The sequence below is a fragment of the Pantoea vagans genome, assembly GCF_004792415.1.
GTDB lineage: Bacteria > Pseudomonadota > Gammaproteobacteria > Enterobacterales > Enterobacteriaceae > Pantoea > Pantoea vagans.
Map to the genome: position 1 here is coordinate 1 of NZ_CP038854.1, position 57,671 is coordinate 57,671.

Sequence of the window (57,671 nt, forward strand, 5' to 3'; positions counted from 1 at the left end):
ATGAATGCGGACAAGAATGCCCTCGAAGTTTTTGTGATTGTGGCGCAGACCCGAAATTTCCGTGTGGCAGCGGAACAGCTTGGCGTCACCCGACCGGCGATCAGCCAGAGCCTGCGGCGTCTGGAAGACCGGCTTAACATCTCACTGATGCAGCGCACCACGCGCTCGGTTCAGCTGACAGAAGCCGGACAGCGGCTCTATGCGGAAGTAGCTCCGGCCATCAACCAGCTTAACCGCGCCGTCACCGATATTGCCGAGCTGGCGGCCGAGCCGCGTGGTCAGTTGCGGCTGGCGATCTCCTCGATTGCTGAGCGGATGCTGGGAGGCGAACTGCTGGCGAGCTTTATTACCGCCTACCCGCAGGTTGAGCTGGATATCACCGTGACCGATGACGAGTTTGATATTGTCGGGCAGGGCTATGACGCAGGCGTGCGGCTGGGCGAGGTGATCGCGCAGGATATGATTGCGGTGCCGGTCTCCACTGCACAGCGTCAGGTGGCGGTAGCATCACCCTCTTATCTGGCGCGTGCAGGCACGCCACAGCATCCTGAAGAGCTGGTCACTCATCGCTGCATCGGCTGGCGTAAAGGGCCAGGCCTGGCGCCTTATCGCTGGGAGTTTGCTGAGCAGGGACGGGAGTTTGATGTTGCCGTCAATCCGCAGCTGACTACCAACGACATGGGAGTGATGATCCGCACCGCCTGCGCCGGGGGCGGCATCAGCTTTGGCATGGAAGAGACCTTTCAGCCTTACATCACGCGCGGCGAACTGGTGACGGTACTTGATGAGTGGTTACCCAGCTTTGCCGGGTTTTATCTCTATTTTCCCAGCCGTAAAAATCTGGCCCCCAAGCTGAGGGCGTTGATCGATCACGTCAGGCTGTGAGAAAGGCCTGCGGTTAGTCAGCGCGGATAGGGGTGATCGCTGACCAACCTGATCCGGTCAACCGGAGAGCCATTCAGAGACCCCGCAATCGCAATGTACTTCATGGTGTTATGCGGGATTACAACGTGTCAGTGCTTCAGGCTGTCATGTTGTATCGGGTGATGATATTGATTTTAGAGTAGGGCGCGGGCGGTTCGGAAGCGGGCAGAAAGCCATGAAACTCCAGCAGTGTTCTGAAGGCGTGCAATGCGTCGAGCTGTAAATTGTGCTCGATCAGCGCATCAATCTTACCCGCCTGCAGCAGCGCACAATTCTCCTGATCGAGATCGTGACCAATACAGGCGTTCACATGCCGCTTTTGTTCAGCAAACGCGCGCAGAATTCCGGGATTACCGCCGCCGACCGTATAGACCGCATCCGTGTCCGGATGGCTCCGCAAAAACTGCGTCACCGACTGATGCATCCGCGCGTCAATACCATAACCACCCGCCACTACACTTACCTGATGCTGAGGCGCAAACTGCTGCATCGCACGCTGAAAACCCTGGATTCTTTCCTGTTCACCGATGAAATCGCGACTACCGGTCACCGCGACAATATGCGAACGGCTGACCCGCAGCCATTTTGACATCAGAAAAGCCGCCACCTTACCGGCATCAAAGTTATCCATGCCGATATAGCGCAGGCGTGCACTGCCGGGTAAATCGCTCATCATGGTGACCACCGGAACGCGTTGTTTCAGGAGCGATTCAATAGTGGGATTCAGCTCATCGGAGCAGGCCGCTTTCAGAATGACACCGTGACTGTGAAGCGCTTTTTTGTTCAGCAGCGCATTAATGGCTTCCGCTGTGAGATTCGCGCCAAAGTGGAAACGCAGCTGAAGTCTGAAAGCAGCAAAGCTGGCGATCTGACTGCTGAGCGCTTCACGTATCAGTGGCTGAAAGCGGTCAGGGGTATGCATGATGACGTCAAAGTAAATCGTTCTGCCTTTGGCGAGCCCGGCTTTTTGCATCAGTTCCAGGTCCGCTATCGCCTGCTGAATCCGATGCTGAGTGCGTGCATGAACGTTGCCACGCTGATGCAGGGCACGATCGATAGTGGCAAGGCTAAGCCCCGATTGGGCAGCGATCTGTTTGAGGGTGAATTTAGCCATGCAGGACTCGCGACAGCAGAGGATAACCAGAGTTTTATCATAATACTGGCTAACAGCTCTGCTTCAACTGAAACACGTTGTTCAAAGCATCGCTGGCTGTCAGCGTGAAAATGCGGCACCGGGGACAGGAATAACGGATTTTATAAACCCCAAACTCAGGACTCCGTTAAACGATATAAATGATCGGCTCACTTCGGGTATTTGCAAGGTCAGATTCTGGCAGTGATAACACTCTTTTGACTATTTACTTGCAAGCACAGGGTGCTGACTTAAATAACGTCAGTTCAAATTCTGGGCTGGATAATTTATAGCCTGGTTGCCGCTTCGCTTATATCCCCGTTAAGACGGCTTTTTTGTTTTTTGACACCCGATAATGTTAGACTGTATATGCATACACCATCGGGAGGTCGTGTGAAGTACGACAACGATAACGAGATCCGTGCACTGGTTGGCGCGGTCGTCAGTGATTTGATCAAGGCGGGAGAGCCGGTTCACTTTCACGACATTACGGACGCTCTGTTTCGCCTGAGCGAAGAGACGCGTGACAGCAAACTGAAAGCATTGTGCCAGGAAGCAATTGGCTTTTTTACCCGCAAAATGCATTAAGGTTGATGGCGCCGATGGCGGGCGCCATCCGGAACCTTCCCCTCCAGCCATCACTCCGCAGTGCCGCCTTAACTGAGAATAAGACGCAGTAAACAGAGCTTAAAAATATTTTAACTGAAGAGTTCTAATATCAGCTTGGCTATATTTCTGTTTTTTAAATTTAGTCAGAATTAATTTTTTTAGCCTGAAATGACAACGCAGTAATTAACTGCATCGGCATGAATCTCTATCCAGAATAAATTATTCGTGAGATGTTAATCTAAGACCTTAATGGAAATGTCTGCAATATCAGCGGGCTGAAGCAGCGTTTTCTTCTGCTTCAGTTGTTACTTATACTGTTCTGACTATGTTTAATTTGAGAAATGATTAGGACCGGGAGGATATCCTGCCTACCGGCCAGATGACGCTCCAGTGCCAGCACAGAATTTACCATCGCTACTGCCAGCTTCATCACCCCATCTCACACGGGTAACACAACGAGATAAGCTGGCTGCGACCTTCCGGTGGATGCGGCAGCCAGCTGAGAACCCGTTAATGTTCGTTCAGGCGGTGCACAGACTCTGCACCTGAAGCGGTTCCCTTATCCTGTGCGGAACGCCAGAAATGATGGCCGTTTGTGTCACCGGCCATCATCGTTCAGGGCTTTACGCTCTGTTTCAGCAACGGCTCAGTCATCGGTTGAACGCGTGAGATTCTCCCAGCAATCAATTTCCTGACGCATTGCCGCAAGTTTTTGCCGTACCAGACTCAGGGCATCACTGCCTAACAACAGATGCGCGGGTGGGTTCGGGCTTTCCAGCAATGCCAGCATAGCCTGAGCAGCCTTTACGGGATTGCCGGGTTGTTTCCCGCTTTTTTCCTCCCGGGCCTGACGAATGGGCCCGAACAGGGTGTCATAATCCGGAATAGTGCGGGCGCTGCGTATCATTGAGCGTCCCGCCCAGTCGGTGCGGAATGAGCCGGGGGCCACGGCGGTGACGTGTATGCCGAACGGAGCCAGCTCTTTGCCCAGCGTTTCTGAAATACCCTCCAGCGCAAACTTGCTGCCGCAGTAGTAGCTGATGCCGGGCAGAGTAATAAAACCACCCATCGAGGTGATATTGATGATGTGTCCCCGTCGGCGCTCACGCATACCCGGCAGGACCGCTTTGGTCATTGCCACTGCGCCAAAAACATTCACGTCAAACTGGTGGCGCATTTCTGCCAGGGAGGATTCTTCCATAATGCCCTCATGGCCGTAACCAGCATTATTCACCAGTACATCTATCTGACCGACTGTGGACTCAACCTCCCTGACAACTTCATCAATACGCGCAAAGTCCGTGACATCCAGCAGGCGGCCCACGGCACGCTGTGCATCAAGCGCCTCAAAAGTTTGCAGTGCTTCGTGGTTACGCACGGTACCAATGACCCGATGCCCGGCATGGAGGGCTTCGCGCGCCAGTGCCAGACCAAAGCCACTGCTGACGCCAGTAATTAAGATTGTTTTTAAAGATGACATAAAAGAACTCCCATGAACCGTTGAGATTGCATGGTATTCTCACTGCTGATGCATTTTCAGGCCGTATCTTCTCGTTTTCTTGCCTGATCTTATGAGGTGCTGTAATGACTGGAATGATTGCCCTGATTAAAGCCCTTGCGCCGCATGAAGGGTATAACCTGACGGCCTTGCCGGGTGTGCGAATTCTGCGCGCCGACCGTCCTCTTGCCAGAACACCCGTGCTATATGATCCGGGCATTGTGATTGTCTGTCAGGGCAGCAAGCGGGGTTACTTTGGCCAGCAGACCTATTTATATGATGAGCAGCACTACCTGGCGGTCTCGGTTCCTGTGCCATTTACCATGGAAACCGACGCGTCAGCAGAGCATCCTCTGCTGGCTATTTACCTGCATCTGGATTTTCAGCTCGCGGCTGAACTTATCCTGCAGATCGACCAGCATGATGCTTCACATCCTCCCGCCGCGCCGCAGAGTATGATGTCGAGTCAGATGGACGACACGGTTAAGGGCGCCGTATTGGGTCTGCTTGAAGCCCTGAACAGTCCGCTCGAAACCGCGATACTCGGACATGCACGACTGCGTGAACTCTACTTCCGTGTACTCACGGGCGAACAGGGCAACGCCATGCGTGCCGCGCTGGCCATGCAGGGGCAGTTCAGCAAAATAGGGAAAGTGGTAAAGCATATCCACGCCACGTATGCAGAGCCGTTGACCCTGACGCAACTGGCAGGGGAAGCGGGCATGAGCATCCCCACCTTTCATCTTCACTTTAAAGCCATTATCAGGATGCCGCCGATGCAGTATGTGAAATCGGTACGCCTGCACCAGGCGCGCATGCTGATGGTTCGCCAGCAGATGACCGCTGCCGCAGCAGGCTACGCTGTGGGCTATGAAAGCCAGTCGCAGTTTAATCGTGAATTTAAACGTCTGTTTGGTCTGCCCCCGGCAGAGGAGATAAAGCGCATGCAGCGTCACTTCTCTGTTCCGCCCGTGCAGCAAACGCCGGTGTTTGTATCATCGCATTAGTAAGGAGAGAGGGTAATCTGTGGCCATTTTTATGATATCAAAACCAGCATTCTCTTCGCGCCAGATGTGAGCATAGCGATTCCAGGCATCTGATTTTTATCTATTATTAAATGTTAAAGGCTGTTTTAAATCGACCTGTGTGGCAAACCGGTTCTGATCTTAAGTAACAATGATGGCTGTATTATTGCCCCCAAACGTTGAAGTTAAAGTGCTGGCGATTAAGTATTTGTGAGCAATGCAAATTATTAGCTATGCAGTGAAGCGGTGCCATCGGGTATGATCCTCATACTAGAAACTCAGGATGAGTGTTACATGAAAAGGTTAGTCAGAATTTTAGTCATCGCCATTACATCTCTGGCAGTGCTCGTATCTGCTGTAATGATTCTCATCATCGTATCTTTCAGACCGTCTGAAGTTAGCGCTGCCCGGACTGAAGCCTGCCGACATTATGATAATCAGACAATCATGACTAAAGTCATTCGGGCTAAAACCGGAGATGAGGCAGAGTGGAAAAGTTTTTCTGACGCTCAGCACGCAGCTGAAAGGAATGGAATTCTTATTGACTATGAGCAGATGACTTTCGGGAATGATATCTGGTTAGTCCCCTTCACTCAGCGTAACCATGGGTCAGCTTACGGGGAATCCTTTGCCATGCTTGACTGTACGACAGACAGTGTAGAGTTCGACCAGAAGTGATTTGTTGCCTTTTAACAGCAAATAAATAACATTCGTGCGGATTATTACCCAGAAGAGCGATACAAACGTCCAGGGGGAGCTGAGAGGGGGATTTTTCTCGGAAAAGAATGGCTACGCCAGGGCTGTTTATGTCCGCTGCGGCCAGCTATACGACTTGCAACGACGGTTGGGCGTTGAGTACTCAGCAGGTGGGTGATAGCTCTTCGTCAAAAATTGCCTGAAAAGCAGAGTATTCATCTCACTGAGCCTGCGTTATCACCGATAACGCAGGAGAGGTAATCAGATATCACTATCGTCAGGTGTACGGCCAACCACAATTTCCAGCGTTCTGCGCAACACATCCAGTCTGATCACGTCGGACGTGCATTCCAGTTCGGCGATCAGATAAAGAATTATCGCTTTGTTGGTCACACGTCCCTGATCAGCCACGATGTCACGAATTACTGCGCCCAGCAGTTCGGTTTCCGGTGCCAGCAAATCGCCTTCACTACGAAAATAGTCAATGATGGATAAATCTGATGAAGAGTGTTGCATGATTTTTCTTTCTCTGAGGAAAATTCGTTATACGCAATGGGTGGAGTCAAAAACGAGTGTAGACGCTGTTTTCGTTTTGCCCAGCCAGCCAATAAAAATTTCGTGTAAAGGCTGCCGCTTCGCTTAGTGCCAGCCGTGTATGACAGGCACGCAATACCCTTTATCAGTGTTTTTTAGACCCATCAGGTGGGCCATCGCTGTTCATACGATGCGTCGTCTTATCACGTTCAGCACCGTCGCCCTGCACACGTTTACGCGCGGCGACCATGCCGTTTCGAACTTCAGTGATGGCTTTGCGAATCACAGACAATTTTGTGTCGTCATCGGCATTAGCAGCCATGAGTTCAAGCTGTGCGATTAAGGCGTTACTCGACACCGGTTTGTCTGACTTGAGCAATGTCAGAACGGCTTCACCGATCATGACATCTGTCAGTTTCTCATCTTCACTTCTGTACATACTGGCTTCTCTGATTACGAATCAATGGCCATGCTGCGGGTCCGTATACGTCAGCGGGTGCAACTTAGTGCACCAGATACGGCAAAGCAGTACTGGGCTTCGTTCCTGTGGGTAAATCTTCCTGAGTGTTGGCTAAGAGCAGGTATCGTGAATATTAGCTGGCGCGATGAGCGGGCATTAATCTTCGCGACGAAAAAGCATTGCAATCAATTCGTGCAGATGGCTCTCTTCTTCTGGCGTTGCAGCCAGTTCAAGGCGGCGCAACAGTTTACTGCAAATTGCTTTACGGCTAAGGCTATGACCTGCGCGCAGAATTTCGACCACTACCGACCCCAGTGTTTCCTGCTGGGAAGGTGAGCTGGCCTGATTGAAGTAACGGGCAATATCGCTGATCGTTTCCGGGGCTTGTCCGTTCTTACGCATGGTGTTTTCCTCAGATGGTGAAAATGTATAGCATTCCTGATGCGCAAGTTATACATCTTTTCAAAACTTGTACAGAATTTTGGATTTTTGGAATAATTTTTTTTGTGCAAAAAGTGCTATAGCTTTTAAAACAGGGTGTTACGAGGAGGTAGTGACGAGGTGAAAATTGTACCATATTCCTGTACAGGAACAAGCCATCTGGTGTTCCGACCTGATTATTCAGGCCGGCAGAAGGTAAGCAGTTATGTTAATGCTTAAAGAAAATATCATCAGCAGAGGCGCTGATAGCCGGTTCGATACCCGCATTTCGGGACAGCCAGTTTGCCGGACCGGTATTGCGTGAACCAATCGTTTTGAATCCTGTCAGCCATTGACGTGCAGTTTGCATCTGCTCAAGGCGATACTCATTCACTTCTGAGTCAGCCATAACCTGTAGCTCTTTAATCAGCAGTTCAACGTTCACTTCCTGACCAGCATTAAACAGGTTCATTGCGGCTTCGCCAATGATGACATTCGCTTTTTCGTCGCTGGAAAAATACAAAATATCCTCCTGGGTGATTGCGGTAAGTAACATTAACTGTAGCAAAAAAATTCATCAGGCTTAATTAATTCGGCCTATCAATAAGATTATTTTAATTGTGAAATTGCTGCGTCTGTTGCGAGAGTGTCATCCGGCCTTGCAACCTCCTTTCGTGGATGGCAAAGCGTAGTCGAACGCTTTTTTTATGCCATTACCTCTTTTCTCATTTTGAGGCACTGAATCAGGCAGGAGAAAAACCCGCCTGTTGCGAAGCCATAAGCGGCTTGAATGCCACGCGTCATCAAAAATATTCCTATCTATATCAGAGAGTAACTGAGCTGATTTACAAAAGCTGACACCTGAACCTGAATGTTGAAGAAACTTCACATCTCCCTGCTGTTCGGAAGGTATAGCCTGTGCTATAAAAAATAGCCTATGCTAATTGTGTTCTGTTTTTAATCACCTCTGGAGTCCGCCTGATGGTCCCGATAAAAAAGCTCACCACGCTGTTACTGAGTGCACTGCTCACCACTCTGATGGCGAGCAGCAGCTATGCAGCAGAAAAATTTAAGATAGTGACAACGTTTACGGTGATAGCTGACATGGCTGAGAACGTGGCTGGCGATGCCGCGGAGGTCACCTCTATTACTAAGCCCGGTGCTGAAATACACGAATATCAGCCCACGCCCGGCGACATCCGGCGGGCACAGGGTGCGCAGTTAATTATGGCGAACGGGCTTAACCTGGAACGCTGGTTTCAGCGCTTTTATCAGCACCTGGACGGCGTCCCGGAAGTGGTGGTCTCCGCTGGTGTAACGCCGATGGGGATTGGCGAAGGGCCTTATAACGGTAAACCGAATCCGCACGCCTGGATGTCACCGGACAATGCGCTGATTTATGTCGATAACATCCGCGATGCGCTGGTGAAATATGACCCGGTCAACGCAGAGACCTATCGTCAGAACGCTGCCGCCTATAAGCAAAAAATTACCGCGGCACTGGATCCGCTGCGCCAGCAGATTGCCGCTATTCCCGAACAGAAACGCTGGATGGTGACCAGTGAAGGCGCGTTCTCCTATCTGGCGCGCGACCTGGGCATGAAAGAGCTTTACCTGTGGCCGATCAATGCTGACCAGCAGGGTACGCCGCAGCAGGTGAGACGCGTGATTGACCAGGTGAAGAAAAATGCCATTCCGGCGGTGTTCAGTGAAAGCACCGTGTCAGATAAGCCCGCCCGCCAGGTCGCGCGGGAAACCGGTGCCCATTACGGTGGTGTGCTTTACGTCGACTCCCTGAGTAATGCGGAGGGACCAGTGCCAACCTATCTTGATCTGCTCAAAGTCACCACGGAGACACTGGTGCAGGGCATTAAAGCGGGAGAGAAAGCGCAATGACAGACACCATTGTGGTTTCAGGCGTCACGGTAACCTATCGCAACGGACATACTGCGCTGCATGATGCCAGCTTCAGCGTGCCGGGCGGATCGATCGCCGCGCTGGTGGGTGTTAATGGATCCGGCAAGTCAACCCTGTTTAAAGCGCTGATGGGATTTGTGCGGCTCGCCAGCGGCAGCATCTCGGTGCTGGGGATGCCGACCCGCCAGGCGCTGCGCCAGAGTCTGGTCGCCTACGTGCCGCAGTCAGAAGAAGTGGACTGGTCGTTTCCGGTGCTGGTGGAAGATGTGGTAATGATGGGGCGCTACGGGCACATGGGTCTGCTGCGCCGGCCAAAGTCGCATGACCAGCAGATTGTCAGTGAGGCGCTGGCGCGGGTCGATATGCTGGATTATCGCCATCGTCAGATCGGCGAACTCTCTGGCGGGCAGAAGAAAAGGGTGTTTCTGGCGCGAGCGATTGCGCAGCAGGGCAGCGTGATTCTGCTGGACGAGCCGTTTACCGGCGTGGATGTTCAGACAGAGGCCAGAATCATCAGCCTGCTGGGGGAGTTGCGTGATGAAGGCAAGACCATGCTGGTCTCAACCCATAATCTGGGATCGGTTACGGAGTTCTGCGATTACACCGTGATGGTAAAAGGCACCGTTCTGGCCAGCGGCCCGACCCGGACTACGTTTACCGCCGCGAATCTTGAGCGCGCGTTCAGCGGGGTATTGCGTCATGTGATGGTGAAGGGGCTGGACGATCAGATCATCACCGATGATGAACGTCCCTTTATTGCACCTCATGCCGCACGGGAAGAGGGGAGCTAAGCATGGCGCTGTTACTGGAACCTTTTGGTTATCACTACATGCTTAACGCGATGTGGGTCTCCGCGATGGTGGGCGGACTTTGCGCGTTTCTCTCCTGCTATCTGATGCTCAAGGGCTGGTCGCTGATAGGTGACGCGCTTTCACACTCTATTGTACCAGGCGTCGCGGGCGCTTACATGCTGGGACTGCCATTTGCGCTGGGGGCGTTTCTTTCCGGCGGGCTGGCAGCGGGCAGCATGCTGTTACTCAATCAGCGCACCCGCTTAAAAGAAGATGCGATCATTGGCCTGATCTTTTCCTCTTTCTTTGGTCTGGGCCTGTTTATGGTCTCGCTCAATCCGACTGCCGTGAACATACAGACCATTGTGCTGGGCAACATACTGGCGATTGCGCCAGCCGATATACTCCAGCTGGCACTGATTGGCGGGCTGTCGATCATCATTCTGCTGTTTAAGTGGAAAGATCTGATGGTCACCTGCTTTGATGAGAATCACGCGCGCGCCATCGGACTCCGGCCTGAACGGCTGAAAATTCTCTTCTTTACGCTGCTGGCCGTCTCTACCGTGGCGGCGCTGCAAACCGTCGGTGCCTTTCTGGTGATCTGTCTGGTGGTGACGCCCGGCGCAACCGCCTGGCTGCTCACCGATCGCTTTCCGCGTCTGCTGATGATTGCTGTCGCGATCGGCAGCATCACCAGTTTTCTGGGTGCCTGGGCGAGTTACTACCTGGATGGCGCAACGGGCGGCATTATCGTGGTCGCGCAGACGCTGCTGTTCCTGCTGGCGTTTGTTTTTGCACCGAAACATGGCCTGCTGGCTAACAGGCGTCGTGGCCGCCATCACTCTGAAAAGGAGCCTGGCTGATGTGGATCCTTGACCCTTTCCGGTTTGCATTTATGAATAGCGCATTGCTTATCGCGCTGGTCGTGGCAATCCCCTGTGCGCTGCTGTCGGTGTTTCTGGTGCTGAAAGGCTGGGCGCTGATGGGCGATGCCATGAGCCATGCAGTATTCCCTGGCATCGTGCTCGCGTGGATGGCAGGACTGCCGCTGGCGGTGGGCGCATTTGTTGCTGGGCTGTTCTGTGCCGTCGCCAGTGGTTTCCTGCAGGACAACAGCCGCATTAAGCAGGACACCGTGCTGGGCATTGTCTTCTCCGGCATGTTCGCGGTGGGGCTAATCCTCTATATCGCCGTGAAACCTGAAGTGCACCTCGATCATATTCTGTTTGGAGACATGCTTGGCATCACCGGCGCAGATATCGTTCAGACAGCGATTATCGCGTTGATCATCGTTATGGTGATTGTGGTGAAGTGGCGTGATTTTATGCTGTTCAGCTTCGACCCTCAGCAGGCACAGGTCTCTGGCTTACCCGCCCGTCTGCTGCATTACGGGCTGCTCTGCATGGTCTCGCTGACCATTGTAGCGACCCTGAAAGCGGTGGGGATCATCCTGTCGATCTCCCTGCTGATCGCGCCCGGCGCTATTGCGGTGCTGCTCACCCGTCGTTTTTCACATGCGCTGCTGGTGGCGGTCATGGTGTCGGTGCTGGTATCGCTGAGCGGCGTTTATCTCTCGTTTTTTATCGACAGTGCGCCTGCGCCGACGATCGTAGTGTTGTTTGCTGTGGTGTTTGTCGTAGCGATGGTCATTGCGGGACGGAAAACCCGGCAGCGGGAACGGCTGAAGCATCGGTATAACGAAAAGAGCGTCTGCGGTGATAAACCATCCTGATGCAATACCAGGGCGCGGTGAAATTCGGATTTCAGCGTGGAGAGCGTCTGAACAGACTTATTCTCAAGCCTGAAAGTTGATGCTTTTAACAGCGAATGACGCATCATGTCGGGTAGTGATATCCGCTCTGTACCCAGAGCGGATAATTTAATCTCTCAGTAATGATTGATGTGGGTATCAGCACAGATTCAGGTTTGTTATGTGAAACAGAAAAAATAACGCACTCCCTTAGGAATTTATGATTACGGCAATACATGCAGCCGGGTTGAACAAAAAATACGCTTAGAAATAATTTGTAGCGTGAAATGTTTTTTAACACTAATTAATCTGCTGGTGAATATTCTTTTAGTTGTTAATTATCAATGGGTTGTATTTTTTCAGGCGTGCTCCTCTCTTTCTGATTTCTTAGTTTCCTCTCCCATCGTCTATATATATTTTCTGTCGCGCCGTTATTGATGGCGCTACCAGAGAAAATTTTTCATGGTTTTTTATTCAACCTCATTTCTTAACACCAGAGCAACATAGCAATCTCAAAAATATAACGGAAAATAATATGAAAATAGCCACGCGTCTTGTCGCAGGGTATAGTCTGCTGATCATCCTTTTTCTTCTCTGCACCGGGACGGCACTTCATGCACTCTGGCAGGCCAGGGACGATATGGAAAACGCTGTAAATAATAAAATTTACCGCTATGAACTGATTCAGAACATGCGAAATGCGGCCAGAGACATGGCGATCGCAGTCAGGAATATTGCATTACTGAATGAACAGAATGACAGACAGCCTGAATGGGACAGAATAGTCGCTCAGAAAGCCATCTACATCCAGAACAGGGACAAGCTGACGGCCAGTATGTCGCAAAACGTCTCAGCGGAAGGCAAAAGTGCGCTGGAAAATCTGACCTCGACGGATGAATCCGCACTGAGTCTGCTCATGACGGCGGGCAGGAAAGCGATGGAGGCACCTCAGTCCGAAACCGTTGATTACCTGCTAAAAACCGTAAGGCCCGGACAGCGAACAATGCTGAATGCCCTCGATCGGCTTTCGACTATTCAGATGCAGGTAAGCAGGAAAACCGTTCTGGATGCCAGGGCAGCAGCTTCGCAAACGGCGACGCTGATGTCGGTGATGGTATTGATTTCTTTCCTCATCGCTATCGCAGCCTGTTACTCCATCATCCGGACGCTCATGCGTCAGCTGGGCGGAGAGCCCGTGCAGGCACAGGCGCTGGCCGCGGCGATTGCGTCGGGTAACCTGACATCGCCTGTCCTGTTACGGCATAACGATACTTCCAGCCTGCTGGCTTCGCTGGATGTTATGCAGGCCAACCTGCGCAGCATGGTGGCAAATATCAGAGATACATCTGCATCCGTAGCGCTGGCCGCAGATGAAATCTCGCAGGGTAATACAGAACTCTCCTCCCGAACCGAACAGCAGGCTGCTGCCCTGCAGGAAACGGCGGCGAGCATGGAACAGCTCACTGCTACCGTAAAAAGCAATGCAAGCGGGGCACATGAGACTGCCAACTCGGCCCGTGAAACTGCGCGCCTTACCCACGCCGGGGAAACAGATGTCAAGCGTATGGCAGAGACGATGCAAGCCATATCAATGAGCGCGACTAAAGTCCGGGACATTACTTCTGTGATTGAAAGTATTGCGTTTCAGACTAACATTCTGGCACTTAACGCAGCCGTTGAGGCGGCACGAGCAGGAGAAGAAGGACGCGGCTTTGCTGTTGTCGCGGGTGAGGTCAGGACACTGGCGCAGCGCAGTGCCTCTGCCGCCCGGGATATAAAACTGCTTATTGAAGAAGCGGTAACCCAGGTCGAAAGCGGCGTCACGGTCGCCTCGTCAACCGGCGACAGCATTATGAAAATTGTTGGCATGGTGAATGAACTGGCTGTGTCGATGGATACGATTTCCCTTGCCTCATCAGAGCAGATGCAGGGTATATCTCAGGTCAGTGTCGCCGTGACGCAAATGGACAGCGTGACGCAGAATAACGCCGCACTGGTGGAAGAGTCGTCTTCAGCTTCTCAGTCGCTTTCTGAACAGGCGCACGCGCTGCGGGGCATGGTGGCCGCATTTCAGGTGTGATGATCTCTGATGGCGGCGTTTACTTGCTGAAGGCACCGTCAGTATCCACATCTCCGAAGGTCTGCTTTTCCGGCCGATGAGGATGGGTGACAGGCACCTGTCTGTCACCCAGCGCTCAGACCTCATTCGTTTTCACTTTCTGACCACAGAAAAAAGAACATGAAAGGGAACAGGGGGAGAGTAAAGATACCCCTGTTGCCGCCTGATCCCGCGCAGAGTCAGCCATGCCGCCTTAATGCGCGTTACGGCCAGGCTCGAACCTGAAGAAGAATGCCGGAGCCTGAGCTGGAACGCTAATAAATCCAGCTACCGCGCTAACCATTTTGTTCACTCTACGGGTGGAAGGGCAGATGACCGCATTGTGAATGATGCGTTCATTGGTAAGGCCTGAGCAAACCTGCCTGTATCTCACGGCACTGCCAGTTGAGCTATTGCGCATAGAAGCTTCGCCCAGCCGCAGATCTTGCAGAATGCAAAACAGCACCTGTGATGTGCCCTGTGCGGCGTGGTGTTAAAAACCTCACTTCAGAAAACATCTCTCCTTATTGTCGTCATCGTCTCATTTGTCTTTTTCCCATAAGGCGGATATTTGCCAGCCGCAGCAGTTGCTCGCCTGAAACAATTTTCTGGCCGGGCACAAGAGGGGCTGATGAGTGACGCACTGCGAAATAACAAGAATAATTAATGTTTTTCAGAAAGCAGCCGATTAAGGAATTTGCCTTAACGGTTCAAAGCTGCGAGCAAAAGGGGTAAGAAACCCGCGGCTTCGCATGAGCCGTCGCGCAGACTTTCGCCAGGGTTCCGGGACCTGGACCCGGCAGGTGAGTATAGAAGCGCAGCAGCCGTGCTACGAAAAGAACGGCGCTGCTGTACAGGGATTACCTTTATGGATATGGAACTGAAATGAAAAAAAGCACCGTTGCAGTGATGATGATGGCGACTCTGTCAGGCGGAGCCTGTGCAGATGCAGGTCGGTTCTCACCGGATTTTTCTCCGGAAAGCTTTACTGTGTCGACGTCAGCCGGGATGCTGAGTGGCAAATCGCATGAGATGGTTTACGACACCGAAACAGGTCGCAAAGTCAGTCAGCTGGACTGGAAAATAAAGAATGTTGCTATTCTCAAAGGCGAATTATCCTGGGATGCATACTCATTTCTGACGCTGAATGCGCGAGGCTGGACTTCTCTGGCTTCTGGTTCGGGTCATATGGATGATTATGACTGGCTCGATGACAACCAGTCTGACTGGACGGATCATTCATCCCATCCTCGCACAGATGTTAATTACGCCAATGAATACGATCTCAATGTTAAGGGCTGGGTGTTACAGGGCGATAACTATAAGGCCGGTCTGACGGCTGGTTATCAGGAAACCCGTTTAAGCTGGACAGCTTTTGGCGGGTCATACAATTACGATAACGGCGCTTCTGTCGGTGATTTCCCAAGAGGCGAGCGCGGTATTGGTTATAGCCAGCGTTTTTCCATGCCATATATTGGCCTTGCAGGCCAGTATCGTATTAACGACTTTGAATTTAACGCCTTATTTAAATTCAGTGACTGGGTGTGGGCACACGATAATGACGAGCATTACATGCGCGATCTTACCTTCCGCGAGAAAGCGACTAATTCGCGGTATTACGGAACATCAGTAGATGCTGGCTATTATGTCACGCCAAATGCCAAAGTGTTTGCCGAGTTCACCTACAGCAAATATGAAGAAGGCAAAGGCAGCACGCAGATTATTGACAGATTTTCTGGTGAATCAGCATCAATTGGTGGAGATGCGGCGGGTATATCAAATAAAAACTATACCATTACAGCTGGTCTGCAATACCGGTTCTGATTCGATTCTGTACGCCAGATGATAATGTCACTCAAAGCCCCTTTGGGGCTTTTTAATGTTTTCAGCAAAAAGATGGAAATATTAGGTGCGCATATAATTCACAACTGAATCAATAAGATGATTTATATAAATAAACTTTCAGCCCGGCAGCCCTGCCTCTTTTGTTAAAGTAATTGTAAATCTTATTTAGTCAATAAATATCGTTAAATGTCATTCCCGTTCGCTGATCGCGTCCAGCATATCGCATCTTAGGAAGAGAAAATAAATGCATGTCATCCCGAAAATCATGAGAATTGCTGCGTTTTTCCCCGTTATTTTCCTCACTGGCTGTTCCACGCTTTTACCCCTTAATTACACAGATTACGAAGGTAAAGATGCAGCGACGGTGGTGGCTATCAATCCAGAGGGATTTGTGGGTACATTTTATCTTTCGGTCTATGAGAAGAAAGGCACCTGTTATGACAGGGTTGATCGTCATCAGCTGGAGTCAAATCTTATCCCCTCCGCTGGGCGCGTTATGACAGCAAAGGTAAAACCTGGCAGGCTCATGGCTTTTCAGCAGCTCAACACGATAATGAGCGATTACGACACACAAGGAAAAAAAACGAGATTCCCGGAAAGCTATTTACTCTCGCAGTGGGTTCCCTTTATTCCACAAGCGGGTAAACGCTACTTTATTGATACTAAATATGGTGCTCGGGAGATTTCGTCGGATTATGCCATTACTGTTTATTCAGACCCTGCCAGAATTGCGTCTGATTTTAAAACGCTTCCCCGGGATAACTGGGACGCCAGAAATCGTTGTCAGCATCTTATAGGTGGCAGCTAATCACGATTCACCTGTCGCTGTAACATCGTCACAGTGAAAGAGTGATAAGCAATCGGCCAGTATCGTTGACACCGGAAGGGATTAAGCATTTCTGCCACTTTCGCAGAGGATATGGATAGCCCCTGAAAATCCTGGTGTATGACTTCGCCGGGGGCCACCTTCCTGGCCAGACTCCCATCTGAGGCGAGTCTGATTAAGCTCGCCTGAACGCGCCAGTTCATCTGCCAGAGTTGGCGCTATAAGGTGACCTGCCTTTGCACTCCGCCTGTATCAGCTTTGCCACTGCGACTGGCAGATGATGTCTGGGCTGCAATTTGTGGAAAAATTAGTGAAGCGGCTGCATCAATTCTCTAAGCGATACTGGCTGGAAAGATCCAGGAATATATCAAATAAAATCAATAATATGAAATCGTTATATCATATAATATATAGCGTTTTGCATTCCTTTTTTTCCTCAGATAACGCTGACTTTTTCCCGACATACCCGTCAGATTGCTAAAAAGCTGCTAAACCTTAAGACAGAGATACGCGCGTAAAGATTAGGGTTATCACGATTTTCCCCGATTTAACTCCCGTCAGAACTAAACCTATAAAAATTTCATCTTTTAGCCCCCAACAATGGGAAGCAGACAATGTCGGAAAAAATATCGCTAACAATGCAGGTTAATGGTCAGTCGCAGCAGATGCAGGTCGATCCGCGAGTCACTCTGCTGGATGCGCTGCGTGAGCATCTTAACCTGACCGGCACCAAAAAAGGGTGCGATCAGGGACAATGCGGTGCCTGCACCGTGCTGATAAATGGTCAGCGGGTGCTGAGCTGCCTGACGCTGGCGGCCCAGGCGGATGGCGCTGACGTCACCAGCATTGAAGGGCTGGCCTCCACCGAGGGTGAACTGCATCCGGTGCAGCGCTGCTTTATGGAGAATGATGCCTTCCAGTGTGGCTACTGCACGCCGGGACAGATTATGTCCGCCGTCGCCTGCATCAAAGAGGGTCATGCCGGTTCAGACGATGAGATCCGTGAATACATGAGCGGCAATCTCTGCCGTTGCGGGGCTTATCCGCACATCGTCGATGCGATTAAACAGGCCGCTGCTGAGATGGCGAAGGAGTCCGCATGAATGAATTCAGCTGGAAAGTTGCGCAGTCACCTGAAGAGGCTGCCACTCTGAAACAGCAGTCGGGCAGTCAGTTGCTGGCGGGCGGCACGACGCAGCTCGATCTGATGAAGTGTGGTGTCTTCACGCCACCACAGGTAATTGGCATCAGCGGCTTAACGGCGCTGAAAAACCTGCAGTTTGATGACGATAAGATCACCGCTGGTGCACTGGTCACCATGAGCCAGCTGGCCGATCATCCCACCTGCCAGCAGAGCGCGCCTGCCATCTATGGCAGCCTGTGGCAGGCTGCCTCACCGCAGATTCGTAATATGGCGTCGCTGGGCGGGAATTTACGTCAGCGCACCCGTTGTAACTACTACCGTGACCCGGCAACGTTCCCGGCCTGCAACAAACGCAATCCTGGTTCCGGCTGCGCCGCCCTGGATGGCGTCAACAGCAATCACGCAATTCTGGGTGCCAGCGACAGCTGCATTGCAGTCTATCCTGGCGATCTGGCGGTTGCGCTGGTGGCGTTTGACGCCATCGTCGTTCTGCAGAATCAGCAGGGCGAAATCCGTCGCATCGCAATTGATGACTTCTTCCTGCTGCCGGGTGATACGCCTGATCGTGAGCACGATCTGCGCGATGACGAGATCATTGTGGCCATTGAAGTGCCGCAAACCGAGTCACTCCGCCACTCACACTACCTCAAAGTCCGCGACCGCAGCTCCTATGAGTTTGCAGCAGCCAGCGCGGCCGCAGGCTTCACGCTGGAAAACGGCGTGATGCGTGACGTGCACATCGCCCTGGGCGGTGTCGCCACTAAACCCTGGCGCGTCCGATCGGTCGAGCAGGCGCTGGAAGGCCAGCCGTTTGATGAAGAGACGGTGTTTCAGGCGGCAGAACGGATTACTCAGGAGACGCAGGCGCTGACTCACAACGCCTATAAAGTAAAACTGGCGCCGCGAGTGATTGCACGCGCGCTGATGGCAGCAGGAGAAACCGCATGAGTGAAGTAAACGACAACGCGCGTCCGGATGTGATCAACGCGAACTCAGCGGCAGACACCCGGATTGAAGGCCTGGGCGCTGCCCGCTCGCGTGGCGACGGCAGGGTCAAAGTCATCGGTGAAGCGCGCTATGCGTTAGAACATCAGCCGGAAAATCCCCTCTATGGCGTCGTGATCCAGTCCACCGTCGCCAGCGGTCGTATCAGCCGCATGTCGACGGAAAAGGCACAGCAGGCCTCAGGCGTGCTGGCGGTCTATACCCATCTGAACACGCTGAAGATCAACAAACCCACGGCGATTGCCGATGGCGGCGCGGCGCAGTCAACCTACACCCCGATTCAGGACGATGTGATTATTCACAACGGTCAGAACATTGGTCTGGTCGTGGCTGAGACGTTTGAGCAGGCGACCTATGCTGCCTCGCTGGTGGAGATTGAGTATGAAACGTCTGATGCACTGATTTTTGCCACCGATGAGGGCGTCGAGCCGAAACCGCTCCCGAAGCAGGATATCGATATGGGCGATGCCCAGTCGGCGATGCAGCAGGCCGAGGTGCGCCTGAGCCAGCGTTACACCACCCCGCGTGAATACAACATGCCGATGGAGCCGCACGCCTGTGTGGCGGAGTGGCAGGATGGGCGCATTACCGTCTGGGAGCCGAGCCAGTGGGTAGCCGGCGCGCAGGTAGAGATTGCCGAGTGGATGGGCATTGAGGTTGAAGACGTGCGGATCATCTCGCCGTATGTCGGCGGTGGATTTGGCTCTAAGCCGGTGCCTTACACCCATGTTGCGCTGGCGACGGCGGCATCGCGTGCGCTGAAGCGCCCGGTCAAAGTGTCGCTGACCCGTCCGCAGACTTTTACCGGTCTTGGCGGGCGTCCGGCGACCTCGCAGCAGCTGGAGCTGGGCGCATCCCGCGACGGCAAAATCCAGGCAATTATCCAGCGCAGCTTCAGTGAAACGTCACTCATTGATGTGTTCGCCGAGAACTGCAGCAAAGTCACCGCCCGCATGTATGCGGTAGGCAACGTTTCCGCGCAGCATCAGGTCAGGCCGATTAATACGGTGACGCCAGGCTGGATGAGGGCGCCAGGTGAAAACCCAAGCGCTTTTGGACTGGAAGTGGCGATGGATGAGATGGCCTATGCCCTGAACATCGATCCGCTGGAGCTGCGTCTGCGCAACTGGGCAGATAAAGATTATCAGCTCGACCTGCCGTGGAGTTCTCGCCGTCTGAAAGAAGCCTATCAGAAAGGCGCAGAAGCCTTTGGCTGGGACAAGCGCATCATGACGCCGCGCTCAATGCGCGAAGGGCGTGAACTGATTGGCTGGGGCATGGCCTCCGGCACCTATCCGGTCAACAAACTCCCTGCCGAAGCGAAAATTATCCTGACGCCGCAGGGCAAATTTGTGGTGCAGTGCGGCGGTGCAGATATCGGCACCGGAACCTATACCATTCTGGCGCAGACCGCTGCCGATATTCTGGGTGTCGCGTCCACCACCATTGAGGTGCAGCTGGGTGATACCGCGCTGCCGCGCGCGGGTGTAGCGGGCGGATCGCAGCTGGCGGGCAACGTGACCGCGGCGGTGAACGACACGGCCAAACGGATGCGCGACCAGCTGCTGAAGCTGGCCAGCGAACTGCCACAGTCGCCACTGAAAGGCACGCCTGCGTCTCAGCTCACGCTGAAAGGCGACGGGGTGCAGCACAATCAGCGCAGCGATCTCGCCGTTTCCTTTGCTCAGCTGGCGACGCTAGCCCCGGCAGAGAGTCTGACGGTGAAAGGCGGAACCTTCCCGGACGATATGTCAGAGAGCGAACGCGACAAGATGGTGCGTAATCTTAATGACGGCACTCGCCCCGAAAAATTCTCTGCCCACAGCTGGAGTGCGCAGTTTGTTGAGGTCCGGGTCGATGAAGACTTCGGTACCATCCGGGTCAAACGGATGGTAGCCGCGCTCGACAGCGGTCGTCTCTATAACCCGAAACTGGCGCGCAGCCAGTGGATTGGCGGCATGATCATGGGAGTGGGTCAGGCGCTGATGGAGGAGGGCATCATCGATCCGCGTAACGGTCGGGTAATCAACAATAACCTCGCAGATTACTTAGTGCCGGTGAATGGCGACATCCCGAGCATTACTACCATCAACGTGGGCGAGCCCGATTTTGAGGCGACCACCATGGGCGGCAAACCGGTGGGTGAACTGGGTATCGTCGGCGTTGCGGCAGCAATCAGTAATGCGGTGTTCCATGCCACCGGCAAGCGCGTACGCGATCTGCCGATTACGCTCGACAAGCTTATCTGAACCGCTTGCTGACCTGCTGCCAGCAGGCCGGAGTGTGGTTATGCGGGCGCGGGCTAAGCCTGCGCCCGTTTTTCACGCATAGCGGAGAAAGAGAGTGAAGATTGCGCTGATTGTACTGGCCGCCGGGCTGAGTCAACGTTTTCGCCAGCAGGCGGGTGGGCATAAGCTGCTGGCTGACCTTGAAGGCAAAGCGGTATTGCAGCGCACGCTGGATCAGGCCGTTGCCAGCGGGCTTGACCTGTTCGTGGTGACCCGTCCCGACGCACTGGCAATCCAGTCGCTCTGCTCACGGGCGACTGTCGTGCTGTGCGACAGCGGCGGGCTGGGCGAGTCCATCGCAGCGGGCGTTAATGCCAGCCGTGACTACGATGGCTGGCTGATTGCGCTGGGCGATATGCCGTTTGTGACGCCTGAAAGTTACCGCGCCGTCAGTGCCGCACTGGCGGATTCGCCGATCGTCAGGCCAGTCATTGAGGGCAGGCCGGGCCATCCGGTGGGCTTTCAGAATCACTTTTTTCCAGTGCTGAGCACGTTACAGGGCGATGCCGGACCCCAGACAATCGTGAAGTCACAGGCTGTCCGGCTGCCGCTTCACGATCGCGGCTGCCTCTGTGATATCGATTTTCCTGCCGATCTGCAGCTGATAAAGGAATTTTCATGATAACGCTGGATCAACGCGTGATTAATGCGGCACTGAGCAGTTGCCAGGCGGGCCAGCAGGTCTGGCTCTGCACGGTGCTGCGCACCTATGGCTCTTCGCCGCGCGCACCCGGGACCCTCATGACGGTTAATGAAACCGGCGCGTATTGCGGATCGCTGTCGGGCGGCTGCATCGAAGAGGATTTTCTGGCGCAGCTGGCGGCGGGGGCGTACCGCGCCAGCAGTCAGCGGGTACGCTACGGCGAGGGCGGGATGCGTCCTGATGTCAGCCTGCCGTGCGGCGGCAGTCTGGAAATCGTCATCGAGTTTCTGCCGCCCGATGACGCCACGCTGGCGCTGCTGACGGCGATGCAGCGCGCGCTGAGCGGGCAACAGCCGCTGGTAAAAATGATACGGCCGGGCGAGCGCGCGCAGTGGGAGGCGATTGCCGCCGACAGGAGGCTGCCCGCACTGGATGCCAGCGAGCAGCAGTTGTTACTGCCGGTTGGCGCGATACCGGAACTGCTGATCGCGGGCTACTCCAGCGTGGCACACGAGTGCATCCGGCTGGGACAGATGCTGGGCTTTCACGTCCGGGTCTGTGAGCACCGACCGGAAATGCGGACGGAGCTGGAGAGCCATTTCAGCGACGCGGACAACGTGACGCTCGTATCACAGCATCCGGCGCGCTGGCTGGAACTGAATGGGGCGCACGCCGCGGTGGCGATTGTGGCACTGACTCACGATCCGCGCATTGATGACCTGACGATGATGGAGGCGATTGCAACACCTGCGTTCTACATCGGCATTATGGGTTCGGCGAAAAACAGCGAGAAACGACGGGCGCGTCTGCAACAGATCGCGGGGATGGATCGGGCCGAACTGGACCGCATCCATGCGCCCATCGGCCTGCCTATCGGCAGCAAAACCCCGGCGGAGATTGCGCTGTCGGTCATGGCCGATATCGTCCGGGTGAAGAATAGTGAGCCGTCAGCCGCCTGATCCCGCAGTCTTCTCAGGTGCCAGTCGATAAAGATAGCTGCCCGAATAAGGGATGGGCAGGAAATCACGAAAAAGCTGCTGTAACGTCTGTTCGGGATCGACGTCGCGGAACAGCTGCGGGTAGAGCGTAGTAGCAAAGAACTCGGTCGCTACGACGTGCCACGGGCTGAGATAAAAATTGTGCCAGAGGGCTCCGGTATGACCCTCCCGTAGCGCGGTCAGCTGTTTCAGTGCGTTCTGCTGACCGGTCAGTGCCAGCAGGCTCTGCCGGGTCTGGAGCGTGGTGACGGCGGGGCCGAGCTTCAGCGCGCCCGCCTCATCGGCGCTGCCGCTGCCGGTGGCAAAGTAATACTCCGGCTGGGCAGCAATCACGCGCTCCTCACTCAGCCGCCCGAACACGCCTTTAATCTGCTGGCTGGCGATGTTATTGCCACCGGCAAATGTCAGCAGCTCACCCAGATTGCCATTCACCGAGGTGACGCAGCATTCGCTGCGCCGTCCAAGATGCAGCTGCAGCAGCACGGATGGTTTCGGGCCGTGATAACTCGCCAGCCGATCGGCAATGCGCTGCATGTGGCTGCGGTAGAAGTGATTAAACTCAGCCGCACGCTGCGGCTGATTCAGCACCTCACCCAGCAAAATGATGCTGCGCTCGGTGTTTTTAAGCAGATTAACCCGCAGATCGATCTTCACCACCGGGATATGGGCCGCAGCGAGCATCTTCTCCAGCACGGCGCCGTTTTCACTGTCGCGTGCCAGCTGCGGCAGGATCACCACATCTGGCTTAAGCGCGATCACCTGTTCGGGATTCATATCGTTAACGCCATCCAGCCCCACTACCGGAATTGTCTCCATCCGGGGAAACTGGCGGGCAAAAATCTGCCAGGTCTGAGGATCGTACTTTTTCAGATCCTGCGGCCAGCCGGCAATATGCTGCAGCGGATTACCGGGCGTCAGCAGTGCAACGCTGTAGAGCATCCGGCTTTCACCCAGCACAATGCGCTGCGGATGGTCGGGAATCGTGACCTGACGACCGGTGATATCGGTCAGCGTACGGGCATGTGCACCCGCGCTGACCAGCATCACAGTGACCGTCAGCAGCGCCGAACGTAGCGAGTTAAAATTCCACACGGGCCTGTACCATCAGATTACGGGTTTCGCCTTCACGGACGCGCAGGTTGCCGCCGCTTGAACTGTAGTAGTGCTGGTTAAACAGATTATTGATATTCAGACGCAGCTGGGTTTTTTCACCAAACAGGCGGTTGTTCCACGCCACGAAGCTGTCTGCCACGACATAGTCGGGTAGGGTGAAACTGTTATCAGGATCGCCCGCACGGCTGCCGACGTAGCGCGCGCCACCGCCGAGCCTGAACGTGCCGGGCAGGCTGGTGATCTGCATCTCATGACTCAGATAGAGCGCACCGGCATGACGCGGCGCATTCTGCAGGCGATTGCCGTTGTTTTCCGGATTCACCCGATCGCTTACGATCTCTGCCTGATCATAGCTGTAGTTGGCACTCAAATCCCAGCCGGGCGCGATTTCGCCGTTGAGCTCAAATTCAGCGCCGGTCGAGCGTGCTTTGTCGATGGCCCGCGTGCTGCCATTGATGTTCAGCGACATCGCCTTTTCATCAATCCGGTAGAGCGCCACTGTTGCCAGCAGTTTCGGCGAAAGCTGCCATTTGCTGCCGACTTCCCAGCTCGTGCCCTGTTCAGGCTTGCCGACATTACCGTCATCATCCACATCGGTGGATGGCGTAAACGATTTGCTGACGCTGGTGTAAAAAGAGAGGTCAGGCGTGAGTTTGTAGATTACCCCCGCCTGCGGCAGGAACTTATTGCCCTCATCATTCAGGATTTCTGACTGGGGATTAACGCCGCGGGAGGCGCGCTGCTCATAATGCTGATAACGGCCGCCCAGCACCAGAATCCAGTCCTGTGTGAGTGAAATACTGTCTTTGGCGTAAAGCGATCGGCTATGGATACGGTTCAGGTTATTAGCGCCGGTGGTGTTTTCCGTGCTGTCATCTGTAACCGGTGACAGGATGTCATAGTCGGGATTGAAGTAACTGAACTGGCGATTGACCTTGCCCAGATACTGATGGGCACGATAAGTCTGGTTCATCTCGTAGTCGGTGCCCACCACCAGCGCATGCTGCATGCCCAGAATTTCCGGGTTGCCCAGCAGATCCCAGCTCACATATTTGGTTTTGTGGTTAAACCCGCGGTTGGCATCGGCGCGACGAGTAACCACGCCCGTGCTGGCATTGACCGCCGTCACGCGCACCTCATTGTTGTCATAGCGCCGCTGATTCCAGCCCAGGGTGAACCGGGTGCGCCACTCATCATTAAACTCCCAGTCATAGTGGGCATTGAGCGTTTTGTTATGGCCCCATGCGTGATTGGCTTTGTCATCCAGACGATCTTTATAGCCAATATTGATCGGCTTACCGTCGATAAAGGCGGTGCCGCGATCGTAGGGAATGTCATAACGGTAGTCGGCATAGCTGATCAGAAAGCTGGCCTGCTCGCCAAACCATTGCAGAGAGGGTGCCAGCAGCGTGTGCTCTTCGCTGCCAAAGTTGCGCCAGTAATCCTGATTCTGCTTTTCGGCGATGAGCCGGAAGGCAAAGCCATTGCCCAGCGGGCCGGTGACATCCAGCGTGCCCGCACCGCCACCTTCACTGGCGTAACGTCCGGTAACGCTGGAGTGCCAGCTGTATTGTGGCTTTTTGCTGACCACATTGATAATCCCGCCCGGATTCTGAATGCCATACAGCAGCGAGGAGGAGCCTTTCAGCACCTCAACCCGTTCGGTCGTGGCATCAAAATTGAGTCCCTGACTGCTGCGGATGCCATCACGATAAACCGACCCATCGGCATTACTGCCAAAACCGCGTCGTACAAAGCCATCTTCGGTGCCGCCCAGCGTATTGGCCTCGGTGACGCCGCTGACAAAGCGCATCGCATCCGCCAGTGAGCTGGCCTGGAAATCTTCCAGCTGCTGCTGCGTCACCACGCTGACCGATTGTGCTTCATCGAGTCGCGCGGTTGGCATTTTACTGGCAACGCTGGTTTCGCTGGCGCTGTAATTTCCCTCTGAGCTGGCATCGGCGGTCACGGTCATATCTGATGCGCTGTCGGTTGCTGCACTGACCTGCGGCAACAGCATGCTGCCGCAGATCGCCACGACCAGAGCGGGGTGCCGGGCCGGATATCGCGAATCTCTGTTTTTCATTTTTCTTTTCGTATCTGTTTCTGAAGCTAAAAAGGCCCGATGGCTGACGACTACGCCGGGCTTCCCTGAAGGTGTTCTGCAGGATGCAGCGGTTTAAACAGAGGCGATCAGCATCAGGACTCGGCGAACATTACGACACCCGGACGACAATGCTTCTCATCTGTAATTGAGAATCATTCAAACATCAGGTAATGTAGTAGTAAACATAATTTGTACCTAAATCACTACAATTATGGCTAAGGGTACATTCACCGGTAATCAGATGCGTGTGTGATTCAGATTATTGAATAGATTGAATTTATTTCCGTATTAAATACTGTTTGAGGCATAAATCCCTATCTTTTGCAGGTGAAAAAGAAAACGGATTAAGCCATTCACTACATTTTTACAGCGTTTATCCCAGCAGCAGGAACAGCATGAAACAGAACCGGCCAGTTAAAAACAGGGTGGATGTGGTGGCAGAGCGTCTGCGCGCCCGCGAAAAGCAGCTCTCGCCTCGTCTGCTGGCGGTAGCGCGCTATATCGATCAACAGCGTGAAACGGTGCTTGAAAGTACTGCGATGGAGATCGCCGTGGCGAACGCGACCTCTGACGCCACCGTAATCCGTGCCATTCAGGCGCTGGGATTTAGCGGACTGCGCGATCTCAAACAGACGCTCAGGGCCTGGTTTGGTCCCTCACTGACCTCGGAAGATAAGATGATCACCACGGTCAGTGAGGTGACCAGTGATGTGAACAGCGCCATCGACTTCGTACTTGCGGGTCACCGGCACGCCTGTGAGGTGCTGTCGCAGCCGCAGAACCGGGTGGCAGTAGCAGATGCCGTGGCGTTGCTGAGTGAAGCGCGGGAAGTGGCTATTTTTGGCATTAACGCCTCGGGTATTCTGGCGGATTACAGCGTGCGGCTGCTGAACCGCATCGGCCTGCCCGCCTTTTCGCTTAATCGCGCCGGCATTGCGCTGGCAGAACAGATGCTGGCGCTGCAGCGTGGCGACGTGCTGATAATGATGGCGCAGCAGTCGGCGCACCGGGAAGGGACTACCGTGGTGCGCGAAGCGAAACGGCTGGATATCCCGATTATCCTGCTCACCAACGCCACCGACTCGTTTTTCGCGCGTGAGGCGGATGTGGTGATCAATGTGCCCCGTGGTGGCGAGAAGGGGCGCATTCCGCTGCACGGCACGATTATGGTCTGTCTGGAGATGCTAATCCTGTCGGTGGCGTCGACGCTGCCGCAGCGCACCGTTAAGACTATGAAACGGCTACAGGATCTCTATCGCGGGCTGAAACCCGCCAGCAAAAAGTAATCTGCAAAATTGAGCCGTGACCGGAGTTTCCCAATAAACCACATTGTCGCGGCTCTGCTTTAAGTCAAATTTTCCCGCTTTGCGAGCGCGATCGCCTCTTTTCATCAGCCAGTTTCCTCTGGCGACTACGCTTACAGCGTGCTGCACCTCCGGGTGCGGCTTTACTTTTTCTCCCTTTACTTTGTTTTGTGCGGAGCTGCTGATGAAACCCCTTCACGCGCAATACCTTTTCTGCTGTGCCACCCTGAGCCTGCTGTCGCCGCTGCCTGCAATGGCATGGAGTGACCTTACCGTCTTTGGTGACAGTCTCAGCGATGGCGGAAACGTAGGACGTTTTACCTATGATGGTGCGACCCATCCGCTCTATGACGAGATCCTGGCGCAGTCGCTGGGTGACACTCTGCGCCCCTCATCCCAGGGCGGTAACAACTATGCCGAGGGCGGTGCCGTCGCAGTGCCCGCGATCAATCCATTATTTAATACCCAGGATCAGCTTGATCGTTACCTGGCGGCGCGCGACGGACGCGCTGATAAGGACGGACTCTATATTCACTGGATTGGCGGCAATGACTTAGCGGCGGCAGCCCTTGCACCGCTCGCTGCGCAGCAGATCGTGGATAACAGCGCCAGTGCCGCGGCCTCACAGGTCAGCCGGTTGCTGGATGCCGGGGCCGGCACGGTGATTGTGCCGACGGTGCCGAATGTCGGGGCGACGCCCGCGCTGCTTCAGGCGATTCTGCAGGTGCTGGGTCCGGCCGCACAGCCTGCCACGGCGGCGCTGTTTCAGTCGCTGAGCGCCACCACCACGCCAGATCGTGCCGCCAGAGAACAGGCGATTGAAACCGCGCTTAACGAGGCCGCTGGTCAGGTCTCTTCGATTCCGCTGATCCGCGATGCCCTTGCACAACAGCTGATTGCCGCCTGGCAGTTGCTGAGTCAGGAGGCGGCGGCGCTCACTGATCGTTACAACCAGGCGGAGGAACAGGGCCTGGTGGCGGCACGCGGTAACATCGCGCGAGTGGATATTAATGGCCTGTTTAATGAGGTGATTGATAACCCGCGCCTGTATGGACTCAGCAACACGGCGGGCATGGCCTGTCCGCCCGGCGTCTCATCCATGGACTGCACCTCCTCGACGCCAGGATTTTCGCAGTCACAGCAATATCTGTTCGCCGACCGGCTGCATCCCAGCCCGGCAGTGCATGCGCTGATCGCCGATTATATTCAGTCGGTGCTGAATGCGCCGCTGCAGGTGGCCGCGCTAAGTCAGGCACCGTCGATGCTGGTGGGTGATGCGCAGAATACGCTGGATGGCCATCTGCAACAGCAGCGTCAGCAGCCTGCCAGCACCGGAGAGTTTACCGTTTTCGGTGGCTATGCCGGACAGCAGCGAGATTTCCGCGGCGACAGCCTGCTGGACGGTGATGCCACCAGCGCCACCGGCACCGTGGGTGTGGGCTATCAGCTAAGCGATCACTGGCAGGCCGGCGCCATGCTCTCCACCACCTCGCAACGACAGGATCCCTCGTCGCGCTTTGATTACCGTTTACGCGGCAATCTGGTAACGCTGTGGAGCCAGTTAAATTATCTGGATCGGGGATGGATTAATGCAGATGCCCATTACGCCGATCTTAACTTTGATGATATTGAGCGTAAGGTCAGACTGGGACCGGCGACCCGCACGGAGAAGGGCAGCAGCGACGGCAAGGTGCTGGGAATGCGGGTGCAGACCGGCTGGGATCTACCGCTGGGCCGCTATGTCTCCACCGGCCCGATGGCCAGCTATGCGCTCGACTACACCCAGGTTGATGGCTACAGAGAAGAAGGGAACAGCAGTACCTCGATGCGCTTTGGTGACCAGACGCTGCACTCCCAAATCGGCTCGGTGGGCTGGCGTATCGACAGCAAAGATTTAGTGATCAATCCCTGGGCGCAGGTCAGTTACAACCATCAGTTCGGCGACAGCGACTCTGCTGTTACCGCCGGACTGAAATCGACCCGCACCGCCTTTACCCGCAGCAGCGGGTCACGGGATGATAACTGGATCAACATGGCTCTGGGCGCAAGCGTGCCCATTGGCACATCAGTGAACGCATTTGCCGGCGTTTTAGCGGTGACAGGTAACAGCGACTATCACCAGGTGACATGGAACGTCGGTCTTAACGCCCGTTTTTAAATGATAAGCGGTATCAAAAGGCCGTGCAGAGATCGTCTGCCGCTGTCTGAAACATTGCGGCAGACGACGTTGCGCGTTATTCATTACGCCGGGGCGGCAGAGCGTTAAACTCGCCCTGGCGTACGGTTTTCACGCTTCGATCAGTGCCGCCTGCGCCTCCAGCTCACGAACGCGCGGTATCACTTCGCGGCCAAAGAATTCCACCTCTTCGTGAAAGTGCAGAAACGCCAGCAGCAGCAGATCGACACCGGCCTGCTTAAGTTCGATGATCCTTTCAGCAATCTGCTGTGGTGTGCCAATCAGATTGGTTTTGAAGCCATCGTTGTACTGCACCAGATCCTCAAACGATGATTTCGCCCAGTTGCCTTCACCTTCGGGTGAAGCACTGCCTGCATTTTTGACCTCATGCTGGAAGCCTTTCACCGCATCCGGGTTGGCTTTGCTGATGATCTCCTGAAGCACCGCCTGCGCCTGCTGTTCACTCTCCCGCGCAATCACAAATCCATTCAGTCCGATTCTGACCTGATGCTGATTGCGAGCCGCTTTTTCACGGATATCCGCGATCTGCAGACGGACGCCGTCCGGCGTATTTCCATTAGTGAAATACCAGTCTGACACCCGTGAAGCCATGTCGCGCGCCGCACGTGAGCTGCCGCCCTGGAAAATTTCCGGTAATGGAGACAACGGCTTGGGTTTCATGGCGTAATCGCGAAAGCGATAAAAATCACCCGCAAAAGTAAAATTCTCTTCGCGCCAGATGCCTTGCAGGCAGCGAATAAACTCTTCGGAACGCAGATAGCGCTCTTCATGATCGAGCCAGGGTTCACCAATCGCTTTGAATTCGCCCCGGAACCAGCCGCTGACGATGTTAACGGCGATACGTGGCCCATAGAGATGGCTGATGGTGGCGATCTGCTTTGCCGCTAATACCGGATTCCACGGGCCAGGCAGCAGCGCGGCGATCACTTTTAACTTCGAGGTGTGACTGAGCAGGTCCTGCGAGAAGGTGACGGATTCATGCTGATTGTCTGCGCCATACCCGGCAGTAAACCGGATCTGCGTCAGCGCATAATCAAAACCCGCCTGTTCGGCGATCTGCGCCAGTTTACGGTTGTAGGCAGCATCCCAGCGGGTTCGCTGCTCTATCTGACTGATCACCAATCCGCCTGAGACATTCGGAACCCAGTAGGCGAACTGTAAAGGCTGTGAAGCGGACATAGTCTCTCCTTATATAGCTGAATTAATGTGGCGCTCATTTTTTCCAAACTTTCCGATATAACGAAAAGCTAAGCAGTAACCGTGCCATAAACTAATAGACTGTTTTTAAAGGGGTAACCAGCTTGAGGCTAGCCGGATGTGTTGCAAATGCGGCACGGCTGAGACAACCGGGTTGCCAATGCAGCAGCGATGCCTGAACGGATCGGTAAACGTTGAATGCCTGCCGTCACGCTATCGACGGCAACAGGGCCAGAATGTCAGTCACCCGGGACGCGCTGTGATAACGTAGCGAAGCGCGACGCGATTACAGCCGGAGGGGAGCATGATAGTCAGACAGGCATCGCCTGAAGAGGCGCATACTTTATGGAACATCCGAAATCAGGCCATTCGTCACGGCTGCGAGCAGATCTATCCACCCGATGTGATCGTCGCCTGGACGCCAGACCGCATGCCTGCCAGCTTTCCCGCGATGATCCGCGTTAATCCCTTTTTCGTGATTGATGGCCCGGCCGGTGTGCCGGTCGCTACCGGATCGCTGGATCTCGCCGCCGCCAGTGTCGAAGCTATTTTTACGCTGCCCGATTTCACCGGACAGGGAATGGCTGGCCTGATCATTGATACCCTCAAAGCGGAGGCGCGGCAGCGTGGCTATCGTCAGTTGACCCTTGCATCGACGCCGAACGCCGTGACCTTCTATGAACAGCATGGCTTCCACGCGCTGGGAGAAAGTCTCTATCCGTCAAAGCTGGCGGGCTGCGCGTTGCGCTGTATTGAGATGGCGATTGAGCTATGAATGCCCGCTGCCGCAAGGCTGGCGAAATGTGGCAAAAGTTTCCCGTGCAAAGACTTCGCAAGCCCCCGCCGGTAAGGTATAGTCCGCGTTTTTTGGAGGAATCATGCTGACTGGCTCATCAACACGTCTTAATAAATACATCAGCGAGAGCGGTATCTGCTCCCGTCGTGACGCCGATCGTTACATCGAGCAGGGCAACGTTTTCATTAACGGCAAACGCGCCTCTGTGGGCGCGCAGGTATTTGCAGGCGATGTGGTGAAGGTGAATGGTCAGCTGATTGAACCGCGTGATGAAGACGACCTGGTGCTGATTGCCCTGAATAAACCGGTGGGGATCATCACCACCATGGAAGAGGGTGAGCGCGATAACATCAGCGACTTCGTCAATCACAGCAAGCGCGTCTTCCCGATTGGCCGCCTTGATAAAGACTCTCAGGGCCTGATTTTCCTGACCAACCACGGCGACCTGGTCAACAAGATCCTGCGCGCCGGTAACAATCATGAAAAAGAGTATGTTGTTACCGTCGACAAGCCGATCACCGATGAATTTATTGCCGGGATGAGCGCAGGCGTGCCGATGCTGGGCACGGTGACCAAAAAGTGCAAAGTGAAAAAGGAAGCGCCGTTTGTCTTCCGTATTACGCTGGTTCAGGGTCTGAATCGCCAGATCCGTCGCATGTGTAAGCATTTCGGCTTTGAAGTGACGAAGCTTGAGCGCACCCGCATCATGAACGTCAATCTTAAGGGGTTGCCGCTGGGCGAATGGCGCGACCTCACCGACGACGAACTCGTTGAGCTGTTTAAACTGCTGGAGAACTCCTCTTCAGAAGATAAACCCGCGAAGAAAGCCAAAGCTCCGGCTAAAGCAGCTGCCGCTAAGAAACCGCAGAAAAGTGCCGCGAAACCGGCTGAGAAAGCGGATGCGGCTGGCGCCTCGCGCAAGCGCTTTGTCCAGCCTGGACGGAAGAAGAAAGGGCGCTAAACCCAGCCCGATGCAGAGAGCGATATTCTCGCTCTCTGTGCTTTCACGGACGCATCACGGAATAACGCGCGCCGCCCGAAAGCGGGCAAACAGATCGCAGAACATCTCATCCGTCGCGCGATAACCGTGAAAGCCTGCCCGCCGCAGCTTGCTGCCGTCGCCAAACATGTCGTAATTCCAGCCGAAAACAAAATCAGCGAAAGCACCGTCACTGAGTGCCTGAATATCCGCTTCAATTAAGGAATGCTCCACGGCGATTTGCCGCCACAGCGCACGATAATCCTGAAACATCTGCCGGAATGACAGCGAAACCGGCGGGGCAATCTCCAGTTCAAACCACGCTGCAATCACCGGCCACAGCTCACTCCAGCGCCAGAGATCACCATTGTTAATATTGAATGCCTGATTACGCGCGTCAGCGCTGCACGAAGCCCAGAGGGTGGCATCGGCCAGCAGTTCAGCATCGGTAAAATCGACCATGCTGTGCCAGGTTTCCGGCGAACCCGGGAAGCGCAGAGGGAGCCGCGCCGCGCGGCAGATCGACGCATAGAGCGCCAGACTCAGCGCCAGATTCATGCTGTTTCCATGCCGGTCACTGCCAACGACGCCAGGGCGCGGCGCACTCCAGTGCCAGGCTTTACCTTGCTGGTGAGCGCTCAGCCAGTTCAGCTGTGCGGTGTTGAACTCGGCCCCCGGCACGCCAGGATCGCTTTCCCGCGCCGGGGTTTTGAATCGGCCCAGATGTGCGCCATACACTTTGTATCCTTGCATCAGACTGACATGCTCAAGCGGGGCGACATCCTCCATGACCTGAACCAGATTCTGCAACATGGTGAGATTGGGTCCGACCATCGCTGCCCAGTCAGCAGCATTGAGCCAGGCGCTGTAGAAGATATGCGTAACGTCGGTGAGTGATGCCAGCCGTTGCTGGCTCTGCAGGCGGTCGCGCAGATTCACCGCAACAGCCGCTGTGCCGCCTGTAGCAGAACCTGAGCGATGGGTCAGCGTGATTACCTGCCACTGGTCTGCGACCAGCGCCTGAGTCAGTTGCTGACCCACAATTCCACTGGCACCCGCTACCAGCGCAACCTTTTTGCCCTGTGTTGTTTTCATGATCGCTATCCGGTTAAGAAAGAAGCCGCATTCTCACCTGCGTTAAATTCTGATTAAATCCCCGAAACCGGATATCACTTATCAGGAAAAACGATAAATGCAGAACAAACTGACTGCGATTCAGACCTTCATCCGCGTCGCGGAAGCAGGATCGTTTTCGGCGGCGGCGCGGCAAAACGGTATGAAGCAGTCTGCCGTGAGCCAGCAGATTGCCGCGCTGGAGGAGGCGCTGGGCGTGGTGCTGCTGCACCGTACCACGCGAAAAATGGCGCTGACGGAGCAGGGTCACCATTATCTGCAGCAGGTCAGGCAACTGCTTGGTGCGATGCAGGAACTGGAGCAGCAATTACGGCCCGGCTCGCAGCCGCTTCACGGCAGACTGTATATTCAGTTACCGAGCGGCATCGGGCAGCGGCTGATGCCGCATCTGATCGCCTTCCAGCAGGCGCATCCCGCGCTGCGTCTGAATATTGCGCTGGAGGATCGCCTGTCGGATCTCGTTGCGGAGGGCGTTGATGTGGCGATTCGTCTCAGCGAGTCGCCACCCGCCATGCTGGCTGCCCGTTCGCTCGCCACGGTTGAAACCGTGCTGGTGGCTTCCCCTGAGTGGATAGCGCGAAACGGCACACTGCAGACGCCCGATGACCTTATGCGCCATCCACATATACGTTTTAGCGGTATAGCGACCGATGCACCGCTGCATCTGGTCTCTGAGAGCATGAGAATTTCTGTTCCGGTGGAAAGCGTGTTTCGGTCTAATAACAGCGATGCCTTGATGCAGGCTCTTGAAGCAGGCCTCGGGATTGGCGGCTTACAGACGCTGCCTGGCGCAGACGCGCTGGCCTCCGGCCGACTGGTGCGGGTGTTACCGGACTGGCGGCTTCCCGATCGTTATCTCTATGCCGTGTTCCCGGATGCCCGTTTTATTCCTGATAAGGTCCGTAAGCTGGTCGGGCGGTTGAGTGAGGTGGTGGAGCAGGGAACCAGGAGAAATATCAGTTGATGGGCGTCGAAAAAAAACAGTCACTGTTTGAAGTGTCCCCAACTTAAGGATAAAGTATCCCCTGCATGGGGATAGGGAAATAGACTATACATGGACGCATTATTCATCGAGCTTTCCAGCTTTCAGAAATACCGGGCTGACTATCTGAATGATGATCAGTATCGGCGATTTCAAAATATGTTGCTGGCTGACCCTGAAAAGGGTGATGTGATACCCGATACCGGCGGACTGCGTAAGGTTCGTTTCAGGGATGAGCGCCGACACAAGGGGGCCAGAGGTGGCATCAGGATTATCTATTACTGGACGGACGAACAAGGCCAGTTCATCCTGTTTACCATCTACGATAAAGACCAACGCGACGATCTTACGAAGCAGCAGCGTGATGCCCTGGCGACCGCGCTGAATGTGATCAAAAAAGGGTTGAGACATGACTGAACGCGATATTTTCAGTGAACTGATGACGGGTATGCAGGAGCTTAAGGATCATCAGGAGGGCAAAATCACGCTCAAGCGGTATAAGGTCACGAAGCGTGCTCCTGTCACTATTGCGCCGCAGGAGTTGCGCGACGTACGCGAAAAACTCAACCTCTCCCAGGCCGTTTTCGCCCATTATCTCCACACTGGCGAGACGACCTATCAGAACTGGGAGCAGGGCAGAGCCAGACCTAACGCCCAGGCTGTATTATTAATTCGCATGGTGCAGCAGAACCCTGAAACGCTAAAGACGCTCGCGCAACTCTGATATGCCCGTCCGGATGACGGGCAGCACATTCTTTCACGGCTGCGCCCGACATCCGATCCGCGGCAGGTTAACACAGCCCTCTTTTTCGCCTAATCAGACAGTGCATTTCCCGCCTCAGGCGAGATTTTAAAGGGCTCACATTCAGAACAACGACACTTTTCACCCTGATCAGGGCGTGGCAGGATAAGCGCAATCTATCAAGGAGTGTGCCTGATGTTACTGAAAGGTATGAACGATCCGCTGCTGAAAGCGTATCAGCATCCCAAATCACGGATGATGATCAGCCGTTTCAGGGGGCTGGCGGGCGACAGAAGACTCAGTGACTGGCAGGCGTTCTGTATTCTGGTGACCGGCTTTACCAATTACTGGTATGTGCAGGCTGGTCACTACACCATTAATGTGACGCTGACCAAAACCCGTCAGTTCGACTTCCTGCAGGACTTCCTTCATTTCACGGTCACCCTGGATGGATTGATCGGCGATGAACATTTTCGCAGCCCGGACTTTGTACTGCCGCATTACGATGTGCCCTATGAATTCTGTCGCTGGCGCAACAAGCGCGGCTATGACGCCTTAACCACCTACGTCAGTAAACAGGGAGTGAAATCCCATAAGGGGATGTTTGTCGCCTCGGAAGGCGCGTCTCCGGAAGAGCAGGTGATGAAATGGGAAGGGGTGGTCAATGTCTACGATAAAACCTTTTTCAGTATGGCTAACTTCAATACCACTCAGGAATTCCTGATTAAGGACATCCGTAAATCCATTCAGGATGGATTGCTGAAGCACCTGAGTTTTTACCGCGATCTGTTTCACTATATCTTTCCCACACCGGCAGAGGCTCGGTTGCAGGCGCGTGACGACAGGCGCTATCTGGCGAAAAGATAGCGCCCGGTCACCTTACTCTCAGTCACTGGCATCCACACAGAATGGTCGCTGAAAGGAGGCTCACCGTGCCGTTAGCGGACCTCTCTGCAGGTTTACCACTTCATCTCGCCGGTATTCACTTTCGCGCTGAGTTCCAGTGAAGCTGGTTCAGCCAGTTCTGGCCAGGCGGTGTTCATGGCGGCAATCACCGCTGCTGAGGTTTTGTGTTCTGACAGCGCCGCTTCAAAACTCTTCAGATAATTCAGGGTGAAATCCACAGCCTGCGAACCGGCTGGACGCGTACCCAGATAGTGGCCCGGAATAACGTTTTTCGCGTTGAGCGACTGCATCTCTGTGAGGATATGGCGCCACTCACTGCGGCTCTTAACGGTCTGAGTGTCAGCCGTCCAGACGTGGATGCCAGAGGAAAGAGCCGTACCGCCCAGAATGGTGCTCACTGAGGGGATCCAGATGTATGCAGCATATTGATCAGGATGACGCAGTTCCAGCGCCTCGCCATCCACGCTGAAGCGGGTCTGATGCGTAACTTCTGGCACAAAGACCTTATCCGGGGCGCCCTGTTTCATCTGAGGGCCCCAGTATTTCAGCTTGGCGTCATGTGTCTGCTGGATATGCTTCACTACGGCAGGTGCGGCAACAACCTTGACGTCCGGCAAGGCTTTAACAATCGGCTCCAGACCGAAGTAGAAATCGGGATCGCCAGAAGTGATCACAATCTCCTTCAGCTTTTTACCGCTCTTTTTAATCATCTCCACCAGTTTCTCACCATCCTGGGTGCTGAACTGGGCATCAAACAGAATCGCTTCGGTTGGACCGGAGACCAAAGTTGAGGAGACGGCAAAAATCCCCTTCTCCTGCGGATTATAGGTTTCCAGTTGCAGCGTGGCCGCACTGGCTGAAGCGGAAGCCAGAACGAGCATTACAGGTAACAGAACCGTTTTCATAAATATTCCTCAGAGATAAATGCCCGACTCAGGCAGGTGTATCGGGCGATGTTCAGAATCAGTAGCGCTATTCTACCCATCTGACTATCTGTTAGAATTCCCGCAATCAGAGATGCTGAGTTTCATAATCCGAACAGGTGAGCGGGATGGACAGAGTGACTTCAGCTGCCGTTTTTAACCGGATATGTGAGCTGGGCAGCCTGAGTGCTGCTTCGCGTGCGCTGGGGATCTCGCGCCCAATGGTCAGCCGTTATCTGGAAGAAATGGAAAAGTGGGCGGGAACGCGTCTGCTGCATCGCTCGTCGCGCCGGCTGACCCTGACGCCTGCCGGTGAGGCGATTCTGCAAAAGACCCGCCAGCTGGCCCTGCTGTCAGAAGCGATCCAGCAGGAAACCACCCAGGGTGTCCCGGCCGGAACGTTACGCATCGCCTGTGCCCATTTTACGGCGCTTCATCTTGTCGGCCCGATCGTCCCCGATTTTCTTGCCCGTTATCCGGCACTGCGCATCGAACTGGATATTAACAATCAGCCGGTAAGCCTGATTAGCGAGCGCATCGATCTCGCCATCCGTATCACCGATGCGCCAGAGCCGGGGGCAATCGCACGCCGCCTCGGTGAATGTCACTCGGTACTCTGCGCCTCACCCGGCTATCTGCAGAAGCGAGGCACTCCGCAAACGCCTGGCGATCTGGCGCAGCACAACTGCCTCTACTACAGTCGTTTTGCCGGACAAAGCTGGCATTTCACGGCGGCTGATGGCGGCAAAATCGCTGTCGCCGTTAAAGGAAATTTCAGTGCGGGCATCTCGTCACTGCTATGTGACGCAGCGATTGCAGATTGCGGGTTAGCGATGGTGCCTGAACTGGAAGCACGCCATGCGCTTAAAACGGGAAAACTGGTGGAATTATTGCCCGATTATGAGCCGCAGCGCATTGGCATCTGGGGGCTTTACCTGTCGCGCGAGCATCAGTCTGCCGCGCTGCGTCTGATGCTGGATGAGCTGCAAAACAGCATTCAGAGCCGGTGATGAGAGGAAATCATCCTGGTAATGAGGGAGACGTTTATGAATGATGATCAACAACTGTACTGGAACCCTATGGTGCCAGAACTGACCGTTACTGACTTTGCCGTTTCGCTGCATTTTTACACCCTTGTGCTGGGCTTTAACGTGCGGATCCAGCGTCAGGATCCTGACTTCGCATACCTCTGCTATGGCCAGGCGCAACTGATGATTGAGCAGTGCCATCTGCAGGGCTGGAATACAGCCGATCTCAACTGGCCGCTGGGACGGGGCATCAATTTCCAGATTGAGGTCGACGACATCGAGCCGGTGCTGGCGCGCTTACAGCAGCACGCCGTTCCGCTCTATCGGGCGCTACGGGATAACCATTACGACACTGGCGGGACAACTGCCTGCCAGCGGGAGTTTCTGGTGCAGGATCCGGACGGCTATCTGCTGCGCTTTAGTCAGTATCTGGAATAAACGGAAAAGGTATCCGGCAATATTAACGCGCAACGTACTAAAATGTATAAGCAGATTTTTCCAGGTTTATTTTAATTTGAACGTTCATTCATTATAAAATTAAAAACGCTGAATTCATTTTACTGGCGAATGAAAAGAGATTCGCCTGAGAAACTTCCCTTTTAAATTATTTTTTTCGCTAAAAAAATTACGAGTCACAGGAGATAAGCCATTACTAATTAACAGTAAAAATCCGCCAGCTCGGAACAACGTTTTCAGCTTCATAATAAAAAAGTATTATAAGCGTGCGGTCTTTTCAATTTATGTACTACACTCACGTGGCTTAGCTGGATTGGGATAATTCTTAATGCCAGTTTTACAACAGATTTCATTGAGCTAAGTGTCCGGCATTTACATTTCAACATCCACTCAGCACTTCATTTCCGGGTGTGCGAGCCGGTTATCGGCTGCACTTCTCCTGGAGGAGAGACAATGAAATCCTTTATATCTGTCTGCTTTACCATGCTGTTGATTTGCATGGCGGGGCCTGTAAGCGCAGACCTCAATTCAGGCGTTGTCAGTTTCAGAGGCGCCATTGTTAATGATTCATGTAATATAAATACCGTAAACATGTCTGTCGTTTTCAATTGCTACGACCCGGCCAGCGGCAGGTCTGTTGCGGCTTCTGCCAATCTGATGAATTCTGACTCGCTGGGGGCTTTGCCTGCAGAAGTGAAAATGCACTGGTATAACCCCGAGAAAACAAAAGGGGTGATTTACGTCGCCTATCTTTAATTCTTTTTTCTGTTTTTAGCATATTGTCTGTGACGCGTGACTGGCAACGCTCACAATAACAAGCGGAATTTTTTCAAAGTCTCTGGTTATGCATTTGATTTTGCATACTTACAGGCTTTTCAATGTGATTTACACTCAGGGAATTCAATAGGCGTATTGCGCGCACGTTTTATTAAACGGGCGCTGAAAACGGGATAGATATGATCTGTAATGTCTCAGGGATGAAAAAAGAAAAATGCCCGACTTTAACATTAAAACCGGGCACTGTTTTCAGTTTAACTGAAGCGTGTAGGTACTTAGTAAGGATCAGATGAGCGCTGAGTAAAGTACTTCTTACTCTGACGCCTATCCTTTTTACGGCGCAGGACCAGGCTGGTGGTAATGATCAGCAGCGTTAAACCGCCGGTTGCCAGTAATTCAGCCTGATGTTTCGCATCAAACAACATGATCACCAGCACGGTCGTAATAAACAGAATCGTGACCCACGTCAGGCCTGGGAATAACCACATCCGATAAGTCAGGACTTCACCCGCCTTTTCGCGCTTTTTACGCAGCACCAGATGCGATACGGCAATCACCAGATAAACCAGCAGCGCAATTGCCCCCGAGGTCGCCAGTAAAAACTCAAACACGACACTCGGCGCAAGGTAATTCGCAATAACTGCCAGAAACGCAGCTGCAGTAGAAAGCAGCACCGCAACCCACGGCGTGCCGCTGCGATTGGTGCGTGAAGCCGCAGCAGGCGCATCTTTACGGCGTGACAGGGAGTAGAGCATGCGCGATGAGGTATAGAGTGCAGAGTTAAGACAGCTGCACACCGCCATCAGCACCACCAGGTCGACGATCAGCCGGGCATGCGGAATGTTCATTGCCGTTAATACCGTCTGCCATGAACCCTGTTCAACCAGGCCTGGTGTATTCCACGGCACCAGCGCCACCACAAAGAAAATCGACAGCAGATAGAACAGCGCAATACGCCAGATGACCGAGTTAGTTGCCTGGGTAATCTGCTTGCCAGGGTTTTTGGACTCGGCAGCGGCAATGGTGACGATTTCGGTACCCATAAAAGAGAACATCGTGGTCAGGATGGCCGCGACAACCGCACCCATCCCATTCGGCATAAACCCGTGCGTGTCATAAAGATGCGACAGGCCACTGGTGTTGCTGTCAGGCAGCAGACCCAATACTGCCGCCCCCGCCACACCCAGGAACAGGATGATAGCCACGACCTTGATCAGCGCAAACCAAAACTCAAATTCCCCATAATTTTTAACGCTGAGCAGGTTAGTAATGGTCAGCAGTAAGGTGATGGCAAAGGTATATTGCCAGATGGCGACCTCAGGGAACCAGGCGTGCAGAATGGTGCCTGCTGCATTGGCTTCCAGTGGGATCACCAGCACCCAGAACCACCAGTAGAGCCAGCCGATGGTAAAACCGGCCCAGCGGCCCAGCGCTTTATCCGCATAGGTTGAGAATGAGCCTGAATCGGGTGAAGCAACAGCCATCTCGGCCAGCATCCGCATAATCAGCACCACCAGCGCGCCGGCAGCGGCATAGGAGATCAGGACCGCGGGGCCCGCTTCAGAAATCGCGTGGCCGGAGCCGACAAACAGCCCTGCGCCAATCACACCCGCAATTGAGAGCATACGCACGTGGCGCGGTTTCAGGTTTTGAGCCAGCGAATCTTCATTCGCACTCTGAGTCATCGTCATGTAAACGTCTCCAGGCGACGCCCGGCCTGAGTGGCCGGACGAAAGGGGAACAGGCTTGCGTTAACGCACAGCGAAATCAGGCCGGGACGACGGGATGTCCGGCTGAGGCAACACAGTGATTAATCACCGTGGAGAGAATGGTCAGCGCCTGGCTGAACTGGGCATCAGGGATGGTAAGCGGGTAGAGGAAGCGAATGACGTTGCCTTTAGCGCCACAGGTCAGCAGCAGCAGGCCCTGTTCCATTGCCATCTTCTGAACCGCCTGCGCGGTGCTGGCCTGATAGAACTCCATCGCCACCATGGAACCCAGCGCACGCACGTCGGCAATGTCCGGATGGTTGCGTTGATGCGCCTGCAGTTCAGCTTCAAGCCTGGCACCGAGGTCGACGGCGCGCTGGCAGAGCTGCTCCTCTTCAATCACATCCAGCACCGCATGGGCTGAGGCGATAGCCAGTGGGTTACCGGCGTAGGTTCCGCCCAGGCCACCAGGCGCAGGTGCGTCCATGACCTCTGCACGACCGGCGATGGCGGAGAGTGGCATGCCACCTGCCAGGCTTTTCGCCATGGTGATGATGTCGGCCTTTACCGGATAGTGCTCCATGGCGAACAGCTTGCCGGTCCGGGCAAATCCGCTCTGGACTTCATCCGCAATCAGCAGAATGCCGTGGCGATCAGCCAGCTCCCGCAGCTGCACCATAAACTCTGCCGGTGCGGCATGGAATCCGCCTTCACCCTGTACCGGCTCCAGCACGATAGCGGCAACATCATGGGGGGCAATGTCCTGGGTAAAGATGTCGTCGAGGCTGGTCAGTGCCGCCTCAATGCTGATCCCCTGAACCGCGCTGGGGTAGCGAGCATGGAACACCGACGGCGGCATCGGGCCGAAATCCCGCTTGTAAGGTGCCACTTTGCCGGTCATCGCCATCGTCATGAAAGTACGACCATGGAACGCATTACCAAAAGTGATGATGCCGTGACGGCGGGTAAAGGCACGCGCCACTTTAACCGCATTTTCCACCGCTTCCGCGCCAGTCGTGAAGAAGGCCGTTTTGGCCGGACCGGCGATGGGCACCCGCTGATTAATGCGCTCAGCCAGGGCGATGTAGCTTTCGTAAGGGGTGATCTGGAAGGCAGTATGGGTAAACTTTGTTAACTGATCGGCAATGGCCTGTTCGATACGTGGATGGCGGTGGCCGGTATTCAGCACCGCGATGCCGCCAGCGAAATCGATCCAGCTGTTACCGGCCTGATCCCATAAGGTGGCGTTTTCTGCCCGGGCAACGTACCAGTCGCACAGCGTACCGATGCCTTTAGGGAGAGCCTGTGCTTTGCGCTGCTGCATCAGGTTATTATTTTCGCTCATTTCATCCACCTCGTTAATATGCGTGTTTACAATTCCCGACAAACACGCTTATTTATGCCTGAGGCGTGGTGAGTTGCCAGAGCCAATTGTCAGAGGAAAGGTGGAGCCAATTGCGACTCTTGTACGCAGATCATCTATTAGCACGGTTGCAGTTTTTAAGAACCGGCTCATTACACCAGCGGCTGCTGAACTGTATGCAGGCCGCGATTGCTGAAGAGGTGTTTCCGCGCGGAAGCCGTTTGCCGCCAACCCGCGATCTGGCGCGCGAACTCGGCGTGTCGCGAAACACGGTAATGCATGTCTATGAAAGTCTGATGGCGCAGGGATATGTCACCGCACGCACCGGCAGCGGCACCTGGATTGCCGAGACGCTGCCGGAGAACTCTCTGCAAAGTGATGCGATTGCCGATCTGCAGGCGGTGAGGGCGCAACGACCCGCGACGCTGTCGAAGCGGGGTGCCAGTCTGCTGGGGCATGCCACCGCCTCGCCCTGGCAGTGGGGCGCATTTGTGCCCGGCGCGCCCGATGTCACCGAATTCCCCCATAAACTTTTCAGCCAGATTCAGGCGCGGCTGAACCGCGAACCTGACGTACATCGCCTGGTCTACAGCAGCGGTGGCGGCTGTCCCGACCTTCGCCATGCGCTGGTGGACTATCTGCGGGTGGCGCGTTCTGTACGGGCCGATGCCGACCAGATTCTTATTACCGAAGGAGTTCATCAGGCGGTTGATCTGGTGACGCGGGTGTTATGTGATCCCGGCGATCGGGTCTGGATGGAGGAGCCGGGCTACTGGGGAACACGTAATCTGCTGCGCATGAATGGTCTGAAGATTCGCGCGATGCCTGTTGATGAGCAGGGCCTGGTACCGGACAGCGGCCCGGCCCCTAAAATGGTGTTTGTAACGCCTTCTCATCAGTATCCGCTGGGGGTGCACCTGAGCCTGGCGCGTCGTCAGGCATTGATCGCCCTGGCTCGCCGTCATCAGAGCTGGATTGTTGAAGATGACTACGACAGCGAATTTCGCTTTTCCGGTCAGCCTCATCCCTCACTGCAGGGACTGGAAGCTGATGCACCGGTCATCTACATGGGAACATTCAGTAAAACACTCTATCCCGCCCTGCGTATTGGCTACATGGTGGTGCCGAAACCGCTGGCACAGCCGTTGCGCATCGCGGCAGCGGAACTCTATCGTGGCGGACATCTGCTGATTCAGCGGGCGCTGGCGGAGTTTATCCGGCTGGGTCATTACATGGAGCATATCCGCCGGATGCGCCTGCTTTATCGTCAGCGGCGACAGTTTCTCTGCAGGCTGATTGAACGCTATCTGGGGCCGGCCTTTTTACCGGCATTCAACCATGAAGCGGGACTGCATCTGGTGATGCCGCTGCCTGCGGGCGCGGATGACGTAGCGATAGCTGCGGAGGCGCTGAAGCGCGGAGTTAAAGTGCGGCCGCTTTCGCAATACTACATGCATCCGCAGGAGGCGCGTGGATTGCTGCTGGGTTATGCCTGCGTCAATGAGCGGCAGTGTCAGGACGCCTTTGGCACACTCAAAGCCTGTCTTATGTCTGCAGGGATGGTCTTTAGTCCGCCGTGTTAGCGGTTAATGGGGCTTTAAAAGGCAGCAGTTTCAGGGCTGGAGCTGTGCTAACGCATTGACATTTCATCAGCGTCACCGAGAATACAGCTCTTTGCGTTCCGACCAGAAAATACTGGAGTTTATCATCGCCCTTAATCCCTTTTCTGCCCAGGCCAGAGCGGCTATTAAGCGAGGCGCTGCGCTGGCTGCGGCGTTATTGCTGGTCAGTTGCGCATCCGAACCACCGAAATCGCTGGTGACCCCTTTTCCGCCGGTAACGAAACAGCCATTACCTGTGCCCGGCAAGCCAGCACAGCCTCAGATTACACAACCGATGCGGGGCGTCTGGTTAGCCACGGTGTCACGTCTTGACTGGCCACCTGTCGCGTCGGTGAATGGCACCAGTCCGGCGCAGCGTATCCGCCTGCAGCAGCAATCCCTGACCGACAAGCTGGATAAGCTGAAAAGTCTGGGGATTAACACGGTGTTTTTCCAGGTAAAGCCGGATGCCACAGCGCTCTGGCCCTCAAAAATCCTCCCCTGGTCCGATATGCTGACCGGCAAAATCGGTGAAGATCCGGGATATGATCCGCTGCAGTTTATACTGGATGAGGCGCATAAGCGCGGCATCAAAGTTCATGCCTGGTTTAATCCCTATCGGGTATCGGTGAATACCAAACCCTCTACCGTCAGCGAACTGAACCGCACGCTGTCACTGCATCCGGCCAGCGTTTTTGTGCTGCACCGCGACTGGATCCGCACCGCAGGGGATCGCTATGTGCTCGATCCGGGCATTCCTGAGGCGCGTGACTGGATCACCAGCATTGTGGCCGAGGTGGTGGCGCGTTATCCCATCGACGGTGTGCAGTTCGATGACTACTTCTATGCCGAATCGGCAGGTTCACTGCTCAACGATAATCAGACCTTCAGTCGCTACGGACAGGGTTTTGCCGGTAAAGCGGACTGGCGACGTCACAATACTCAGCAGCTGATTGAGCAGGTGTCACGGACTATCAAACAGCTGAAGCCAGAGGTTGAATTTGGTGTCAGTCCGGCGGGCGTCTGGCGCAATCTGTCGCACGATCCTGCTGGTTCCGATACCCGGGGCGCCGCGGCGTACGACGAAGCTTTTGCGGATACCCGTCGCTGGGTGCAGCAGGGCCTGCTGGATTATATCGCCCCGCAACTTTACTGGCCTTTTTCCCGTCAGGCTGCCCGTTACGACGTGCTGGCAAACTGGTGGGCAGAGGTAGTGAAACCGACTAAAACCCGGCTCTACATCGGTCTTGCGCTCTACAAAGTCGGCGAGCCGTCGAAAGTTGAACCTGACTGGACGCTTCAGGGTGGCGTGCCTGAACTGAAAAAGCAGCTCGACCTGAATGAATCTAACCCCAATATTGCTGGCACCATTCTGTTCAGAGAGAACTATCTGAATCAGCCGCAGACTCAGCAGGCGGTGAGCTATCTTAAAAGCCGCTGGGGAGGCTGAAATGCCCCGACAGCATGACCAGTGCGGTTAAGTTTTTCCCTGTGACTTACTGCTATTCTTGCGCTTTATATGGGAGGAACCATGAGCGAACTGATTAATATTTTTACAAGTCATAAAAGTGAACGCAGTTTCACTGAGCAACCTGTCGATGAAGCGGTACTGGATCGAATTATCAGTACTGCATACCGCGCACCGACATCAGTAAACTCACAGCAGGTTTCTGTGGTGATCACGCGTGATGCCGGACGTCGCGCAGAGATCGCCGCCATTGCAGGTGGTCAGCCATGGATTGCTAAAGCACCGGTCTTCATCACCTTCGTGCTGGATATGCATAAATCAGCGGTGGGAATGGCCGCTGTCGATCAGCAGCAGATCGCGCATCAGAGCATTGAGAGTATCGTGTCGGGTTCTACCGATATCGGTATTGCACTGGGCTCAGTCATGGCCGCTGCGCGTGCAGAAGGTCTGGGCATTGTGCCGATTGGCGGAATCCGTCGCGATCCACAGGCGATGATTTCACTGCTGGAACTGCCGCCAATGACCTTCCCGATTGCGGGCGTGGTCATCGGTCACGTTGATGAACCCGCTCATCAGAAACCGCGTCTGCCACTGGCAACCTTCCGCCATGATGAGACCTATCAGACGCAGGGGCTGGAGCAGCAGATTGCGGCCTACAACGATGAAATGGTTCAGCACTGGAAAAACATCGGTCGTCACGACGGTGAGAGCTGGAGCGAAAGCGTCAGCGGTTACTACAAAAACATCTACTTCCCGGCTGTACTGCCCGCCCTGCTGAAACAGGGATTCGGCACGGATAAGTAACCTATCCTGCGCGAAGTGAAAAGTAACAGGCCATCCGTACAGCGTGACGGATGGCCTTTTTCATTTTGTTACTATAACGAAATGTGACTTTCTTCTTTGTAACACATAATTTCCCTGTTAACCGAAGCGCTACTGCCTTTAACACTTACCTTCCAGGGAAATAACATGTCTCAGCGTTCACTCTATGCGCTCTGTTTAATGAGCTTTTTTCTGGCCGATGTCCGCGACGGTCTGGGGCCTTTTCTGGGCATATTTCTGACGGAACGGCACTGGCGTCCTGACGAAATCGGTCTGGTGATGACCTGCGGTGGCATAGCCGGACTCCTTGCCACGCTGCCTGCAGGCATAGCTGCCGATGCAACCCGCCATAAAAAAATGATTGTGCTGCTGGGTTGTCTGGTAATCACCGTTGCTACGCTGTTGCTGTGGTACAGCAATCAGACCTGGACCGCGATGGTCTCGCAAATTGTAGCGGGAATTGCTGCGGCGTTTATCGGCCCGACCGTGGCGGGTATCACTCTGGGGCTGACCGGTCAGCGCGGCTTCAACCATCAGATGGGACGCAATGAGGCCTTCAATCATGGCGGTAACACTATTGCGGCGTTGCTGGCGGGTTTTTCAGCCTGGTACTGGGGCATGGGTGCCGTCTTTATTCTGATGACGGTAATGGCGATTTTTGCTGCCTTCGCCACCCTGGCGATTCGCGGTGATGAGATTGATAACGAGGTGGCGCGAGGCTATGAACAGAACGAAGAGCGGCAGCCAGCGCTGAGCTTATCGATGCTGATGCGTAAGCCAGCGCTGATGATTGCAGGCGTAACGCTGTTGCTGTTTCATCTTGCCAATGCCGCACTGTTACCGATGCTGAGCATGCGCGTCGCCTCGGCAGGCGGACAGGCGGCGGTTAGTCCGGGTCTGTACGCTGCGGCAACGGTGGTGATTTCCCAGCTGGTGATGATCCCGGTCGCGCTGTGGGTCTCTAAGCGGGTGGAAACGCACGGCTATCGCCTGTTTATTATGGTCGCCCTGATGATTCTACCGCTGCGCGCGGTTATTGCGGCAGGCTTTGCGGAGCCGCTCTTTGTCATTCCGGTTCAGGTTCTGGATGGTATTGCGGCAGGGATTCTGGGCGTGGCGGTGCCGGGTTACATTGTGTCTCTGATGCGGGGTACCGGCCATGTTAATGCCGGACAGAGCGTCATTATGCTGATGCAGGGCGCAGGTGCTGCGCTGAGTCCGGCCATGACCGGAGCAATCGCCGCACGTTATTCTTACAGCACTGCCTTTGCGGTTCTTGGGGCGATAGCCCTGGCGGCGCTGATTTTATGGTGGCGTACCGGTAGCTCGCCTGCCACCCGTCTGGCCTGATCAGGCACAAAAAAGGCTGCCCATTGGGCAGCCTCGTCTGGCAAATCCGTTTGCGACCATCCGTTATTTATACAGTTCTGCGGTCATGTGAACACGGTTATTGGTGTTCGCTTCCGTAATTTTGTACTGCGCGCCCTGTTCCTGCGCCTGAGCGGTGATTTTCGATTCTGCGCCATCCAGTGTAGAGGAGGTGACAGAAATGCTTTCGGCAAAGCTGCCAAATGAGATCAGTGAAAGAGCGGCGAGGGCGGCAATTGAGAGTGCTTTTATATTTTTCATGGTCATATTCCTGAGATATGCCAGCAACTATTCCTGACAGTGTCTGCCCATTCCAGACTGTTTACCTGAATCCATTTTAAGGATAAGGGGCATGAATCAGAACTGCTAATTTCGTCTATATAAGCTATTAAAAAGCGGGTGGCGGGGTGAATATTTGAGTACGGGATTTTGCTTGCGATGTTCCTGGCCGTATTGTTTTGTTAACCAATCGGTCAGGAAGTATGTAAGTTGCACGCTTCCTGACCGGCTTATTCATGTAATTACAGGCTGATTTGAAAAAATGATGAGGCCGACAAAGCTTCCTGATGACGTTAATATACTGGCAATAAATCAAATTCACTCAGCGCCCATGAAAGGATGTTCAGGGCGGCGAATACTATAATCATGCTCAACTGAAGCCCGTCCCACTGGCTGCGCCGATAGCCTGAGTCTTGCCGGGAGCGCATTTTCAGATGAAGCAACCCCGGAACAATCACTGCCCATATTGTCGCGATTAGCCCGGCATAACCAATTGCCGTGACAAACCCATCCGGAAAAAGCAGAGATAAACTCAATGGCGGCAGGAAAGTGATCGCAGTGGCTTTAAGGCGACCTGTTCTGGTCGCGGGGAAATTGAAGCGGTCGCTGATATAATCCACAAGGCCCGCCGTCACTCCCACGAACGAACAGATAACGGCAAAATGTGAGAACGTCGAAAACAACAGCGACATCCCGGCAGTATAACCGCGCAGACTAAATGCGTGCATCAGCGCGGCAATGTCGCCGCCCTGGGCGGCAATTTCCGGAAAGGCTGAGCGGGGAAGGTTACCCATAGTGCAGATTATCCAGAAAAGATAGATAACTAGTGCCACGGCAGTACCTGTGCACAGGCATCTTTTCACACGACGATGATCGCCATTGTAATAGCTGATTAGGCCGGAAATGTTTCCATGATAGCCGAATGAGGCAAGGCAGAATGGCACGATGCCGAGCATATAGGGCCAGTACGATGCCGCAGGATTCTGATTGTCCAGCAGGTAGTCGACATTCACGGTAGTAAATAATCCACCAAACAGGATAAGTAACAGAACAATTTTAGTGATGAGCAGAACAGACATCATCCGGCCAATGCTGCTGGTGCCTAACCAGACGATGGCAGCTACGGTCAGGCTTAACATAATTTTGGCTTCGGATGATGAGACCGTTTTGCCGGTCAATATGCTCAGTGAGTGATCATAAACAGGCCCGACCGCTGAAATATAGGCGTATGTCAGAATGCCCAGCACGAAAACCAGGCTCAGGCCATTTATTTCAGCCCAGTTACGACCTAAAACATCTCGGACAATTTTGTCATAGCCGGTTTCCAGAGGGTAATGCTGGCTCACACGGTGAAACATCAGGCCACTGATTAACATACAGATCCAGCTAAAAGTCAGTATCAGTAATGCCCAGCCAAACCATGCTCCGGCCATCACGACCGGCAGGACGAACATGCCTGCACCCACCACGGTGCCGCAAATGATGGTTGCTCCCCAAAACATCGAAGGAGAACGCGTTGGAATTGCCATATCAGACATAGGGTTTCCTGAAGAAAAAATTTAACGCTGGAGAATAGCCTCTATAGCAAGGGCATGACTAATCAATTGACGATCTTCTTTCGGCAACCCATCTAACGATAATCCAACAGACAAATTTCCCCGGTCAGCAACCGGCATTGTCACGCTGGGCGCACCCACGCTGCTGGCAATGTCGGTGTTACGAATGAGTTTATTGAAAATATCAGGTTGAGCGGCATTCTCAATCCGTGGCACTTCACAACACAGTGTGGGATAGAGGATGGCATCCAGCTTTAATTTGCTGTAAATCTGGTCCCAGTAAGCGCGAAGTTGACCGATTGATTTAAGGCCGTGCATATACTCCTTCCAACTGACCTGTTCCTGCGCATTCTGCCTTTGCAAAATAGACGCGACGGCTGGGTCGGAAATTTGACTGATGATTGTGTCAAAATCAGCGACGAAGTGCTGCTCCAGTAAGAAAGCGGGGAAGTCGATAAAAAATTCAAAAAACGGTACAGGGAACTGGATTTCTTTATTCAGCTTACCGAATACGCTGTCATCGAACGTCACGATCTCAACGCCTGCCCGCGCCATCTGCCTGACCACCTTCATGCAGGTTTCCCGTACGGTAGTATCCAGGTTGCTCCACATAAACTCAGCCGGCAGCCCTATTCGTGAAGGCGGACGAGGGGTAATAGCGGGTTCATCCATCATTGCGGCGTCGAGCAGCGCCAGGTCGCTGACTGTCGCGGCAATAAATCCAGGGGTATCTTTGGTGCGGGAAACAGGAACAATGCCTCTGGTTGTGTAACGTCCCGTGCTGGGTCGAAAACCTGCAACTCCACACAGTGCAGCAGGTATACGTACTGACCCTCCGGTATCGGTACCGACTATCATCAGGTTTTTGCCACTGCTCACCTCCCTGCGGATTAGTGCCAGTGAAGATCCTGACAAGCGCAGAGTAGAAACAGTTATCACCGAAAATATCCAGGTACTGCTGCCACGCTTCTTTGGCATCCGCAAGCCGGCCTTCTTTTAACGCCAGTGTGATTGAAGCAGGCGCCTGAAGCTGCTTTCCTTCAATAAGTACGCCTTCCTGTAAAAAGCATCGCCAGCCGCGATCAACCCGCGAGAACAGTTCCGGGGGCGGGGTTCCTGCAGTCCATTTGTGCGGCACACCCTGAAAATGAATTTCGGTATCACCAATGCCAGGGTCCGGAAACTCAGAGGCTGTATCAATATTGAATTCAGCCAGATAATGGAACAAGCCTGTTTCTGAAGGCGGGAAGCGCATTGCTCCCATTTCAGCGATATATTCCGGCATACCGTCATCAAATTGCTGGCTCAACAGTCGCCCACCGGAGCTGGCAGCGTTTGCTTCGAAGAGCGTCACATGCGTGACTCCCGCATTCAGAAGCTCCCGCGCCGCAATCATTCCGCTCAGGCCTGCCCCGATAATTGCCACGCTTGCTGGACAATCGTTATCAACATGGCCAATGCCGCCCGCTGATTTGGCGTGGGCAAGAAAAGTTCCGTAATCAAAGAGTGTATCAATAAAGGGAAAGGTATTACCCTCGCCGACACGACTTGCTTTAGTCTTCATTATCTATCCAGCAGAATGCATGTTAATTCAAAGATGAGGATGCGCTATTAGTGAAACTCTTTAGAGAAGAAGGGGTCTGTTTTTAAACATCCACATTGTGGACTGTTCAGGAATTAAAATTCTCAAGGCAATTGCATAAAAACAGTCAGTCAATCTGAAGAGTTATTTCCATGATAAACGCAGGTTCTGGCATCTTTATTTTTTGTGCAGGTAAAGAAACCCCGCACATCGGCGGGGGAGGTCATCAATGCTATGAAGGCTGAGGCAACGCTGTCTCCTGCAGATGACGCCAGATGATTTTGCCATTCGGCTTTGATTCGAATACGACAGTCGAAAAACGCAGAGTGGGGCTTTGATCAGGAAGTTGCTGTAATTCTTTATAGACAACCGTTGCACCAGTATCGCACTCAGCAATCACTCGCATGTCGCTGATTTCGATCGCTAAACCGGGGCGTGCGCCGCGCTGAGTCCGAAAAAAGGAGTTTAATGTTGTGAAGTCCAGCAACCCGCCACCGGTCGTTACCATAGAGTATGCAGGACTGAAACGTGCCAGGAGATCTTCACAAACCTCATCTTTTGCAGTTTCATTGCCCAGCCACTCTTTGATCAATTCATGGGTATCCAGGACTTCCTTCATGAAAAGGTTCATTTTTGTTCCTTATTAAGCGTAAGTACGACTTTGTGATTAGCAATGCGGAGGGAGCACAGTACAGGGATGACAGCGCTGCATGCCGCTATGACAAAGCAAAGACGATAGGACTGCTTTACAGGCATCCCCGTGTTCGCTATCAGATTGAACAGCAGGCTGACCAGCGTTACGCCAAGACAAAAACTAAGCTGGCGATTGATATTCCACAGGGCGCTTGCATCGGCCAGTTCATGATCAGCCATTTGAATAAAAGCAGAATTCTGCGCCGTGCTGCTGCACAAGCTGCCGCCAAATCCCATAAAAGCGAAAGCGAGTATGCAAATAATAGTGTCTATGCTATGCCCTGTTAGCGCCAGCATCCCGATACCTAGTGCCTGAACCAGGCAGCCTGTGATAAAGAGCGGACGGGGGCCCCAGCGGTTAAACCTTTTGCCGGTCAGGCTGATAGCGGCAAAAGAGGTTATTGACCAGGGAAGCATTAGCAAACCCACGAAGCTGGCATGCATCCCCAACTGATTTTGCAGATAGAGCATGGTGATCATACTGACGCCAGTAAACACACCGGGGATAAACTGATAAATCAGCATTGCGGTGTGTAAAAGCGGGTCTTTGACCAGATGCAGATTGATGAGCGGGTGACGTTTTTTAATCGCGTTGCTGACATAGCCAGCCAGCGTAACAACACCTGCCAGCAGCATCAGTGCGCCTTTATTGAACTCTCCGGCTTCACCCACATAGGTCAGCCCCAGCAGAATCAGCGTGAGCCCAACACAGCCACTGACTAATCCCACCAGATCTAACTGTTCAGCGGTCTTTTCCGGACGAGCCGGATTGAGCCATAAACCTGCCATGATTAGCGTCACCACGGCCAGGGGAAGACTGACCAGAAATACCCAGCGCCAGCTGAGATGCTCGACCAGCATTCCGCCAATGGCTGGCGAGAGTGCGGGTGCGAGCAGGGCGACCAGCATGACAACGGAGGATAATTTTGCGCGCTCATTACTTTGATACAGGGCGTAAGTCATTGTCTGTCCTATGGGGATCAGCAATCCGCCGCCAATGCCCTGAATCCAGCGCCATGTAATGAGTTGTGTAACCGATGCTGACGCACCCACTCCGCAGGTACCCAAAATAAAAATTAGTAATGACAGCATGAAAAGACGTTTCGCCCCCATCCGTCTTGCCAGCCAGCTACTCAGAGGGATGACCAGTGTCAGCCCCAGAATGTATCCATTACTTATCCACGCCAGCTTGCTAACGGGTGCGTCAAAGTGCCGGCCGATATCCGGATAAGCCACGTTGGCGATAAACATATTTACCAGATCGATAAAAAAACCCAGCAGATACACACTGGCAACACGCACACGATAAGACATTTGTTTTCTCAGACTGAACAGCTTAGGGCGCGAAGTATAAGACCGACGACAGGCCGGATAAATTGCTTTTCCCTTGCTACATTGTCAAAATTATTTTGACAATTTGAGTGCGGAAGAGGTGATGTGATGATCAATATGCAACGTCTGGCTATGTTTGTTGCGGTAGCAGAGGCGGGCAGTTTTACCGGTGCCGCTCAGACGCTGGGACTTACCAAAGCAGTAGTCAGTTTTAATATCAAACATCTTGAAGAAGAGCTCGGTGTTTCACTCCTGACAAGAAGCACCCGACGCGTTTCGACGACGGATGCCGGAGAACGATTTTATCATCGCTGTCTCAAGCTTCTTGAGGATGCCGAAAGCGCCCTGGAGGATGTCCGCAGCGATCATGCCGGATTAAGCGGGTTACTGAGGATCACCACAACCCCGGAGTATGGGGCCAGGGTGATTGTGCCAGCACTCACGGATTTTATTGCGAAACACCCGCAGTTACGTATCCAGCACGCTTCTTCATCAAAAAACGACGATCTCATTGCCGGTCGCTTTGATGTGGCTATTCGGCTTGGTCATCTGGCCGATTCCAGTCATCATGCCCGTCTCATCGATCAGTTTGATATTCTGGCGGTCGCTGCGCCGCTTTATCTGAACACCCTCCACACCCGCTCTGTCCGGAACCTTGAACAGCTTGCCTCTGCAAAATGGATTGCGCATAGCCGCTTATCAACGCCACTTAGCTGGCAGGTGATCACTCCGGGCGGGGTGACTGTATTGTTGAACGCCAGCTCTCCAGCAATGGTCATGGCTGACAGCGCGTCTTCTTTGCTGGCGTTTGCTTTAGCCGGAGCTGGCGTTGCCATTCTGCCGGCCTGGCTGGTACAGAATGAGATAGTAAAGGGAAGGCTAATACATATTCTGCCCGATCATCTTTTTCCCCCACAGGGTATCTACGCGCTTTATCCCAATACGCGCCATGTGCCGGAAAAAGTGCGGGCTTTCATCGATTTCCTGCGCGATCGCTTAGTTGCAACAACCTGAGCCTGAAGCAACGAATAACATTCAAAAAACTGATTATATGCGTTGAAGTAAAGTTTTATCCGGCTAAGGTTAGATCCCTTCAATTTTTTATATCCGTTGCTATTGAAGACTCGTAATCCACAAGGATCACAGGTTTTCGCCACTTAAATTTATGCCGTTTTTATTGGTTAATTTTTATACAATTTAGCCGCTTAAATACTTTTCCTGAACTACATAAAATAAAACCTGAAAGATTCCATTTGAAATTAATGTATAATTAGTAATTAAATCAGACACTTACTGATTATTTCTGAACGTGCTGGTGTAATGGGAAATTTATCTTACCTGCCTGTAAATTAAACACTAAGCAGGCCCAGAGAGAATTTTTGGATAGAAAAGTTTACAAGGAAAAGGACGGGGTTATTTCAGATATTAACTACTAGTTGGGCAATGGTGGTCGTGCTAACTGTTGATTTGAGGGTCGGCCAGCGCGTGGGCGGTTTCTGCTACTAAGCTCCTGAACCAGCGATGTGCAGGATCGTCGCGATAGCGCGCATGCCAGCCCATTTCAACCGGAAAAGTGCCGAGATCAACCGGCGCGGGAACAATTCTGAGCCGCTGGTCTCTGGAAAGATGCTGGCAGATAAGGCGAGGCAGGGTCGCGCAGTAATCCGTGACCGCAATCATCTCCGGTACGGCCAGAAAATGTGTCACCGACACGGCAACCTGACGGCGCAGGCCACGCTTTTCTAGTGCCTGATATAAACCCGCGCGCATACGGCCAGGCGGCAGGACATTAACGTGTTTGAGCTGCTCATACTGTTCTGCGCTAAGGTTTTCGCCCACCAGCGGATGATCTGCGCGTATCACACACGCCAGACCTTCATTCATCAGGTGCTGCACAACCAGATTATCAGGAGGCTCAACGATACGCCCCAGCACCATATCGGTGTTTCCTGAAATCACACCCGTTTCCGTTACGTCGTTACCAAAAGGGGTAAGGCGAAGCCTAATGCCGGGCGCGCAGTCACGAAGACGCGCCACAATGGCAGGCATCATGATGAATTCAACATAGCTGTTAGGGGCGAGGGTAAACAATCGGGTGGCGTGCAGCGGATCAAAGTCCTGCTGACCAAGGATCACCTTATCAATGGATGACAGGGCAGTACCGACTACCTGGGCCAGTTGTTCTGCTTTCGGTGTAGGACGCATACCGTAGCGCTCGCGGATAAACAGCGGATCGTTGAGCGTTTCGCGCAGCCGGTTTAAGGCATTTGACAGCGCTGGCTGAGTTATGCCAAGCCGCTCTGCGGCGCGAGTAACATTGCGCTCTTCCATCATCACCAGCAAAACCGGCAGTAAATTCAGGTCGTATTTCATTGAGCTATAATGCTGCGTGAATAGCTTAAATTGAAGAAATAAATTTCATAAATACTTATATGCGCGCCATCATTAGTGGGTCAACGCAGAACATGGCGGCTAAATCGCGGGTTCTGACTATCCTTACACCTGAAACTGACTGACTCTTATAGGGAGCGGAAATGAAAATTTTAATGGTTTTGACCTCGCATGATGAGTTGGGTACCACCGGCAAGAAGACGGGTTTCTGGCTTGAAGAGCTTGCCGCACCTTACTATGCATTCCTGGATGCGGGCGCTGAGATTACTCTGGCTTCACCGAAGGGTGGACAGCCGCCACTCGATCCAAAAAGTGATGAACCTGATTCTCAGACTGATGAGACACGCCGCTTCCATGCTGACTCTGCTGCTCAGACCGCGCTGGCCTCGACCGTAAGGCTTGATACGGTTAATCAGGAAACGTTTGATGCCGTGTTCTATCCTGGCGGCCATGGTCCGTTATGGGATCTGGCTAACGACAAACACTCCATTTCGCTGATTGAGCAAACCCTGCAGGCTGGCAAGCCGGTGGCACTGGTTTGTCATGCACCTGGTGTTCTGCGTGATGTGAAAAACGTTGATGGCACACCGCTGGTGAAAGGCAAGAAAGTAACCGGGTTTACTAATAGCGAAGAAGAGGGCGTTGGCCTGACTGACGTCGTGCCTTTCCTGGTGGAAGATGTGCTGAAACAGAATGGCGGTCTTTACTCACGCGGTGATGACTGGCAATCCTACACTGTGCAGGACGGCTTGCTGATTACCGGACAGAACCCAGGTTCGTCGGCTGAGACCGCGAAAGTCTTACTTTCAAGTCTGGCGAGTTAATGCGTCTGTAGCTAAGACGTTTCGAAAGGTGCCCCAAGGCGCCTTTTTTGTTGCTGAACTCAAGGCACAGTGCAGATAGTTACCTGATGAATTATTCAGATCAAATATATTAGGACTAAATTTAAATTGATGCCAACAATTACAGCGCTGGATTTCTCTTATTAACGCTTAGCTGAGTAAGTCTACTGAAAATATAAACATGTCTTTAAAAACAGTGTTGACATCGTTTATCAGATACGTAAAGTAAGTCACATCAGCGGCGTGAAGTTGCCCTGATACACCAAAAAAATCCCTGGTGTTAGCGTTAATGGTGTCGACAATTTGTAAATATAAGTTGCCGATGGTTCTGTTAAACGAAGTTGTTATTAATCGTACATAAGTTAATGACGACGCTGTTAGATGGAGTCTGAGTAAATCTTCGAGAAGTAAGTAGTATCGCGTCGCGATGATGTAAGGCCTCGTAGTTCTGAACGTTACTTTACGACAGGATACGATTGCGGTTTAAACGTCGTAATGAAAGTAAGGCAACGCATCAAAGAGTATATATCGCGATGGGGGTGTACAGATTTATACGGGCCTGACCTGTCTTTGTCTCCTGAAAGACTATCAGGTGGTTGAAACCGCTAATAATAATGACATTTCATTATTGTGATCATTATTATCCGCAGGATCTGTTCATAAATAGCAGTATCGAAGCAGTACCTATCAATTAAGTTAGTTAATGTTTAATGTTAAATCTGTAGTACCTTAAAAGCCCTGACTATTTCAGTCAGGGCTTTTATCATTTAAGCGTCTCTCTCAGCTTTTGCGGGTGTGTCATTACTGATCGTCATTTCCGAATTCTTTCTCATTAGTCACTCTTTGCCGCATTCATGCATGCTTTAATACTCTTCAGTTTGCACATCCTCTTCATCGCTTCGCATCAAGATTTAATGCCCTGCTAAGAGTATTCACAAGGTGTGGCTATAGCGTTGTCATCAGGAGTAACTGCTGGCATTTACCCTGCGCAAAACCTTCAGAACTGAGTTCAGCAATGAACATCACATCGATTGATAGCAAGACATATTAACCATACGCCAGAGCAGGTGCAGCCGCTCCAGCGCAAGCCGCTCTTTGACGTATGCCGTCAAGAGCTGATCAGGAAAAACTACAAATCATTAACAAATTTAATGGCTATGTCAGTATTGTTTAAGCCTTCGCCAGCAAAGGTCAGCTTAAGCAAAAGATGCCAATCGCATTTTTTGTTGATGCTGAACTCCACGAATAAAATCTTCTTACTGCTCGTGTCTGAAACATTTGCATGACAAGCGCTGATGCGGCCTGCCGCCCATCTCTTAGGAAACTTCTTATAAATCAGATCGGTGCCAGGTTTTTATGTGCCGAACTCTGTGAAATAAATATTTACATTTTAACATTTCCATTAGGTGACCCACTATTTT

General features: G+C 53.5%; 52 protein-coding genes and 1 pseudogene. 33 read left to right on the forward strand and 20 right to left on the reverse strand.

What is annotated here, in order from left to right; genetic code table 11:
- Nucleotides 1–885, forward strand: coding sequence for a LysR family transcriptional regulator (locus EGO56_RS18905; RefSeq protein WP_135910610.1), 885 nt, complete (start codon nt 1–3; stop codon nt 883–885).
- Nucleotides 886–1,021: 136 nt separating this feature from the next.
- On the opposite strand, the gene EGO56_RS18910 is transcribed toward EGO56_RS18905, so the two are convergent.
- Entirely contained in the window at nt 1,022–2,038 is a 1,017-nt protein-coding gene (locus EGO56_RS18910; RefSeq protein WP_135910611.1) for a substrate-binding domain-containing protein, read from the reverse strand.
- 330 nt (nt 2,039–2,368) lie between these two features.
- Between EGO56_RS18910 and EGO56_RS18915 the strand changes: the two genes are divergently transcribed.
- Complete coding sequence (locus EGO56_RS18915) at nt 2,369–2,644, forward strand: SAF domain-containing protein (protein ID WP_475483669.1); 276 nt, start codon at nt 2,369–2,371, stop codon at nt 2,642–2,644.
- 667 nt (nt 2,645–3,311) lie between these two features.
- On the opposite strand, the gene EGO56_RS18920 is transcribed toward EGO56_RS18915, so the two are convergent.
- Nucleotides 3,312–4,145, reverse strand: coding sequence for an oxidoreductase (locus tag EGO56_RS18920; protein WP_135910612.1), 834 nt, complete (start codon nt 4,143–4,145; stop codon nt 3,312–3,314).
- 104 nt (nt 4,146–4,249) lie between these two features.
- On the opposite strand from EGO56_RS18920, the gene EGO56_RS18925 reads away from it, so the two are divergent.
- Nucleotides 4,250–5,170 carry an AraC family transcriptional regulator gene (locus EGO56_RS18925; protein ID WP_135910613.1) on the forward strand — a complete coding sequence of 307 codons (921 nt, stop codon included), beginning with the start codon at nt 4,250–4,252 and terminating at the stop codon, nt 5,168–5,170.
- 312 nt (nt 5,171–5,482) lie between these two features.
- Entirely contained in the window at nt 5,483–5,866 is a 384-nt protein-coding gene (locus EGO56_RS18930) for a hypothetical protein (RefSeq protein ID WP_135910614.1), read from the forward strand.
- Between the two features lie 279 nt (nt 5,867–6,145).
- On the opposite strand, the gene EGO56_RS18935 is transcribed toward EGO56_RS18930, so the two are convergent.
- From EGO56_RS18935 to EGO56_RS18950, 4 genes are all read right to left on the reverse strand, one after another.
- A complete protein-coding gene (locus tag EGO56_RS18935) occupies nt 6,146–6,400 on the reverse strand; it encodes a biofilm/acid-resistance regulator YmgB/AriR (RefSeq protein ID WP_013196459.1) in 255 nt (84 codons plus the stop codon).
- Between the two features lie 163 nt (nt 6,401–6,563).
- On the reverse strand, nt 6,564–6,857 hold the full coding sequence (locus EGO56_RS18940) for a hypothetical protein (protein WP_135910615.1): 294 nt from the start codon (nt 6,855–6,857) through the stop codon (nt 6,564–6,566).
- 177 nt (nt 6,858–7,034) lie between these two features.
- A complete protein-coding gene (ycgZ, locus tag EGO56_RS18945) occupies nt 7,035–7,280 on the reverse strand; it encodes a regulatory protein YcgZ (protein WP_135910616.1) in 246 nt (81 codons plus the stop codon).
- A 247-nt stretch (nt 7,281–7,527) separates the two neighbouring features.
- Complete coding sequence (locus EGO56_RS18950) at nt 7,528–7,821, reverse strand: hypothetical protein (protein WP_135910617.1); 294 nt, start codon at nt 7,819–7,821, stop codon at nt 7,528–7,530.
- 458 nt (nt 7,822–8,279) lie between these two features.
- On the opposite strand from EGO56_RS18950, the gene EGO56_RS18955 reads away from it, so the two are divergent.
- The 12 genes from EGO56_RS18955 to EGO56_RS19010 all read left to right on the forward strand — a co-directional run bounded on the left by EGO56_RS18955 (nt 8,280) and on the right by EGO56_RS19010 (nt 22,564).
- On the forward strand, nt 8,280–9,194 hold the full coding sequence (locus tag EGO56_RS18955) for a metal ABC transporter substrate-binding protein (protein ID WP_135910618.1): 915 nt from the start codon (nt 8,280–8,282) through the stop codon (nt 9,192–9,194).
- Entirely contained in the window at nt 9,191–10,006 is an 816-nt protein-coding gene (locus EGO56_RS18960; RefSeq protein WP_135910619.1) for a manganese/iron ABC transporter ATP-binding protein, read from the forward strand. The genes EGO56_RS18955 and EGO56_RS18960 overlap by 4 nt, the downstream gene beginning before the upstream one ends.
- Before the next feature lie 2 nt (nt 10,007–10,008).
- A complete protein-coding gene (gene sitC, locus EGO56_RS18965) occupies nt 10,009–10,869 on the forward strand; it encodes an iron/manganese ABC transporter permease subunit SitC (RefSeq protein WP_135910620.1) in 861 nt (286 codons plus the stop codon).
- On the forward strand, nt 10,869–11,738 hold the full coding sequence (locus EGO56_RS18970; RefSeq protein WP_135910621.1) for a metal ABC transporter permease: 870 nt from the start codon (nt 10,869–10,871) through the stop codon (nt 11,736–11,738). The genes sitC and EGO56_RS18970 overlap by 1 nt, the downstream gene beginning before the upstream one ends.
- Nucleotides 11,739–12,291: 553 nt before the next feature.
- On the forward strand, nt 12,292–13,836 hold the full coding sequence (locus tag EGO56_RS18975) for a methyl-accepting chemotaxis protein (RefSeq protein WP_135910622.1): 1,545 nt from the start codon (nt 12,292–12,294) through the stop codon (nt 13,834–13,836).
- A gap of 903 nt (nt 13,837–14,739) precedes the next feature.
- On the forward strand, nt 14,740–15,678 hold the full coding sequence (locus EGO56_RS18980) for an omptin family outer membrane protease (protein WP_135910623.1): 939 nt from the start codon (nt 14,740–14,742) through the stop codon (nt 15,676–15,678).
- A 265-nt stretch (nt 15,679–15,943) separates the two neighbouring features.
- Nucleotides 15,944–16,507: a hypothetical protein gene (locus EGO56_RS18985; protein ID WP_135910624.1), complete on the forward strand. Its 564-nt coding sequence runs from the start codon at nt 15,944–15,946 to the stop codon at nt 16,505–16,507.
- A 632-nt stretch (nt 16,508–17,139) separates the two neighbouring features.
- Nucleotides 17,140–17,628 carry a (2Fe-2S)-binding protein gene (locus tag EGO56_RS18990; protein WP_236262775.1) on the forward strand — a complete coding sequence of 163 codons (489 nt, stop codon included), beginning with the start codon at nt 17,140–17,142 and terminating at the stop codon, nt 17,626–17,628.
- Complete coding sequence (locus tag EGO56_RS18995) at nt 17,625–18,617, forward strand: FAD binding domain-containing protein (RefSeq protein ID WP_135910625.1); 993 nt, start codon at nt 17,625–17,627, stop codon at nt 18,615–18,617. The genes EGO56_RS18990 and EGO56_RS18995 overlap by 4 nt, the downstream gene beginning before the upstream one ends.
- Nucleotides 18,614–20,923, forward strand: a complete 2,310-nt coding sequence (locus tag EGO56_RS19000; RefSeq protein ID WP_135910626.1) for a xanthine dehydrogenase family protein molybdopterin-binding subunit — start codon at nt 18,614–18,616, stop codon at nt 20,921–20,923. Before EGO56_RS18995 ends, EGO56_RS19000 begins: the two co-directional genes overlap by 4 nt.
- A gap of 94 nt (nt 20,924–21,017) precedes the next feature.
- Nucleotides 21,018–21,584 carry a nucleotidyltransferase family protein gene (locus EGO56_RS19005; RefSeq protein ID WP_135910627.1) on the forward strand — a complete coding sequence of 189 codons (567 nt, stop codon included), beginning with the start codon at nt 21,018–21,020 and terminating at the stop codon, nt 21,582–21,584.
- Nucleotides 21,581–22,564, forward strand: coding sequence for an XdhC family protein (locus EGO56_RS19010; protein WP_135910628.1), 984 nt, complete (start codon nt 21,581–21,583; stop codon nt 22,562–22,564). The genes EGO56_RS19005 and EGO56_RS19010 overlap by 4 nt, the downstream gene beginning before the upstream one ends.
- Here the strand turns inward: EGO56_RS19010 and EGO56_RS19015 are convergent.
- Both EGO56_RS19015 and EGO56_RS19020 read right to left on the reverse strand, forming a co-directional pair.
- Nucleotides 22,553–23,647: an ABC transporter substrate-binding protein gene (locus EGO56_RS19015; protein WP_238349048.1), complete on the reverse strand. Its 1,095-nt coding sequence runs from the start codon at nt 23,645–23,647 to the stop codon at nt 22,553–22,555. The two genes, EGO56_RS19010 and EGO56_RS19015, sit on opposite strands and share 12 nt — an antisense overlap.
- A 34-nt stretch (nt 23,648–23,681) precedes the next feature.
- Nucleotides 23,682–25,802, reverse strand: coding sequence for a TonB-dependent siderophore receptor (locus tag EGO56_RS19020; protein WP_135910630.1), 2,121 nt, complete (start codon nt 25,800–25,802; stop codon nt 23,682–23,684).
- Between the two features lie 416 nt (nt 25,803–26,218).
- Between EGO56_RS19020 and EGO56_RS19025 the strand changes: the two genes are divergently transcribed.
- Both EGO56_RS19025 and EGO56_RS19030 read left to right on the forward strand, forming a co-directional pair.
- Nucleotides 26,219–27,109: a MurR/RpiR family transcriptional regulator gene (locus EGO56_RS19025; RefSeq protein ID WP_135910631.1), complete on the forward strand. Its 891-nt coding sequence runs from the start codon at nt 26,219–26,221 to the stop codon at nt 27,107–27,109.
- A 202-nt stretch (nt 27,110–27,311) separates the two neighbouring features.
- A complete protein-coding gene (locus tag EGO56_RS19030) occupies nt 27,312–29,285 on the forward strand; it encodes an autotransporter outer membrane beta-barrel domain-containing protein (protein WP_135910632.1) in 1,974 nt (657 codons plus the stop codon).
- Between the two features lie 129 nt (nt 29,286–29,414).
- Here the strand turns inward: EGO56_RS19030 and sfnG are convergent, their stop codons facing one another.
- Complete coding sequence (gene sfnG, locus EGO56_RS19035; RefSeq protein ID WP_135910633.1) at nt 29,415–30,503, reverse strand: dimethylsulfone monooxygenase SfnG; 1,089 nt, start codon at nt 30,501–30,503, stop codon at nt 29,415–29,417.
- Between the two features lie 322 nt (nt 30,504–30,825).
- Here sfnG and EGO56_RS19040 point away from each other — a divergent pair, with 322 nt between their 5' ends.
- Both EGO56_RS19040 and rluF read left to right on the forward strand, forming a co-directional pair.
- Nucleotides 30,826–31,296, forward strand: a complete 471-nt coding sequence (locus EGO56_RS19040) for a GNAT family N-acetyltransferase (RefSeq protein ID WP_135910634.1) — start codon at nt 30,826–30,828, stop codon at nt 31,294–31,296.
- Nucleotides 31,297–31,399: 103 nt separating this feature from the next.
- Entirely contained in the window at nt 31,400–32,278 is an 879-nt protein-coding gene (gene rluF, locus EGO56_RS19045; RefSeq protein ID WP_135910635.1) for a 23S rRNA pseudouridine(2604) synthase RluF, read from the forward strand.
- Between the two features lie 54 nt (nt 32,279–32,332).
- On the opposite strand, the gene EGO56_RS19050 is transcribed toward rluF, so the two are convergent.
- Complete coding sequence (locus EGO56_RS19050; protein WP_135910636.1) at nt 32,333–33,391, reverse strand: SDR family oxidoreductase; 1,059 nt, start codon at nt 33,389–33,391, stop codon at nt 32,333–32,335.
- Between the two features lie 97 nt (nt 33,392–33,488).
- On the opposite strand from EGO56_RS19050, the gene EGO56_RS19055 reads away from it, so the two are divergent.
- The 4 genes from EGO56_RS19055 (at nt 33,489) to EGO56_RS19070 (ending at nt 36,021) form a co-directional block, all read left to right on the forward strand.
- Entirely contained in the window at nt 33,489–34,394 is a 906-nt protein-coding gene (locus EGO56_RS19055; protein ID WP_135910637.1) for a LysR family transcriptional regulator, read from the forward strand.
- A gap of 90 nt (nt 34,395–34,484) precedes the next feature.
- The gene (locus tag EGO56_RS19060) at nt 34,485–34,829 is read left to right on the forward strand and encodes a toxin (RefSeq protein WP_135910638.1); all 345 of its coding nucleotides are present in this window, start codon (nt 34,485–34,487) and stop codon (nt 34,827–34,829) included.
- On the forward strand, nt 34,822–35,136 hold the full coding sequence (locus EGO56_RS19065; protein ID WP_033735285.1) for a helix-turn-helix domain-containing protein: 315 nt from the start codon (nt 34,822–34,824) through the stop codon (nt 35,134–35,136). The genes EGO56_RS19060 and EGO56_RS19065 overlap by 8 nt, the downstream gene beginning before the upstream one ends.
- Before the next feature lie 213 nt (nt 35,137–35,349).
- Nucleotides 35,350–36,021 carry a hypothetical protein gene (locus EGO56_RS19070; RefSeq protein ID WP_135910639.1) on the forward strand — a complete coding sequence of 224 codons (672 nt, stop codon included), beginning with the start codon at nt 35,350–35,352 and terminating at the stop codon, nt 36,019–36,021.
- A 92-nt stretch (nt 36,022–36,113) separates the two neighbouring features.
- Here EGO56_RS19070 and EGO56_RS19075 read toward each other — a convergent pair whose 3' ends face one another.
- Entirely contained in the window at nt 36,114–36,965 is an 852-nt protein-coding gene (locus EGO56_RS19075; RefSeq protein ID WP_135910640.1) for a Vmh family MBL fold metallo-hydrolase, read from the reverse strand.
- A gap of 146 nt (nt 36,966–37,111) precedes the next feature.
- Here EGO56_RS19075 and EGO56_RS19080 point away from each other — a divergent pair, with 146 nt between their 5' ends.
- The 3 genes from EGO56_RS19080 to EGO56_RS19090 all read left to right on the forward strand — a co-directional run bounded on the left by EGO56_RS19080 (nt 37,112) and on the right by EGO56_RS19090 (nt 39,223).
- Nucleotides 37,112–37,993: a LysR family transcriptional regulator gene (locus tag EGO56_RS19080; protein ID WP_135910641.1), complete on the forward strand. Its 882-nt coding sequence runs from the start codon at nt 37,112–37,114 to the stop codon at nt 37,991–37,993.
- Between the two features lie 36 nt (nt 37,994–38,029).
- Nucleotides 38,030–38,449, forward strand: coding sequence for a bleomycin resistance protein (locus EGO56_RS19085; protein ID WP_135910642.1), 420 nt, complete (start codon nt 38,030–38,032; stop codon nt 38,447–38,449).
- A gap of 471 nt (nt 38,450–38,920) precedes the next feature.
- Nucleotides 38,921–39,223 carry a type 1 fimbrial protein gene (locus tag EGO56_RS19090; RefSeq protein WP_135910643.1) on the forward strand — a complete coding sequence of 101 codons (303 nt, stop codon included), beginning with the start codon at nt 38,921–38,923 and terminating at the stop codon, nt 39,221–39,223.
- Nucleotides 39,224–39,519: 296 nt separating this feature from the next.
- On the opposite strand, the gene gabP is transcribed toward EGO56_RS19090, so the two are convergent.
- Complete coding sequence (gabP, locus tag EGO56_RS19095) at nt 39,520–40,935, reverse strand: GABA permease (RefSeq protein WP_135910644.1); 1,416 nt, start codon at nt 40,933–40,935, stop codon at nt 39,520–39,522.
- Between the two features lie 76 nt (nt 40,936–41,011).
- Complete coding sequence (gabT, locus tag EGO56_RS19100; RefSeq protein WP_135910645.1) at nt 41,012–42,298, reverse strand: 4-aminobutyrate--2-oxoglutarate transaminase; 1,287 nt, start codon at nt 42,296–42,298, stop codon at nt 41,012–41,014.
- A gap of 110 nt (nt 42,299–42,408) precedes the next feature.
- Here gabT and pdxR point away from each other — a divergent pair, with 110 nt between their 5' ends.
- From pdxR to EGO56_RS19120, 4 genes are all read left to right on the forward strand, one after another.
- Nucleotides 42,409–43,899 carry a MocR-like pyridoxine biosynthesis transcription factor PdxR gene (gene pdxR / locus EGO56_RS19105; protein ID WP_185948890.1) on the forward strand — a complete coding sequence of 497 codons (1,491 nt, stop codon included), beginning with the start codon at nt 42,409–42,411 and terminating at the stop codon, nt 43,897–43,899.
- Between the two features lie 91 nt (nt 43,900–43,990).
- Nucleotides 43,991–45,367, forward strand: a complete 1,377-nt coding sequence (locus EGO56_RS19110) for a glycoside hydrolase family 10-like protein (protein ID WP_185948891.1) — start codon at nt 43,991–43,993, stop codon at nt 45,365–45,367.
- 81 nt (nt 45,368–45,448) lie between these two features.
- Nucleotides 45,449–46,189, forward strand: coding sequence for a nitroreductase family protein (locus EGO56_RS19115; protein ID WP_135910647.1), 741 nt, complete (start codon nt 45,449–45,451; stop codon nt 46,187–46,189).
- A gap of 165 nt (nt 46,190–46,354) precedes the next feature.
- Nucleotides 46,355–47,557 carry an MFS transporter gene (locus EGO56_RS19120; protein ID WP_135910648.1) on the forward strand — a complete coding sequence of 401 codons (1,203 nt, stop codon included), beginning with the start codon at nt 46,355–46,357 and terminating at the stop codon, nt 47,555–47,557.
- 63 nt (nt 47,558–47,620) lie between these two features.
- Here the strand turns inward: EGO56_RS19120 and EGO56_RS19125 are convergent, their stop codons facing one another.
- The 6 genes and pseudogenes from EGO56_RS19125 to EGO56_RS19150 form a co-directional block, all read right to left on the reverse strand.
- Complete coding sequence (locus tag EGO56_RS19125; protein ID WP_135910649.1) at nt 47,621–47,836, reverse strand: YdgH/BhsA/McbA-like domain containing protein; 216 nt, start codon at nt 47,834–47,836, stop codon at nt 47,621–47,623.
- Nucleotides 47,837–48,147: 311 nt separating this feature from the next.
- Nucleotides 48,148–49,392, reverse strand: a complete 1,245-nt coding sequence (locus EGO56_RS19130; protein ID WP_135910650.1) for an aromatic amino acid transporter — start codon at nt 49,390–49,392, stop codon at nt 48,148–48,150.
- Nucleotides 49,393–49,413: 21 nt separating this feature from the next.
- Entirely contained in the window at nt 49,414–50,268 is an 855-nt protein-coding gene (locus tag EGO56_RS19135) for an amidase family protein (RefSeq protein WP_238349049.1), read from the reverse strand.
- A pseudogene (locus tag EGO56_RS22555) lies at nt 50,264–50,974 on the reverse strand (FAD-dependent oxidoreductase); the annotation flags it as partial. The pseudogene EGO56_RS22555 and the gene EGO56_RS19135, both read right to left, overlap by 5 nt.
- Nucleotides 50,975–51,224: 250 nt before the next feature.
- Nucleotides 51,225–51,623 (reverse strand): DUF4440 domain-containing protein, encoded by a 399-nt coding sequence (locus EGO56_RS19145; protein WP_135910653.1) that lies wholly within the window; start codon nt 51,621–51,623, stop codon nt 51,225–51,227.
- The gene (locus tag EGO56_RS19150) at nt 51,620–52,999 is read right to left on the reverse strand and encodes an MFS transporter (protein WP_135910654.1); all 1,380 of its coding nucleotides are present in this window, start codon (nt 52,997–52,999) and stop codon (nt 51,620–51,622) included. The genes EGO56_RS19145 and EGO56_RS19150 overlap by 4 nt, the downstream gene beginning before the upstream one ends.
- A 126-nt stretch (nt 53,000–53,125) precedes the next feature.
- Here EGO56_RS19150 and EGO56_RS19155 point away from each other — a divergent pair, with 126 nt between their 5' ends.
- Nucleotides 53,126–54,031: a LysR family transcriptional regulator gene (locus EGO56_RS19155; RefSeq protein WP_135910655.1), complete on the forward strand. Its 906-nt coding sequence runs from the start codon at nt 53,126–53,128 to the stop codon at nt 54,029–54,031.
- A 441-nt stretch (nt 54,032–54,472) separates the two neighbouring features.
- Here EGO56_RS19155 and EGO56_RS19160 read toward each other — a convergent pair whose 3' ends face one another.
- Nucleotides 54,473–55,390 (reverse strand): LysR family transcriptional regulator, encoded by a 918-nt coding sequence (locus EGO56_RS19160; protein WP_135910656.1) that lies wholly within the window; start codon nt 55,388–55,390, stop codon nt 54,473–54,475.
- Nucleotides 55,391–55,551: 161 nt separating this feature from the next.
- Here EGO56_RS19160 and EGO56_RS19165 point away from each other — a divergent pair, with 161 nt between their 5' ends.
- Nucleotides 55,552–56,232, forward strand: a complete 681-nt coding sequence (locus EGO56_RS19165) for a type 1 glutamine amidotransferase domain-containing protein (RefSeq protein WP_135910657.1) — start codon at nt 55,552–55,554, stop codon at nt 56,230–56,232.
- Nucleotides 56,233–57,671: the final 1,439 nt, after the last annotated feature.

Excerpts from the sequence above, each read along its gene's own strand:
- EGO56_RS19050 (WP_135910636.1), bottom strand. The coding sequence starts at position 33,391 with ATGAAAACAACACAGGGCAAAAAGGTTGCGCTGGTAGCGGGTGCCAGT.
- EGO56_RS19165 (WP_135910657.1), top strand. The coding sequence starts at position 55,552 with ATGAAAATTTTAATGGTTTTGACCTCGCATGATGAGTTGGGTACCACC.
- EGO56_RS19090 (WP_135910643.1), top strand. The coding sequence starts at position 38,921 with ATGAAATCCTTTATATCTGTCTGCTTTACCATGCTGTTGATTTGCATG.
- EGO56_RS19030 (WP_135910632.1), top strand. The coding sequence starts at position 27,312 with ATGAAACCCCTTCACGCGCAATACCTTTTCTGCTGTGCCACCCTGAGC.
- EGO56_RS18975 (WP_135910622.1), top strand. The coding sequence starts at position 12,292 with ATGAAAATAGCCACGCGTCTTGTCGCAGGGTATAGTCTGCTGATCATC.
- EGO56_RS19160 (WP_135910656.1), bottom strand. The coding sequence starts at position 55,390 with ATGAAATACGACCTGAATTTACTGCCGGTTTTGCTGGTGATGATGGAA.
- EGO56_RS18970 (WP_135910621.1), top strand. The coding sequence starts at position 10,869 with ATGTGGATCCTTGACCCTTTCCGGTTTGCATTTATGAATAGCGCATTG.
- EGO56_RS19060 (WP_135910638.1), top strand. The coding sequence starts at position 34,485 with ATGGACGCATTATTCATCGAGCTTTCCAGCTTTCAGAAATACCGGGCT.
- EGO56_RS19025 (WP_135910631.1), top strand. The coding sequence starts at position 26,219 with ATGAAACAGAACCGGCCAGTTAAAAACAGGGTGGATGTGGTGGCAGAG.
- sitC (WP_135910620.1), top strand. The coding sequence starts at position 10,009 with ATGGCGCTGTTACTGGAACCTTTTGGTTATCACTACATGCTTAACGCG.
- EGO56_RS18925 (WP_135910613.1), top strand. The coding sequence starts at position 4,250 with ATGACTGGAATGATTGCCCTGATTAAAGCCCTTGCGCCGCATGAAGGG.
- EGO56_RS18995 (WP_135910625.1), top strand. The coding sequence starts at position 17,625 with ATGAATGAATTCAGCTGGAAAGTTGCGCAGTCACCTGAAGAGGCTGCC.
- EGO56_RS19010 (WP_135910628.1), top strand. The coding sequence starts at position 21,581 with ATGATAACGCTGGATCAACGCGTGATTAATGCGGCACTGAGCAGTTGC.
- sfnG (WP_135910633.1), bottom strand. The coding sequence starts at position 30,503 with ATGTCCGCTTCACAGCCTTTACAGTTCGCCTACTGGGTTCCGAATGTC.
- rluF (WP_135910635.1), top strand. The coding sequence starts at position 31,400 with ATGCTGACTGGCTCATCAACACGTCTTAATAAATACATCAGCGAGAGC.
- EGO56_RS19015 (WP_238349048.1), bottom strand. The coding sequence starts at position 23,647 with ATGCTGGTCAGCGCGGGTGCACATGCCCGTACGCTGACCGATATCACC.
- EGO56_RS18980 (WP_135910623.1), top strand. The coding sequence starts at position 14,740 with ATGAAAAAAAGCACCGTTGCAGTGATGATGATGGCGACTCTGTCAGGC.
- EGO56_RS19085 (WP_135910642.1), top strand. The coding sequence starts at position 38,030 with ATGAATGATGATCAACAACTGTACTGGAACCCTATGGTGCCAGAACTG.
- EGO56_RS18985 (WP_135910624.1), top strand. The coding sequence starts at position 15,944 with ATGCATGTCATCCCGAAAATCATGAGAATTGCTGCGTTTTTCCCCGTT.
- EGO56_RS19040 (WP_135910634.1), top strand. The coding sequence starts at position 30,826 with ATGATAGTCAGACAGGCATCGCCTGAAGAGGCGCATACTTTATGGAAC.
- EGO56_RS19080 (WP_135910641.1), top strand. The coding sequence starts at position 37,112 with ATGGACAGAGTGACTTCAGCTGCCGTTTTTAACCGGATATGTGAGCTG.
- EGO56_RS19070 (WP_135910639.1), top strand. The coding sequence starts at position 35,350 with ATGTTACTGAAAGGTATGAACGATCCGCTGCTGAAAGCGTATCAGCAT.
- EGO56_RS18935 (WP_013196459.1), bottom strand. The coding sequence starts at position 6,400 with ATGCAACACTCTTCATCAGATTTATCCATCATTGACTATTTTCGTAGT.
- EGO56_RS19115 (WP_135910647.1), top strand. The coding sequence starts at position 45,449 with ATGAGCGAACTGATTAATATTTTTACAAGTCATAAAAGTGAACGCAGT.
- EGO56_RS19120 (WP_135910648.1), top strand. The coding sequence starts at position 46,355 with ATGTCTCAGCGTTCACTCTATGCGCTCTGTTTAATGAGCTTTTTTCTG.
- EGO56_RS19135 (WP_238349049.1), bottom strand. The coding sequence starts at position 50,268 with ATGATAGTCGGTACCGATACCGGAGGGTCAGTACGTATACCTGCTGCA.
- EGO56_RS19000 (WP_135910626.1), top strand. The coding sequence starts at position 18,614 with ATGAGTGAAGTAAACGACAACGCGCGTCCGGATGTGATCAACGCGAAC.
- EGO56_RS18905 (WP_135910610.1), top strand. The coding sequence starts at position 1 with ATGAATGCGGACAAGAATGCCCTCGAAGTTTTTGTGATTGTGGCGCAG.
- EGO56_RS18990 (WP_236262775.1), top strand. The coding sequence starts at position 17,140 with ATGTCGGAAAAAATATCGCTAACAATGCAGGTTAATGGTCAGTCGCAG.
- EGO56_RS18910 (WP_135910611.1), bottom strand. The coding sequence starts at position 2,038 with ATGGCTAAATTCACCCTCAAACAGATCGCTGCCCAATCGGGGCTTAGC.
- EGO56_RS19130 (WP_135910650.1), bottom strand. The coding sequence starts at position 49,392 with ATGTCTGATATGGCAATTCCAACGCGTTCTCCTTCGATGTTTTGGGGA.
- ycgZ (WP_135910616.1), bottom strand. The coding sequence starts at position 7,280 with ATGCGTAAGAACGGACAAGCCCCGGAAACGATCAGCGATATTGCCCGT.
- EGO56_RS18940 (WP_135910615.1), bottom strand. The coding sequence starts at position 6,857 with ATGTACAGAAGTGAAGATGAGAAACTGACAGATGTCATGATCGGTGAA.
- EGO56_RS19150 (WP_135910654.1), bottom strand. The coding sequence starts at position 52,999 with ATGTCTTATCGTGTGCGTGTTGCCAGTGTGTATCTGCTGGGTTTTTTT.
- gabP (WP_135910644.1), bottom strand. The coding sequence starts at position 40,935 with ATGACGATGACTCAGAGTGCGAATGAAGATTCGCTGGCTCAAAACCTG.
- EGO56_RS18920 (WP_135910612.1), bottom strand. The coding sequence starts at position 4,145 with ATGTCATCTTTAAAAACAATCTTAATTACTGGCGTCAGCAGTGGCTTT.
- EGO56_RS19055 (WP_135910637.1), top strand. The coding sequence starts at position 33,489 with ATGCAGAACAAACTGACTGCGATTCAGACCTTCATCCGCGTCGCGGAA.
- EGO56_RS19125 (WP_135910649.1), bottom strand. The coding sequence starts at position 47,836 with ATGAAAAATATAAAAGCACTCTCAATTGCCGCCCTCGCCGCTCTTTCA.
- EGO56_RS19155 (WP_135910655.1), top strand. The coding sequence starts at position 53,126 with ATGATCAATATGCAACGTCTGGCTATGTTTGTTGCGGTAGCAGAGGCG.
- EGO56_RS19145 (WP_135910653.1), bottom strand. The coding sequence starts at position 51,623 with ATGAACCTTTTCATGAAGGAAGTCCTGGATACCCATGAATTGATCAAA.
- EGO56_RS19020 (WP_135910630.1), bottom strand. The coding sequence starts at position 25,802 with ATGAAAAACAGAGATTCGCGATATCCGGCCCGGCACCCCGCTCTGGTC.
- EGO56_RS18930 (WP_135910614.1), top strand. The coding sequence starts at position 5,483 with ATGAAAAGGTTAGTCAGAATTTTAGTCATCGCCATTACATCTCTGGCA.
- EGO56_RS18960 (WP_135910619.1), top strand. The coding sequence starts at position 9,191 with ATGACAGACACCATTGTGGTTTCAGGCGTCACGGTAACCTATCGCAAC.
- EGO56_RS18955 (WP_135910618.1), top strand. The coding sequence starts at position 8,280 with ATGGTCCCGATAAAAAAGCTCACCACGCTGTTACTGAGTGCACTGCTC.
- EGO56_RS19065 (WP_033735285.1), top strand. The coding sequence starts at position 34,822 with ATGACTGAACGCGATATTTTCAGTGAACTGATGACGGGTATGCAGGAG.
- gabT (WP_135910645.1), bottom strand. The coding sequence starts at position 42,298 with ATGAGCGAAAATAATAACCTGATGCAGCAGCGCAAAGCACAGGCTCTC.
- EGO56_RS19075 (WP_135910640.1), bottom strand. The coding sequence starts at position 36,965 with ATGAAAACGGTTCTGTTACCTGTAATGCTCGTTCTGGCTTCCGCTTCA.